Here is a 57,671-nt window from a genome sequence, read left to right on the forward strand (position 1 = left end):
ACGAGACGTGGGGGACGCTGAACTCCGACGCGTCCAACGCGGTCCTCGTCGAGCACGCATTGACCGGCGACAGCCACGCGGCCGGGCCGAAGGTGCCCGGGCACCCCAGCGCGGGCTGGTGGGACGGGCTGATCGGGCCCGGCAAGGCGTTGGACACCGGCGAGTTCTTCGTCGTGGTCCCGAACGTGCTCGGCGGGTGCCAGGGCTCGACCGGCCCGTCGTCGGACCTGGACGGCAAGCCGTGGGGCAGCCGGTTCCCGGTCGTGACGGTCCGGGACCAGGTGGCCGCGGAAGCCGTGTTGGCGGACGCGCTGGGCATCGACCGCTGGGCGGCCGTCGTCGGCGGCTCGATGGGCGGGATGCGCGCGCTGGAGTGGGCGGTGACGCTGCCCGCGCGGGTGGCGTCGGTGCTGGTCCTGGCGTCGACGGCGCGGGCGTCGGCCGAGCAGATCGCGTGGGCGGCCCCGCAGCTGCACGCGATCCGGTCGGACCCGTTCTTCCATGGAGGCGACTACTACTCGGCGTCTTCGGGCCCCCAGGCCGGGCTCGGCATCGCGCGGCGGATCGCGCACGTCACCTACCGCAGCGAGCCGGAGCTGGCCGAGCGGTTCGGCCGGGCGTACCAGGGTGACGAGGACCCGTTGCGGGGCGGGCGGTTCGCTGTCGAGTCCTATTTGGACCACCACGCGGACAAGCTGGCGGGCCGATTCGACGCGAACAGCTACCTGGTGCTGACGGAGTCGATGAACACCCACGACGTCGGCCGCGACCGCGGCGGAGTCGCGTCGGCGCTGGGCCGGGTGACGGCTCGATCGGTGATAGGGGGAGTCGACAGCGACCGGCTCTACCCGCTGTACCAGTCGGCGGAGATCGCGGCGGGCATCTCGGACGCGCCGGAGCCGGCGGTGGTGACGTCGCCGTACGGCCACGATTCGTTCCTGATCGAGACCGGCCAGATCGCGGCGCTGGTGAAGCAGCTCATCGGCTAGAAACGCGCTCTCCCCAGCGAACCAGGGTGTTCGCCACCCGCCGCGACGCGCCCGCCGCGTACTCGCCGACGCGTTCGGCCGCGCGGTCGGACAGCTTCGCCACTCGCCATGCGACGTCGTCCGCGCGGTCGCCCGCTTCGTCGCCTGCCGTCGTGATCCGGTCGGCGAGCCGCCCCGTGCCCGCGGCCAGCAGATCCTTGAGCGCCATGGCTTTCCCCTCCGCTAGAGCATTCCGGCGCGGCGCCACAGCACCGCGCTCGGGCCGCCGATCAAGTCGTTCTCCCGCAGGAACCGGACGAGCTTCCGGGCCCCGAAGGCCAGCGTCTCCCGCCGGTGCGGGTTGGTCCGCGCGGCGGCCACCGCGACGCCCGGGTCGATTCCCGCGCGCAGGTACTGCCGTGGCCGCGAAAGCAAGCGGGACATCAGCAACGCGCCCACCGCGACGACGATCCGCGCGAATTCCTTGCGCCACCACGGCGCCCGCGCCAGCGACCTGACCAGGTCGTCGCGCGCGTACCGGACGTGCCGCGCCTCTTCGGTGACGTGGATGCGCATCACCGCGCGGACCACCGGCTGCACGGACTCGTCGTCGAGGTGTTCGCGCTGCAGCGCGTCGAAGATCTCCTCGCCGATCAGCGTCGCCACCCACATCGCCGGCCCGTGCAGGATCACCGGGAGCGCCTGCGCGGACAGCTGCAGCCAGCGGTTGTTGCGGTACGGCCGGCCGCCGACGCGCTCGATCAGCGTCGCGAACATCGTGGAGTGCCGGCACTCGTCGGCGACCTCGGTCAGCGCGTAGTGCACGTGCCGGGTCGTCGGGTCCTGGCGGTAGGACGCGCGCAGCAGCATCTGCATGAGGATCAGCTCGAACCAGATCCCGACGCTGACGGTGTTCACCAGTTCCTGGCGCGACAGCTCGATCCGCTGCGCGCGGCTCAGCGTGTCCCACACCGGCGTGCCGTACAGGGAAACGAGCTTCTCGGGGATGAAGAACTGGTCGTCGTTCAGCGGGGCGGCCCAGTGGACGTCGACGCCGGGGTCGTAGGAGAGCCGGGCGCTCGAGCGGAGCAGCCGTTCGGCGGTGGCTTCGCGATCACCCATCCGTGCCTCCCTGTGTCGTTTAACACTAGAACGCATGAAACAATCTCCGTCAAGATGTAAAGTCGGTACATGCGCGACCTCCTGAAACACGCACTCGAAGCCGAACTGCCCGGCGACGAGACCGCGGAACGGATCATGGGCGCGGCGCTCACCCAGGCCGAGGACTTCGGGCTGCGCCGGTTCACCGTGGACGACGTCGCGCGCCGCGTCGGCCTCTCGCGGGTGACGATCTACCGCTACTTCCCGAAGAAGGACCAGCTGCTCGGCGCGCTGATCCAGCGCGAGATGAAGCGGTTCCTGACGAAGGTCGACGCCGTCGTCGAGGCGCAGGCGACCCCGGAGGAGAAGCTCATCGAGGGGTTGAGCTTCTCCCTCGGGTACCTGCGGGGGCACCGGCTGCTCAACCGCCTGCTGCGCACCGAACCCGAGCTGATCCTCCCGCACCTGACCGTCCAGGCGGGCGGCCTCTTCGCGGCGGCCCGGGCGCGGATCGCGGCGCACTTCCACGCGGAGATCGCGGCGGGCCGGCTCAGCCTGCCCGCCGGGGACGTCGACGGCATGGCCGAGCTGCTGATCCGGATCGTCGTGTCCCTGGTGCTGACCCAGGAGACCGTCCTGCCGGTGGACGACGACGCCCAGCGCCGCCGGCTGGCCGAGCTGTACCTGGCGCCGATCGTCCGCTCGCTGCGTCCTTGACTCAGCCCTGTCGCGTGGGCCGGATGGTGAGGTCGCCGATCTCGACGTCGTCCGGCTGCTCGATGGCGAACGCGATCGCCCGCGCCACGGCGTCGGGGCTGATGCCGAGCGTCGCCATCGCCTGCTGGGCCTGCTCGCGCTGCGCGGGGTCCTCGACGTAGTCGACGAGTTCCGTGCGCACGTAGCCCGGCGAGATCGACGTCGTGCGCAGGGCACCGTCGGTGGACTCCTGGCGCAGTGCTTCCAGCAGCGTCCGCACGGCGTTCTTGGTCCCCGCGTAGACGGCCTGGGCCGGGACGATCTTCAGCCCCGACGTCGAGACGGTCGTGACGAAGTGGCCGCGGCCCTGCGCGCGGAACACCGGGAGCGCGGCGGCGATGCCGTGCAGGACGCCGCGGAGGTTGACGTCGATCATCGCGTCCCAGGCGTCGACGTCGAGGTCGGCCACCGGTGCGATCCGGGCGACGCCGGCGTTGCCGACCAGGACGTCGAGCCGTCCGAAGCGGTCGACGGCTCGCGTGACGAGCCGCTCGAGGTCCGCGCGCCGCGTCACGTCGACGTCCAGCACTTCCGCGCGGCCGCCGTCGTCGCGGATCTTCCGCGCGAGCGCTTCCAGCCGGTCGGTGCGCCGCGCGCCGAGCACGACGGCCGCGCCGCGGCTCGCCAGCTCCCGCGCGGTCGCTTCGCCGATCCCGCTGCTCGCGCCGGTGATCGCGACGACCTTGTCCAGTCCGTTCGTCATGGTGCCCTCCGTTAAACTGACAACTGTCCGTTTAACTGTAGCGGACACTTGTCCACTTATGTGAGGAGAGTGCCGTGGCCGGGCGTGAGCGCCGTTCGGACGCCGTCGCCAACCGCGACCGGATCGTCGAGGCTGCACGGGCGGAACTGAGCGAGTCCAACGGCGCGGCCGACGACCTGAAGCTGCACCGGGTCGCCAAGGCCGCGGGGGTCGGGCAGGGCACGCTCTACCGGCACTTCCCGACGCGCGAGCACCTGCTGGCGGAGGTCTACCGGGCCGAGCTGACCCAGCTCGTCGAGACGGTCGCGCCCCTGCTCGCGCAGCATTCCCCGCTCGACGCGCTGGCCCGCTGGCTGGAGCGGCTGGTCGAGTACGCGCGCGTCAAACGCGGGGTGATGGCGGCGATCGAGGTGCCGGCGTGGCAGGACCTCTACGCCGGCCAGCACCACCGGCTCGACGAAGCGCTCGAAACGCTGCTGGACCAGGGAAAGGCGGCCGGGGAGATCCGCGCCGGGGTCGACGCCGCCGACGTCATCCTGCTGCTCGGAGCGCTTTCGCGGATCCCGGAAGCCGAGTGGGACGACCGCGCGCCGCGGATCGTGGCGGTGATCGTCGACGGTCTCCGCGCCTAGTCGGAGACGGCTTCCGAGATCCAGGGGGCCACCGGCAGGTCGCGGTCCAGGCATTCGACCGACAGCCGGATCGTCCAGCGCAGTGCCTGCAGCACCAGGCTGTCCACCTCGTCGGGCGCCGCGTTGGCGAGGGCGATCTCGACCTGCTCCTGCGCGGCCTCGGTGTTGCCGTGGACCTCCGCCAGCAGCGTCCGGACGGCGGTCCGCACCGGCGGGTCGGCCTGGTCGATCGAGACCTCTTCGCCGTCCTCGTCGAAGACCTGGACCTTCACCGGCGCGCTGCCGCCGTCGCCGAGGGTGGAGACCATCGCGCTGCACTCGCCGAACAGCAGCAGCATCAACGCCTTCGTCTCGTCGGCCCGGGCCTGCGGTTCGGCGGCCGTCGGCGCGACCTCGACGAGGGCTTCGGCGTCGTCTCCGAGGCTCAACGCCGTCAGCGCGCGCTGAGCCTTCTCGACGAGCCCCTGCTCGTTCCAGTCCGCATCCACGTGCCCCATCAAACACCAGCGACGGCGGTCGTGGGGATACCTTGATCCGGGTCGGTCATCCGGCCGCGCGGAGCGCACCCAGCGCGAGCCGGGAGAGCAGCTCGGCGAGTTCGCCATCACCGAGATGGCGGTTGTACGGCGTCGAGTTGATCAGTCCGAACACGGCGTGTGCCGCCGACCGCGCGTGCCGTTCTCCCAGTTCCGGCCTGGCTTTCCGGATCGCGCCGACCCACACCTCGACGTACTGGCGCTGCAACGCGCGCACCTGCTTGCGGTCGGCGTCGGTGAGGTTCGCGAGGTTGCGTTCTTGAACGGTGATCAGGGCCGGGTGCGCGAGCGCGAAGCCGACGTGGAAAGCGACGAGCCCGGTCAGCGTGTCGTCCGCCGAGCCGGGCCGGTTCGCCCACCTCGTGCCGCCGTCGAGCAGGTAGCGGCTGATCGAGTTCAGCATCTCGCCGAGGATCGCGTCCTTGCTGCGGAAGTGCCGGTAGAGCGCGGGCCCGGAAATCCCGACGGCGGCACCGATGTCGTCGATGCCCACGCCGTGGAACCCGTGGTGGGCGAACAGCTCGGCGGCCGCGGCCAGGATCTGCTCGCGCCTGCTCGCCTTCTCGCCGTTGACGAGCGGGGTGGAGTTGGCCGCCATCCGGTCATAGTAGAGCGGCAGGTTAGCGAGCGCTAACACCCAGTGGCACCGGTCTCGGTCCCGGGGCGTCGGCGGTTACCCGTGGCGCGGCCGGAGCAGGTCGCGATCGCGACGGCTGCCGACACCGCGGCCGCGAGAGGCTGCCCTTGGGAAAGGAGGACTTCCACGAAACACGCGAGCAGGCCGAAGCGGATCAGCTGGAACGCGCTGGGGGCGGCGAGCAGTCGATCCGGCAAGTGCCGGCCCGAAGCCGGTGTCGCGGGATACTCGGAGGAGGCAGGGGACATCGCCGAGCCTTTCTCTACGCTGGGACGGGTTCTGCGAAGCCGACCAGGCGGTCGCGGTGACTACCGCGAATCTATGCGGCGAGACGCCTGAGTGGCGCTGCCGAGCGTGTCGAATCTCGCTTGCTCGGTTTGTAGGTTCTCTACAAACCTGATCCAGTATCGGGTCGCTGTAGCCATGCTGGATTATCCAGTTTCTACATATCAAGCTCTACTGTGACTCGGCCGCCGACCGCTGTCGCCAAGGCGCCACCTTCTCGTCTGAAGTCATCCGGCTAACACCCAGTGGCGCCGGTCTCGGTCCGCGGCGGGTCACCGGCTCGGGTGAATCTCCCCGCGCGCCGACGGCGTCCGGCCCGGACGGGCCCGTGAATCTGGCAAAACTCCCAGTCGGGGAACGGTGACACTGTTCCCGCCTTCCGGCGTGAGCCGAGTGGGTTACTTACAGGTAACTAGGGGTTCCTTGTGGGGCTTCCACCTGCTGTGCTTTCAGGGTCGGTTCTGTCACAAAGGAGTGGTCCATGGGGGTTCCGATCCGTCTTTCGCGACGGTTTGTCCAGAGGTTGAGCACGGCCCTCGGGGCCGTCGTCCTGTCCACCCTCGGCGTCGTGGGCACCGCGCACGCCGCCGGGACCGTCTACGCCGCGCTCGGCGACTCCTACTCCTCGGGAGTCGGCGCCGGCAGCTACGGCAGTTCCGGGAGCTGCTACCGCAGCTCCAACGCCTACGGCCAGCTCTGGGCCAACGCCCACAGCGGCACGTCGTTCACCTTCCTCGCCTGCTCGGGCGCGAAGACCGGCGACGTCATCAGCCAGGCCAACTCCATCCCCTCCAACGCGACCCTGGTCACGGTCACCGTGGGCGGCAACGACGCCGGCTTCAGCGACGTGATCCAGACCTGCACCCTCGGCAGCGACGCGACCTGCACCGCCCGCGTCAACACCGCGAAGACCTACGTCAACAACACCCTGCCCCCGTTGCTGACCAACACCTACAACGCGATCAAGGCCAAGGCCCCGGGCGCCAAGCTCGTCGTCCTGTCCTACCCGCGCTTCTACACCGTGCCCGGCTCCTGCTGGGTCGGGCTCAGCGACGCCAAGCGGACCGCGATCAACTCCGGTGCGGACACCCTCGCCTCGGTGATCCAGTCGCGCGCGGCGTCGGCGGGTGCGACGTTCGTCGACGTCCGGCCGTCGTTCGTGGGGCACAACATCTGCTCCTCGGCCGACGACTACCTGCACAGCCTCACCTGGCCGGTGATCGAGTCCTACCACCCGACGGCGGCCGGGCAGTCGGGCGGCTACTACGCCCCGCTGCGCAACGCCATCGGCTGACGTCCCTCCCGCGGAGGCCACCCCGGTTCGCCGGGGTGGCCTTTTCGGCATTCCGACGACTGGACACCCACGTTAGCGGTCGCTAACATCGGGACGGAGGTTAACGCCCGCTAACTTCGAGGGAGCCCATGGACACGCCGGCACTGGGGACTTCGGCTGCCCCGGACAGCGAGGCCTACGCCCGCAACGCCACATCCCACGCGGAGCTCGTCGAGGACCTCCGCAAACGCTTGTCCGCCGCCCGCCTCGGCGGGCCGGAGAAGTCGCGGACGCGGCACGTCGAACGCGGCAAGCTGCTGCCGCGCGACCGCGTCGACACGCTGCTGGATCCGGGTTCGCCGTTCCTGGAACTGTCGCCGCTGGCCGCGAACGGGCTGTACGACGACGAAGCGCCGTCCGCGGGCATCATCACCGGGATCGGACGCGTGTCCGGCCGCGAGTGCGTGGTCGTCGCGAACGACGCCACCGTCAAGGGCGGCACGTACTACCCGATGACGGTGAAGAAGCACCTGCGCGCCCAGGAGGTCGCGCTGCACAACAACCTGCCGTGCGTCTACCTGGTGGACTCCGGCGGCGCGTTCCTGCCCAGGCAGGACGAGGTCTTCCCGGATCGTGAACACTTCGGCCGGATCTTCTACAACCAGGCGACGATGTCCGCGCGCGGCATCCCGCAGATCGCCGCGGTGCTCGGGTCGTGCACCGCCGGCGGCGCGTACGTCCCGGCGATGAGCGACGAAGCCGTGATCGTCCGGAACCAGGGCACGATCTTCCTCGGCGGCCCGCCGCTGGTGAAGGCCGCGACCGGCGAGGTCGTCACGGCCGAGGAACTCGGCGGCGGCGACGTCCACTCGCGCCAGTCCGGCGTCACCGACCACCTGGCCGACGACGACGCCCACGCGCTGCGGATCGTCCGCCAGATCGTCTCGACGCTCGGGCCGCGCACCCCGCGGCCGTGGGACGTCCTGCCGACCGAGGAGCCCGCGGTCGACCCGGCCGAGCTGTACGGCGTAGTCCCGACCGACCCGCGCACCCCTTACGACGTAAGGGAGGTGATCGCACGGATCGTCGACGGCAGCCGGTTCGGCGAGTTCAAGAAGGAGTACGGCGCCACGCTGGTCACCGGCTTCGCCCGGATCCACGGCCACCCGGTGGGGATCGTCGCGAACAACGGCGTGCTGTTCGCCGAGTCGGCGATGAAGGGTGCGCACTTCATCGAGCTGTGCGACAAGCGTTCGATCCCGCTGTTGTTCCTGCAGAACATCACGGGGTTCATGGTCGGGCGCGCGTACGAGGCCGGCGGCATCGCGAAGCACGGCGCGAAGATGGTCACCGCGGTGGCCTGCGCGCGGGTGCCGAAGTTAACGGTCGTTATCGGCGGCTCGTTCGGCGCCGGCAACTACTCGATGTGCGGCCGGGCCTATTCGCCCCGGTTCCTCTGGATGTGGCCGAACGCGCGGATCTCGGTGATGGGCGGCGAGCAGGCGGCGTCGGTGCTCTCGACGGTCCGCCGCGACTCGATCGAAGCCCGCGGCGGCGAATGGTCCACCGAGGACGAAGAGGCGTTCAAGGACCCGATCCGCGAGCAGTACGAGGCGCAGGGCAGTCCGTACTACTCGACGGCGCGGCTGTGGGACGACGGCGTGATCGACCCGGCGGACACCCGCACGGTGCTCGGCCTCGCGCTCTCGACCGCGGCCAACGCGCCCTTGGCCGATGTCAACTACGGCGTCTTCCGGATGTGAGGCAGATGTTCGACTCAGTGCTGGTCGCGAACCGCGGCGAGATCGCCGTCCGGGTCATCCGCACGCTGCGGGCGCTCGGCATCCGCGCGGTCGCGGTGTACAGCGACGCGGACGCCGACGCCCGGCACGTCCGGGAGGCCGACGCGGCGATGCGCATCGGCCCGGCCGAAGCCGCGCGCAGCTACCTTGCGATCCCGGCCATCGTGGACGCCGCCGTGGCGTCGGGTGCGCAGGCCGTGCACCCGGGTTACGGCTTCCTGGCGGAGAACGCCGAGTTCGCGCGCGCCTGCGAGGCCGCCGGGCTGGTGTTCATCGGCCCGCCGGTCGCGGCGATCGACGCGATGGGCGACAAGATCCGCGCCAAGGCGACGGTCTCGAAGGCCGGCGTCCCGGTGGTGCCCGGAGCGTCCGATGTGGACATTCCGGAAGGCGGCTTTGCGGAAGCGGCCGGAAAAGTGGGCTATCCGCTGCTGCTCAAGCCGTCCGCCGGCGGTGGCGGCAAGGGCATGCGGCTGGTGCACGCCCCCGAGGAGCTGGACGCCGCGATCGAGTCGGCGCGGCGCGAGGCCAAGGGGTCGTTCGGGGACGACACGCTGCTGATGGAGCGGTTCGTCACGACCCCGCGGCACATCGAGATCCAGGTCATGGCCGACCGGCACGGCAACGTCATCCACCTCGGCGAGCGCGAGTGCAGCCTGCAGCGTCGCCACCAGAAGATCATCGAGGAAGCGCCGTCGGTGCTGCTGGACGACGCCACCCGCGAGAAGATGGGCTCGGCCGCGGCCGAAGCCGCGCGTTCGGTCGGGTACGTCGGCGCGGGCACGGTCGAGTTCATCATGTCGGCGAAGAACCCCGACGAGTTCTTCTTCATGGAGATGAACACCCGGCTGCAGGTGGAGCACCCGGTCACCGAGCTGGTCACCGGCCTCGACCTCGTCGAGTGGCAGGTCCGCGTCGCGGCGGGGGAACTCCTTGCCGTCAAGCAGGAAGACCTCGTCCTCAATGGACACGCGGTCGAAGCGCGCGTGTACGCCGAAGACCCGGCGCGCGGGTTCATCCCGACCGGCGGGACGGTGCTGGCGGTGCACGAGCCGGCCGGCGACGGCGTCCGCGTCGACTCGTGGATGACGCGCGGCGCGGTGATCGGCTCGAACTACGACCCGATGCTGGCCAAGGTCATCGCCTGGGGCCCGGACCGCGCGGCCGCGCTGCACCGGCTCGACCGCGCGCTGGCCGACACGGCGCTGCTCGGCGTCGGCACCAACACGGCGTTCCTGCGTGGGCTTCTGGCCGACGACGACGTCCGCGCCGGCCGGCTCGACACCGAGCTGGTCGACCGGCGGCTGGCCGATTTGGTCTCGTCGGACGTGCCCGCGGAGTTCTTCGTCGCGGCCGCACTGGACCGGTTCCTCGAACTGCAGCCGGCAGGGTCCATTGTGGACCCGTGGGACGTGCCGGACGGCTGGCGGATGGGCGGCTCCGGCGGGGTCGTCCTCCGGCTCAAGTCCGGTGCCGAGCGCGCCGTGGTCCGGGTGCAGGGCACGCCGGCCGACGCGACCGTCTTCGTCGACGACGGCGACCCGGTGCGTGTTTCGGCCCGCCGCGACGGCGACGTCCTGGAGGTCCGCCACGCCGGCGGGTTCCACCGCTACCGCCACGCCTGCGGTCCGGACCGGACGGTCTGGCTCGCGCGTGACGGGCGGAGCTTTCCCTTCGGGGAGCAGGAGTTCGTGCTCTCGTCCCGCGGCGAGGCCGCCGGGGCGGGGCCGGTCACCAGCCCGATGCCGGGCACGGTGCTCGTCGTGAAGGTCGCGGCCGGCGACGTCGTCAAGGCCGGCACGCCGCTGCTCGTGGTCGAAGCGATGAAGATGGAACACACGGTCACCGCGCCGATCGACGGCGTCGTCAGCGAACTCCCCGTCCGGGCCGGCCAACAGGTCGCGCTGGACGAAACCCTTGCCGTAGTCACGCCCCAAGAGGAGCAGCAGTGATCGACTTCCGCCTGGACGAGGAGTACGAGGCCCTCCGCAAGACCGTCGAGGACTTCGCGCACGCCGAGGTCGCGCCGGTCATCGGCGAGCTGTACGAGAAGGAAGAGTTCCCGTACGCGATCGTCGCGAAGATGGGGGAGATGGGCCTGTTCGGCCTGCCGTTCCCCGAGGAGTTCGGCGGCATGGGCGGCGACTACTTCGCGCTGTGCCTGGCACTGGAAGAACTGGCCCGGGTCGACTCGTCGGTCGCGATCACCCTGGAGGCCGGGGTTTCCCTCGGCGCGATGCCGATCTACCGCTTCGGTTCCCAGGAACAGAAGGAAAAGTGGCTGCCGTCGCTGTGCGAGGGCACGGCGCTGGGCGGCTTCGGGCTGACCGAGCCGGGCGGCGGCTCGGACGCGGGCGCGACCCGCACGCGCGCCACTTTGGACGGTGACGAGTGGGTGATCAACGGCAGCAAGGCGTTCATCACGAACTCGGGCACGGACATCACGCGGCTGGTCACGGTCACCGCAGTCACCGACGTGATGGAGAACGGCCGCAAGGAGATCTCGGCGATCATCGTCCCGTCGGGCACGCCGGGCTTCGAGGTGGCGCCGAAGTACTCGAAGGTCGGTTGGAACTGCTCGGACACGCACGAGCTGTCCTTTTCGGACGTCCGCGTTCCGGCGGAAAACCTAGTCGGGGTCCGGGGCCGCGGGTACGCCCAATTCCTGTCCATTCTGGACGAAGGCCGCGTCGCGATCGCCGCGCTGTCAGTAGGTCTGGCGCAGGGCTGCGTCGACGAATGCCTGAAGTACGTCAAGGACCGCGTCGCGTTCGGCAAGCGGATCGGTGAGTACCAGGCGATCCAGTTCAAGGTCGCCGACATGGAGGTCCGCACGCACACCGCGCGCCTGGCGTACTACCAGGCGGCGTCGAAGATGCTGCGCGGCGAGCCGTTCAAGAAGGAGGCGTCGATCGCGAAGCTGGTCGCGTCGAACGCGGCGATGGACAACGCGCGCGACGCGACCCAGATCTTCGGCGGTTACGGCTTCATGAACGAGTTCCCGGTGAGCCGCTTCTACCGCGACGCCAAGATCCTCGAGATCGGTGAAGGGACGAGCGAGGTGCAGAAGATGCTGATCTCCCGGCACCTCGGCGTTGCCTGAAAGTCGTGAAGGCCTCCTCGCCGGCTTTGTGACCGGCATGGAGGCCTTCACGGGCGCTTTCTAGTGCGGCTGCTGTTGCTGCTGCTGTTCCTGCTGCTTCTTGTCCTCTTCGGCCCACGCGGCTTCGGCCTGCATCTGGATGTCGGTCAGGCCGCGGTCGACCTGCACGATGTCCTTGCCCACCCAGCCCACGAAGTTCTTCGAGCTCTTCGCGTCGGAAAGCGCCTTCAGCATCGGGTAGTAGTCCGGGGCCTTGGCCTTCAGCCAGTCGTCGACGAACTTCATCTTCTTGTAGCTGTCGCCGAACTTGGTCTTGAGCCAGTCCTCGTGCTTCTTGATCGTCGAGATGTCCTGGTCGCTCAGGTGCGACTTCGGCGGCGCCGGCTTCGGCGCGGGGGCCGGCTCCGGCGGCTTCGGCAGCGGCCGCGAGAAGTTCGGCGTGGTGCCGTCGCCCGGCGGGCGGGTGCTCGGCGTGGCGCCGCCGCCCGGGGTGTCGTGCGTGACCGCGGTGCCCGGCGGGGGCAGCGGCCGGGAGAAGTTCGGGGTCGTGCCGTCGCCCGGGGGCCGGGTGCTCGGCGTGGCGCCACCACCACCGGGACCGTCGTGGGTGGTCGCCGTGCCCGGCGGCTTCGGCAGCGGCCGCGAGAAGTTCGGCACCCCGCCACCGTTCGGGGGCAGGTTGCTCAGCTCGTGACCCGCGCCCGAGGAGCCCGGCTTTCCCTTGACCAGCTTCGAAAGCCCGGTGAGGCGGGCCAGCGTGCGGCCGGCGTAGGCGACGACCTTGGCGAGCTTCGCCATCATCGCCGCGACCTGCACCGACACGGTCGCGACGCACTTGGTCACCCCGACGGCGATCGACGCGCCGAAGGTCGGGATGGCGAGCGCGAGCGCGATCAGCATCGTGGAGATGATGTCGCCGAGGATCGTCGTGATGATGTCTCGCAGCAGCGAGCGGACCGCGCCGATCAGCGCCCCGGTGGTCTCGACCATGTAGCCGGCGACGTCGGCCGCCTTGGCGTTGGCGTCGATCCAGCCCTTCCGGTCGTTGATCGACTTCAGGAAGCTGTCGTAGCCCTTGCCCTGCCACTGGGTGATCGTCGACTTGAGGGTCTCGTCCAGCGAGGTGCCGGTGTTGCGCAGCGACTCGCCGATCTTGTGCAGCTCGTTGGCGACCTTCGTGACCTCCGAAGGGTTTCCCGCGACCTGGTCGAGCGGCCACTTGAGGAACGAGACGTGCTCGATGAGCCAGCCCAGGCCCGCGGCGATCAGCTTGGCGAGGGGGTCCATCGCGAACGCGACGGTGTCGAGGACGGCGCTGATGACGTTGATGCCCAGCTCGACGCTGACCGCCGCGAGGTCGCCACCGTGTTCGGTCTGGACCTTGCCGATCGAGTCGCCGACCTGCTTCCAGCTGTCGAAGACACCGGCGCCCGTCGTGGAGTTCGCGGACGTGATGGGGACGGTCACTTGCCCAGCTCCGTTTCGAAGGTGCTCAAACCCTGCGCCGTGTTCGAGTCGTGGGTCTGGTACGTCTCGGCGGCCTTCTTCACGTCCTCGGCGGACTTGCCGATGTCGCCGACGAGCTTGTTGATCTCCCCGGTGATCACCGCCATCGTGACCCGCGACGGGACGGCGAGGACCTGCGCGAGCAGGATGCCGAACGCGGCGTTGTCGAACCCGTTGGCCGCCTGCATCCGGTTCGCGGCGTCCTGCACCGCCGGTTGCGTGGTGCCCGACAGGAACTGGCTGAACTTCTGCAGCTCGGCCGGGTCGACCGAGAAACCTTCTCCGGAAACCACTGGTTTCTCCTCCTGCTACCAGGGATTGCTGTCGCCGTCGTCCTCGTCCGGCGCGGGCCGGGGACGACGACGCGGCTGGTCGCGCTGCGGCTGCGGCGGGCCCGCCGGCGGGCGGTGCGGGGGCGCGGGCGGCCGCGGCGGGCGGTCTTCCGCTTCCTGCTCCGGCATGAACACGTCACTCTTGTCCGCCGGCGGTCCGGCGTCCGGCTCGGGCGCGGGCAGGAACTCGTCCAGCAGTTCGCGGGCGGCCGAGCTTTCGCCGACCATGCCATCGAAAGCGCTGGCGACCTGGGCCGAAACCTTCTGCTGCGCGCGGCCGATCAGCTGCATCACCAAGCCGGACAACGCTTGCGGCGGGCGCTCGTACGCGCGGGGGCCGAACCGGAGCTCCTGCAGCACGCCGCTCGGGCCGACGGTCACCGAGACCGCCCCGTCCGGCGACTGCACGCTGGCGGTGGCTGATCGGAGCGCTTCCTGCGCGGTTGCGGCTTTTGCCCGGATTTCTTCGAGTTCGACGGTGAACGCGGCCAACGGATCGCCCGGGGGCACTGACTGAGTCAATTCGTCCTCGTCGCGGGAGAGGTGGGGAACGGCCGAAGTCAATCAGCGCTCTTTGAAGCTCGGATGACGCGCACCGAGCCGACGGCTTAACGCGGCGTGGATCGCCGAAGTCGGCCCGCGCGTACGCGTGGTGCGGTAAACAAGGGCATGGACAACACCGTCATCCGATCGGGTGACTCTGGGGACGCCGAAACGCTGCTGGGCTTCTTCGACGAGGCCGTCGAATGGCTCGTCGCGCGCGGCAGCTCGAAGCAGTGGGGAACCGAGCCGTGGAGCCGGGTCCCGAAGCGCGTCGAACGCGTCAAGGGCATGGCCGCGGACCCGGGTCTGCGCATCGCGGTGGTCGACGGCGAGCCGGCCGGTGCGCTGATCGTCTCCGAGGAGCACGATCCGCACGTACCGCCGGTTAACGAGCGTGAACTGTACGTCCGGCTGCTGATCACGTCGCGGCGGTTCACCGGACGGCGCGTCGGCGGGCGGCTCATCGAGTACGCGCTCGACGAGGCGCGGCGGCGCGGCATCGACCTCGTGCGCGTCGACTGCTGGGCCGGTGGCGACGGTGCCTTACAGCGTTATTACGAGAGTCAGGGCTTCAAGCCGACTGTGCGGTTCCACGTCGACGAGTGGGTCGGGCAGGTCCTCGAGCAACGCGTGGGGTAGCGCGATCGCGGGCCAGGGGTGACACTGTTGACGCGGTGCCAACAGACGAAGGAGTCGCCATGGCCGAGGAGCTCGCGGGCAAGGTCGTCGTCATCACCGGCGGCGGGCAGGGGATCGGCGCGGCGACCGCGTCGGCGCTGTCCCGGCTGGGCGCGAAGGTGGTGATCGGCGACCTCGACCAGGTCCGGGCCGAGAAAACGGCCGGCGAACTGGACGCCGAGGCGCTCCCGCTGGACGTCACCGACATCGCCGGCTTCACCGAGTTCCTCGACGAGGTCGAACGCCGCCACGGCCGCATCGACGTGCTGATCAACAACGCCGGGATCATGCCGCTGGCGCGCCTCGAAGAGGAGAGCGACGCGACGACCCGGCGTCAACTGGAGATCAACCTGCACGCCGTGATCCACGGGACGCGCGAGGCGGTGAAGCGGATGCGGCCGCGGCGAAGCGGCCACATCGTCAACGTCGCTTCCTTCGCGGGCAAAGCGGGCTTTCCCGGCGCGGCGACGTACTGCGCGACGAAGCACGCCGTCGTCGGGCTGTCCGAGGCGGTGCACCTGGAGTTGCACGGCAGCGGGGTGCACGTTTCGTGCGTGATGCCGGCGATCGTGCGGACGGAACTCGCGAGCGGCCTCGGCGAGGCGAAGTTCTTCAAGTCGTCGCGGCCGGAAGATGTGGCCGACGCCATCGTATCCACGCTGCGCAAGCCTCGTTTCGAGGTCTTCGTGCCCCGGTCCGTGGGAACTATGGGCAAGCTCACCCGGCTGCTCCCGCGACGAGCCGGCGAAGCGCTCTCCCGCGTGTTGAAAGCCGACCAGCTTTTGGCTTCAGCGGCCCATTCGCCGGCTCGCGCGGAGTACGAGGCGCGCGCGGCGGAAAGCGCGCCGGGGGCGGCCCAGGAGTAACTCGGACGGCCTAGCGACTGTCCGAATTGGACGTGACCGGTGTTGAGTCCACCGGCCTGACCGGGCAAGATTGACCGGAAGTGCCCGGGGGACGTCGCAGGAGGCTTTCGCAATGGTTTCACCGCCCGCACGACTGGCCGCGGCGGCGTCGAACGTGGTCGGCAAGGTGCTGCACGGCGGGGTCGCCGACCTGCGCCCGATGCCGCGGGTGCTGATCGACCAGGGCCCCAACCGCTCGGTGTACCGGATGACGCACAGCAGCCGCCCGGTGTCCGGGCCGCCGGTCCTGCTGGTGCCACCGCTGGCCGCGCCGGCGATCTGCTTCGACCTGCGCCGCGGCTGCAGCCTCATCGAGCACCTGGTCGAGCGCGGCCGCAACGCCTACCTCGTCGACTACGGCATGGTGGCGTTCTCGGACCGCCGTCTGGGCATCGAGCACTGGATCGACGAGGTGCTGCCGCGGGCGATCCGGAAGGTGAGTGCCGACGCCGGCGGCCAGGACGTCCACCTGGTGTCGTGGTCGCTGGGCGGGATCTTTTCGTTGCTGGTGAACGCCGACCAGCCGGACCTGCCCATCGCGTCGATCACCGCGATCGGCTCCCCGGTGGACTTCACGGCGATCCCGATCGTGGCGCCCTTCCGCCCGCTGGTCGACCTGACGAACGGCCACCTGCTGACGCCGATCTACCGCGCGTTCGGCGGCGCACCGTCCTATTTGGTCAGCCGCGTGTTCCGCGCGACGGGCATCAGCAAGGAGATCACGAAGCCGATCGCGATCCTGTCGCACCTCGACGATCGCGACTACCTCGCGCAGATCGAGGCCGTCGACCACTTCATGAGCAACATGTACGCCTACCCCGGGCGGACGTTCGGCCAGCTGTACCACCGGTTGTTCCGCACGAACGACCTGGCGGAGGGCAAGGTGGACTTGAACGGACGGATCATTTCCCTGTCGTCGGTGCGGGTCCCGACGCTGGTGGTGGCGGGCGAGAACGACACGATCGCGCCGCGGCCGTCGGTGGAGCGGGTCGTGGAGCTGCTGGACAAGGCCCCGGAGGTCCGTTTCAAGACGGCGCCGGGCGGGCACCTGGGCGTCCTGACCGGCCGCAAGGCCCGCGGGACGACGTGGCGCTACCTCGACGAGTTCCTGGACGACCGGATCCCGGCCTCAGCCGACTAGGTCGATCTCGAACGGCTCGGCCGCGCTGTAGCGGACGTCGGCCCAGACCGCGCCGGGCACGTCGTACCGCCGGTGCGACGTCAGCCGCGCGTCGTACCCCGGCAGCTGCGCGGGGTTGTGGCCGACGCCCTCGTGGTCGGACCCCCACGCGAGGATGCCGCCCACCCACATCGGTTTCGAGGAGCCGTCCCCGCCCAGCCGCGGCCGGACGACGATCGCGGAGCCGGCGCTGCCGGACAGGAAGACGCGCACGGTGTGCTCGCCGCCGTCCGGCGGGGTCACGGTGATCCGTTCCAGGATCTCGACGCCCGCCGCCTGGAGCGCGGCGCCGGGGTTGGCGGCGCGCTCGCGCAGCCAGGCGGTGTCGATCCCGACGGGGTCGATCTTCCGGCCGACGGGCAGGCAGACGTCCTTGTGCCCGGCGTAGCGTTCGACGCCGCGCGACATGTAGCGCAGCAGCGCGGCGACGAGCCGGGGGTAGGCGTCCAGCTGGGCGTCCGTCCAGCCGCCGGCGCCCGCGGATTCGGCTTCGATACCGAGGAATTCGTCGTTGACGTCCAGGAACCCGAGCCACCGCGAGGCCCCGGCGTGGTAAGCACAGCCGGCGGCGACGACGTAGATGGTGCCGCTGCGCCCGAGCCCGAGGTTGCACAGCGGCCCGGCGAGATCGGGGCGGCCGTTGGTGACGATGTCGAGCGAGGGGTAGTCCCCGGGAGCGGAGTCCGAGGTGGCGGTGTGGTGCCCGACAACGCCTTCGACAACGCGCATGCCGCCGTGACCCCGGGTCTGCCACCCGGGAACCTCGACAACGGGATAACCGGTGCTCCGGGCGGCGTCGACGAGCCAGGGAACGTACACGGATCAGCCCTCCAGCCCGTCGTAGGCCCCGGACTCGGCCTCGGTGTCGGGAGCGGCCGGATCCGCGATGCGGGCATCGAGAGCGGACCGGGCTTCCTCGAGGTCTTTGGGACCTCGCCGATCGGCGTCCCAGCCTTCGGCGTCCCATTCCGCGGGTGTCTTGATGGGCGTGGAGTCTTCGGGCTGGTGAACGATGAAGTCGGTCACGATCGGCCTCCCTGGACCCCGAGGGTACCGGAGGCCGACCGCGCGCGACGTCACTTCAGTTCGGCGGAGGACTTGCCGAGGATGCGGCGGGCCACGATGAGCTGCTGAATCTGCTGCGTCCCCTCGAAGATGTCCAGGATTTTGGCGTCCCGGGCCCATTTTTCGAGCAAAGACTCTTCACCGTAAGCCCCGGTGAGCTCGACGCACTTCAGTGCGATCTCCACCACCGACCGGCCCGCCTTGGCCTTCGCCATCGATGCCTGCAGCGAGTTCGGCTTGCGGTTGTCCGCCATCCACGCCGATTCCAGCGTCAGCAGGTACGCCGACTCGTAGTCCGCTTCCAGGCGCAAGAACTCCGCCGCCGCGGCGTGCTGGGAGTTCGCCGGGCGGTCGTAGTCGATCGAAACGCCCGCGTCGGACAGGATCGTGCGTGTTTCGTCCAACGCTGCACGGGCGACGCCGATCGCCATCGCCGCCACCAGGGGGCGCGTGTTGTCGAACGTCTGCATGACGCCCGCGAAACCCTTGGCCGTCTCGATCTCCGGCGTGCCCAGGAGGTTCTCCTTGGGAACGCGGCAGTTCTCGAAGCGCAGCACCGCCGTGTCCGAAGCGCGGATGCCGAGCTTGTGCTCGACGCGCACCACCTCGAAGCCCGGCGTGCCCTTCTCCACCACGAACGACTTGATCGCCGCGCGGCCCTGGGACTTGTCCAGCGTCGCCCACACGACCACCGCGTCCGCGCGCTCGCCCGACGTCACGAAGATCTTCTCGCCGTTGAGGACGTAGTGGTCGCCGTCCAGCTTCGCCGTCGTGCTGACCGCCGCGGAGTCCGAGCCGAACGAGGGCTCGGTGATCGCCATCGCCGCCCACATGCCGGAGAAGCGCTCGAGCTGCTCGTCCGTCGCGACCGAGCCGATCGCCGCGTTGCCGAGGCCCTGGCGCGGCATCGACAGCAGCAGGCCGACGTCGCCCCAGCACATCTCGATCGTGCCGAGGACGACGTTCAGGTTGGCGCCGTTGCGGTTGCCCTTCTCCTTCTCGTCCTTCGAGCGGCGCACGCCCGCCGCGCCCGCGCCGCCCTCGCCGGAGGAGTTGAGGCCGTCCAGCAGCGCCGCGAACATGTCGAGCTCGCTCGGGTACGTGTGCTCCGCGCGGTCGTACTTGCGCGAGATCGGCCGGAACACCTCGGCCGCGGCCTGGTACGCCTGGTTGATCAGGGCGCCGGCCTTCTTGGGAGCTTCCAGGTTGATCATGAGTCAAAGCCCTTTCTAAAGAAGGACGGCGCCTTCCATGACGCCGATGGCGCGCAGGTCGCGGTACCAGCGCTCGACCGGGTGCTCCTTGACGAAGCCGTGCCCGCCGAGCAGCTGCACGCCCGCGCTGCCGATCTGCATGCCCTTGTCCGTGGCCAGCTTCCGGGCCAGCGCGACCTCGCGCGCGTAGGACTTGCCCTGCTCGGCCCGCGCCGCCGCGCGCAGCGTCACCAGGCGCAGGCCTTCCAGCTCGATCGCGATGTCCGCGACGGAGAACGCCACCGCCTGCCGGTGGCTGATCGGCTCGCCGAACGCCACCCGCTCGTTGACGTAGGGGACGACGTAGTCGAGGACGGCCTTCGCGGTGCCGGCGGCCAGCGCCGCCCAGCCCAGCCGCGAAAGGCGGACGAGGTCGGTGAAGACGTCGAGCTTGCCGCCGCCGAGCAGTGCGCCCGCGGGCAGGTTGACGTGCTCGAGGTGCAGCTTGCCGGTCGCGGCGCCGCGCAGGCCCATGGCCGGCTCGCCCTCGATGGACACGCCCGCGGTCGACGACTCGACGAGGAACAACGCTGGGCCGCGGCCTTCGAGGTCGGCCGAGACGATGAACAGCTCCGCCTGCGCCGCGCGCGGGACCAGCGACTTCACGCCGTCGAGCTGGTAGCCCTTCGGGGTGCGACGCGCCTTCGTCGCGGGCTTGAACGGGTCGTAGAGCGCTTTCTGCTCCTGCAGCGCCAGCGCCGCGGCGGGGACGTTCTCGCCGACGAACGCGGGCAGGTAGTCGGCCTGCTGCTGCTCGTCGCCCCAGCTGACCAGCGCGGTGCTGACCGCGGAGGGCGCGAGGACGGCCACGGCCAGGCCGAGGTCGCCGTGCGCGAGCGCTTCCGCGACGAGCGCGTTGGTGACGACCGAGCGTTCGGTGCCGACGCCGCCGAGCTCCTCGGGGATGCCGACCAGGCTGATGCCCAGCTCGGCGGCCCGGGTCAGCAGGCCTTCGGGCGCCTCGAGCTTGGCGTCGGCGTCCGCGGCGGCCGGGCGCAGCTGCTCGGCGGCGAACTCGGTGACCGTCTCGACGATGAGCTGCTGGTCCTCGCTCGGCGTGAGGTCGAACAGCCCGGTGTCGGCGGACGGCGCGAGCCGGGCGGGCTTGCCCAGCTTCTGCACCGACTTGAACGACCGGGTCGCCGCGCCGGCGACGCGGAAGCCGTTGCGCGTTCCCGCGGTGACCAGGCCTTCGATGGGCTTGCGCAGCCCTGCCCGATCGACGACCTTGCTCCCGGCCAGCCGGGTCAGCGCGGAAAGGCCCCAGCCCATCGCGTCCCGTTTCCTTGGCGCAGCCATGTGGCCCTCCATCCGTTACCTACTCGCCAGTAGGTTAACCGGTGGGGCGGGATCGCGCCAGTGTGGGCTCACTTACGGGTGCGCGGTATGCACCTTCCTGCGCCACTCGGCGAACCGGAGTCGTTCGAAAGTGATGAGCCCGAGCACGACCGCGGCCACGACCAGCAGCAACGCGGCGGCGGGCACGTGCTCCAGCACCGGCGTCGCGGCGACCAGCAGCACGCCGACGACCAGCCGCTGGACGTTCCAGCTGCCGAGGTTGCGCTTGCGCAGGGCACTCAGCGCGATCAGGTAGACCGCGAGCCCACCGGTCAACGCCCAGATTGGGACGCCGTGCAGCGCTTCGCCCGGCGTGTGGTGTTCGGTGTCGGCGATGTAGACGAAGGACTTCTTCAGGCCGAGCGCGACGAGCACGATGCCGGCGATCAACGGCAGGTGCAGGAAGGTGTAGGAGTCGGTGGCGAGCTTGGTGCGTTCGGTGCCGGTGGCCTGGGTGAGCCGGTGCTCGGAGACGCGCGCGACGACGTCGAAGTAGGTCCACCACATCCCGGCGGCGAGCGCGAGCCCGCAGACGGCGGCCCCGGTGACCAGCCACGACATGGGCAGCGGCCCGATCCCGATGCCGATCGCGACGATCGACTCCCCGAGCGCGATGATCACGATGAGCCCGAACCGCTCGGCGAAGTGCGCGGGCGAGTTCAGCCGCCAGCCATCGGGGCCGGCGAGGTAGACGTTGAGGTAGTCGGCCAGCAGCGCGACGACCCACAGCGCCAGCTGCCACGGCCCGCTCAGCGCGGTGCTGACACCGAGTAGCACAACGGACGGCAGCAGCCCGACGAACATCCGCAGCAGTACTTTGCGCAACCCGGGGTCATGCTTCGCGGCGCCCAGGTAGGCGACGAGGTGCAGCAGCCGCACGAGTGCGTAGCAGGCGACGAAGAGAACGGGCGCGAACAGCCCACCGGGCCGGTCGACGAAGGCTTCGGGGATGGTCAGCGACACGAGGAACATCACGGCCATGGCCCCGAACATGGCCAGCCGGGCAACACCGTGGTCGACGTGGATGGTGGTCCCGAGCCAGGCGTAGGAGCACCAGCACCACCACAGGACGGCGAGCATGACGAGCCCCTGCCCGACGCCGGTGACGCTCAGGTGGTCGGCCATCAGCTGGGTGGTCTGGGTGATGGCGTAGACGAAGACCAGGTCGAAGAAGAGCTCGATGGTCGAGACGCGGTGGTCCTCATCCGCGCCGACCAGGTGCAGTCGTCTCGTGGGCACGCCGAATTATGGACGAAACAAGGACAAGGAGGACCGGTTTCCGGGTAACGCCCTGCGCGAACATGGCCGAGCGTGCACGTGTCTGGGACAATGAGCGACGGGACGTGGGGAGGTGGGTCGTGCATTCCTATGCGGCCGCGCACCACAAGACGATCATGGCGGTGGACATCGCCGGCTACAACGACCCGAGGCGCACGACAGCGCACCGGCTGGTCGTCCACGAGGGTTTCTGGAAGCTGATGCGCACGGCGTTCGCCGAGGTGGGCATCCCGTGGGACGTGCTGTTCATGGAGAACACCGGCGACGGCGCGTTGATCCAGCTGCCTCCGGAGGTGGCGAAGGCGGACTTGGTGGCCCAGTTGCCCGACCGGATGCTGGCGGAGCTGCGCCGGCACAACGAGGTCCACGCCGACGGGGCCGCGGTCCGGTTGCGGGTCGCACTCCACGCGGGGGAGGTGTACCAGGGCAGCCACGGAACGATCAGCGACGCGAACAGTTTTGCGTGCCGCCTGTTGGAGGAGCCGGCGGCGAAGAAGGCGCTCAAGGACTCGGGCGCGGCGATGGTCCTGATCGTGTCGGATACGTTCTACAAGGACGTGGTGCGGGCGGATCCAGCGGCGGACGCGGGGTCGTACGTCCGGATTCCGGTGTCGGTGAAGGAAACGAAGACCGAGGCGTGGTTGCGCTTGCTCGGCGCGGTCACCAACAGCTTCCCCATCCGCGCTGCCCGGCCACCGACACCGGCGGAGTTGACCGTCTTGGTGGAGGCGCTGCTCGCGGTTGCCTGCGTACGCAAGGCAGAAAGCCGCCGGCTGCTGCTGGAGCTTTTTCCTCGCCGGGAGATCGCCGACCTGGTGCCCCATCACGCCGAAGACCGCTTGCACGTGATCGCGTTGGCGAGGACGTGCCTGCGTTTCCCCCATGGTCTCGATGATCTTCTCGACGCGATCAAGACGATCGAGTCGGAATCGCCGCAGGTCACCGCGCTGGCCGAGATCATCCGGAGTTTGCCGGGCTGACCTGTCATCGTTCTGTCCAGTGACCGGCGACTTCAGGGCTGGGTAAAATCGCCTTTTCGGCACGGTCGGCGAGGGGGTGAGCCATCAGGTGTCGACGGGACTGGGGCGACCCGAAGTGGCGATCGGTGCGCACAAAGCCTTGGTGGACGTACTCGTCGACGCTGGCTTCGCCGACGACAGGTCGGTTCGTTCGCTGATGGTGAGCGAACTCCGGCAGGAGCTCCGCCAGCCGCTGACCGTTTCGGATCAGCTGACCGCGCGTGACCAGCTGATCGAAATCGTCGGTTTCTGCAGCCGGGTGGACGAAGGCATGGGAGCGCTCGTATCGGTCCTCGAACTGATGCGCCCGGGGAGCCCGGAATGCCTCAAGGCTCGCCTGCTCGTCGCCACCCTGCCGGTCCAGGAGCTGTTCTCCGAATCGGACCTGGTCATGGTGAAGGACTGGTTCGCCGGCCTGGTGCCGCCGCGCCTTCCGTCGTTGGTTCAGCGAGCGGCCCGCCACTCGGCCCAGTCGCCGCCGCGCTTCGACGACGCGTGGAGTGCGTTCTTCTACCTCACCGACCTCAACACCTCGCCAGGCGAGCTGCCGCCCGCGTTGACCTTCGCCGAACTCGTCGCCGCCGGCTGTCCTGAGGTGGCCCGCCTTCGCCTCAGGGAATGGACTTCCGCACAAGCGCACAGGCTCCACCGCGAGGACGCTTTGCGCACCCTGCGGATCGAGATCGATCAGGTGCGGCCCGAACGGGAACGACTGCATCTGGTGATCGTGATCCGCCCGGATCAGATCGAGCCCGGCTGCTATCGGGTGTGCGCGTGGCGGCAGGACGAACCGGATCTGTGGCCACCGCCGTGCGGGAAAACCGTGCTCGTCCGGGGAGGTGACCTGGAGAGTCACGTCGATTCACTCGTCGCGGCGTCGGAAGAGGCATGGTCCGGGAGAGCGGTCGACGTGGCCCTGGAGTTCGTGCTGCCTCGGGCACTGGTCAATACACCCGTACACCTGTGGTCCGAGGAGATCCGATCCGGCGCACCGCAGCCGTTGCACTTGTCCTATCCGATCGTGATCCGCTCGCTGGAACGGATGGCGTACCCCCGCTGGCACCGCCGCTGGCGGGTGCGCTGGTCGGCGCTCCAGGACCAGCCGGTTCTGGGGCGTGTCTACTTCTGCCAGGAGAAGGACACCGAGGAGCAACACCGGCTCGACGCCATTCTCAGCGACGAGCACTGGGTGGCGATGGTGCTCACCGGATCGCCGTCGAGTCAGGTGGTGCCCGGCCGGGACCAGCTGCTCTCGGCGTTGCGTGCCGGCCTCCCGGCGCTCGTCTGGCATCCGACGGCCAGCGCGGACGCCATGCAAAAGGTGGTGTCCTGGCTGGTCGACGACGACCGCTTGAGCGACCTGCCGGCTCGTACCCAAGCCTCTCGCCAGGCGGCTTTCCGGAACCGGCAAGGGCCGGACGAGCTGGACGTTCTCCGCGATCTCGTGATCATGTGGGATGACCCCGGCAGGCTGCTCTTCCTGGCCGACCCGTCGGCGTACTCGGCGTAGGAGGCCTGCGATGGGAGGTGTGCCGGACGCCTGCGGTCTGACTCAGCACGATCTCGTCGATGCACTCCGGCCACTGGTCGCTTGGAGGAGTTCAGGTGGGCAGGATCCGGAACTCGAGCTCGCGGTGGTCGTCGACGACACCCCGTCGATGTCCGTGTGGCGGCCGACTGTGGCGAGTTTCGTGGAGGCGATCGAATCCGCGAACGTCTTCCGCGCCGTCCACCAGTGGCGGCTCGAAACGACGAAGGACAGCCGCACGGACGGGAGTTCCGTCGACAGGCTGGTGCTCCGGGCCGGAGGATCGGACTCGACGGCGCACCGCCCGGCCGAACTGCTCGACCAGCCGAAGCGGCAGCTGATCCTCGTGGTGACCGACGGCCTTGGCAGCCAGTGGGACAATGATCTTGTGTCGCCCGTGCTCGCGGACTGGGCGTTAGCGTTACCGATTGCCATTCTGCACTTGCTCCCGGCGAGAATGTGGACTTTTCACGGTCCCGAACTGCACCAGGCTGCATTGACGGCAAGCGAACCACTTGAGCCGAGCCGGCGTTATCGGTTGAGTCTCGTGGACGCTTGGATAGACCCGGCCGAATATGATGAACTGGCGGATCTGGCCGTCCCGATTCCCGTTGTCGAGTTTTCCCGGCGCGGGCTGATCTGGTGGTCGACGCTGATAGCCGAAGGCGGCCGTGACTTGGTCGCAAACGTGTTTCTGGCGTACGACCGGCCGATGCCGCTCCCTGAATACTCGTCAACTGAAAGTGTGAACCAGACGGCGCGCGATCGGGTGACCTGCTTTCGCAGCGTGGTTTCGCCATCGACATTCCGGCTGGCGGCACTGCTTGCGGCGGTTCCCGTCAGCATCGGTGTGGCACGGGCGGTGCAGGAGAATCTGCTCAAGGAGAATGATCCTTCTCGCCTGGTCGAGCTCTTCGCCAGCGGGCTTGTGGAGTCGTCGCAGCCAGGGCTGCCGTGGGACGTCGTGGACTGGCGGTACCCGAACGACGTTCGAACGATCTTGCTCGGTAGCGCTCGTCGGACGGAGACGGCTGCGGTTGTCGAGGTCGCGTACCGCCACAGCGGGGCCGCGGACGCGACGCTGACGAGGCTTCGCGATGTCATCGCCGAACCGGGCAGTGCGGCTGACCTCGCGTCTACGGATGCCGGTGCCAGCGAACACCACTTGCAAGAGGCCGTGCTCAACGCGTTGTCTGGGGTCGCCTATGCGGTTAAGGCAAATCAGTTTAGGATCGACCCAATGAGAGAGGGTACGACCTATGCCCAAGAAGGTCCCCGCGGTCTGACCGAGTTACCGGATGACGACGCCGACGACGACATTGGCCGGAAGAAACCACAGACGCAGGCCAATGCGGCGACGATTCAGCGGCGCAAACCGAGACCAGACGGGGAGGCTCCACCGGTCTGGGGGCAGATTCCACAGCGAAACGCCAACTTCACCGGAAGGGATGAACTTCTAGCCCGACTGGTTGAAAGTTTGAGTGTGGGCGCCACCGCGGTTTTGCCCGCTGCGCTGCACGGAATGGGGGGAATCGGTAAAACCCAGATCGCCGTCGAGTACATTTATCGTCAACAGCAGAATTATGACATGATCTGGTGGATTCAGGCAACCCGGCAGACTCAGATTCGCAAGTCGCTGACCGAGCTGGCGCAGCGGCTGAACTTACTGGAAGCCGAAGATGCGCTCACGGCTGTTCCTGGCGTGCTCGAGGCTCTCCGAATCGGTCGGCCGCACAACCGGTGGCTTCTGGTCTTCGATTCCGCGGAAGACCCGGACGTGGTGCGTCAGTTCTTTCCGCGCGGAATGCCACCCAACGTCACTGGCCACATCCTGGTCACTTCGCGCAATCCCAGTTGGACCGGCGATGCCCGGCCCCTCGAGGTGGCGGTGTTCGACCGGGCCGAAAGCAAGCAATTGCTCAGTGTCCGTGGATCCGAGCTCGACGACGATGCCGCCGACCGGATCTCGAGCAAACTGGGCGACCTCCCGTTGGCGGTCGAGCAGGCGGCGGCGTGGCTGGCCGAAACGGGCATGCCGCCCGGTCAGTACTTGGAGCTCTTCGACGGCAAGGTTGCCGAGCTGCTCGATACGCCGGCGCCGCGAGATTACCAGGTCTCAGTGGCGGCCGCGTGGAACGTGTCGCTCGACGAGCTGAAGGAAAAGAACCCGGCTGCCGACCAGCTACTGCAGGTTTGCGCGTACTTCGCACCCGAGCCGATCGCACGCAATCTCTTCACCGTGGTACAGCACATCGACGTGCCACCGGAACTTGCCGTCGCGCTCCACGACCCGATCCAGCTGGGTCGCGTCGTCCGCGACATCAACCGGTACGGACTCGCCAAGATCGACCACCGCACCGACACGTTGCTCCTGCACCGGCTCGTCCAGCTGGTACTGCGCGGCCGGATGAGCGAGCAGCGCAGGGTCGAGATGCGCGGCGTCGCGCACCAGCTGCTGACCAACCTGGACCCGAACGAGCCGACGGCTCCCGGAGTGTGGCCGCGGTACCAGCAGATAGTTCCGCACATCTATGACGCCGAGCTGATCAAAGCCACCGACCCCGCCGTGCGAAGACTTGTGGTGAACCTGCTCAACTTCCTCTACCACTGGGGAGACCACCAAGGTGCGCTGGTGCTGGCCGAAGGGGCGGTCGAAGAGTGGAAGCGCAACCGGAACGAACGGCTGGAGCGCGCGGAGCAGGTCCCCGAGGCGGAGCTGCTCCTGGAGTTGGAGGCTGCCGAGCGGCTCGCGTTCTTCCAGTGGGCAATGGGCCGGTATGTGCACGCTGCAAATACAATGAAGGAAACACGGGACACCTACCTGGCAGCTATCGGACCAGAGCGTGAAGAGACGCTCAAGGCCCAGGTCACCTATGCGCTGATTCTCAAAGCGCGAGGAAAATTCATTGCGGCGCGAGATCTCACTCGAAGTGTTCTGGCGCAGGTGAACGCCATGCTCGGCGAAGAGGACCCCACCTCATTGACGGCTGCGCACGACTGTGTCGTATCTCTATTGCTGACCGGTGAATACAAAGAAGCCAGGGAGTTGGCGGAAAAGACTTTCGAAATGCGGAGTCGCGTTTTGGGTCGAGACAATGTGATGACGATCGGTACCCAGGTGCTACTGGTGATCGCACGGCGCGAGCTGGGCGATTACCGATGGGCGCGGATCGAACAGGAGCAGATCGCCAAGCGAGCAGAATCGTTCTACGGAATCGATCGGGTCGGGACGCTGCGCCGCAAGTACCAACAGTCGGTCGCCTGTCGCAAGGATGGCGACCACGTGCGAGCTCGCTCGCTGTCGTCCGACGCCAACAAGCGCTTCGAGGCGAGGTACGGCGACCTGCATCCGAACGCTCTCGCCTGTGCTTTGGGACACTCCATCGATCTGCGGCACGCGCAGCTGCTCGACCAAGCCAAGGAGTTGGGCGAGAAAGTGCTGGCTCGCTACAAGGAGAGCTTGGGTGAGAAGCATCCGCATACACTATCGGCAGCAGTCGATCTAGGTGTCACGCTGCGTCTCAGGAACTCTCCAGCTGACGCGCTCAAAATAGACGAACCTTCGTTGGATTTGCTTCGCGAGTGCCTGGGTTCGGATCACCCGCACTCGATCGTGTGCGCCATCAATGTGGCCAGTGACCTCTTCGCGCTCGAGCGGGTGGGAGAGGCTGCCGGCCGGGACGCCGAACTCGTCGAGCGAGCCACTCGTGTGCTGGGCCGAAACCACCCGACCACGTTGGCGGTGCGGCTCAACTACTCGTTGGACCTCCGCGCGTTGGGGCGAGTCGAAGAAGCGGACGGCTTGCTCGTCGACGTCATGGAGGGTTACCGCCAGAAATTGGGAGAGGCGCACCCTGGCACGCTCGCGGCCGGCCGACGCATTCGGGCGGACTGCGACATCGATCCGATGCCGCTCTAGCGCCGGCGGGAAGTGAACGGGCCGAGCCACTCGGCGATCGCCTCCGGCGAAGCGTCTGTGTCCGGCCGCAGCGCGCGGTGCACCGCCCGGACCAGCTCCGGGCGGTGCACCAGCGTGTGAGAGGCCGCACCCATCGTCGATATCGAGAGCGCGATACCGAGGCCGGCCAGGGCTGACGCGCTGTCGGGATCGGCCGCAAGCTCCGCGCGGTAGCCGGTGATCGCATCGGTCGTCTTGCCGGCCACGAAGGCCAGATCAGCCGGGGTCGCACCCGGAACCAGCGGGCCGCGCAGCCGCAGTTCCCGGGCGCCGTTCGCACCCAGGCGTAGTCTGATCAGGTCCGTCCGGGCGTCCGGCCAATGGCCGTCGGAGAGCGTCGTCAACGTCTCGGTCGGCCGGGAGGAGCCCGGTCGGCCGGCGCCTTCGCGAAACGCCACGGCGAGCTCGTCAACGAAGTCCGGATCGGGGCGCAGATGGCGGATGCGCCAGCCTGCGTAGTGGTCGGCGATGGCGCGCTTCGCCCACAGCGACGGCACGGATGCGACCGGGTCGACCTGCCATGAACCCAGTTCGGTGGCTATCCCGGTCAGGAACCTGCGACCGGCCGGCGTGATCGCGCCGTCGTCGCGAACGGCCTGCAGGGTGCGCCAGGTCTGCGTGCGCCACAGCGCGAATTCGAAGCCGGCCAACTGGTTGTGCGGTTGCGCGCGGCTCAGGGAACGCCAAAACGCGGCAACGCCGAAGAAGGCGTAAATGCCGTGGATCACACCGCCCAGCGGACGCGGATCGTCCCGCCACGGCGCATAGAATCGTTCTCGCTCGTCGTCTTCGTGCAGTCTGGTCAGGTGCAGCAGCCCGCCAAGACGAATGTGCTGGAACTCGTGTACGAGAGCCGCGGCAAGGGCGGCGGGATCGTCGGAGTAGGCAATGATCGCACTGCCGAACGCCTCACCGGTCGACGCGCTCGGCAGCCGGAACGGCACCGCCGGGTCCGGCACTACGGACTCGAACCCTTCCGGCAGCGCCTCGGCGATCGCCGGAAGGTGGGTGTCAAGGAGGTGCCACGCCCCTTCGAGGACGACTCGCCACGATTCGATCTCCGTCGTGGTCAGCCTGCTCGGCAGTTTGGGCGCGTACAACCCCCGATACGGATCGACATCGTCCAAGCGCACGGACAAGCGGCGGTGTTGAGAGTGCAGGCTGATCTCGCGCACTGAATGCCAGCGGGGGTCGGTTTCCCCCACGTTGACCGAGGAGCCGCTGCCGACGACCTCGACGAAATCCTCGCGGCGGCGTACTACGGCGACCGAGTAGGGGGCGCCGGTCGGGAGCAAGGCGACGCCCAGGGTGGGCAGCGCGACGCTTCCCTGCCACGCCGGGACCTCGGTCTCGAAGGAGATTCCGGCCAGGACCGCCGCAGCGGCCGCGAGGCAATGGACGTGACCGACGTGAACCCACAACGGACAGGTTCCGACGATGCCCTGACGGTACAACCGAATAGTGTAGCCCGCCCAGCTGCCGGTGTAGGGATGAGCAAGAATTTGCTCCACGGAATCCGCGTTGGCGTGCTGAGCCCGAACCATGAGCTCCCAGGCGGATTCGGGAGAGGCCAGTGGTCGGAACATGGCCGCGGATTTGGCGGTGTCGATGATCGCGCGGATGAGCAGCAGTCGGCGGCTTCGCTCTGCTTCGCGGAGCCGCCGGATCGCCTCAGGGCCCGCCGTCCCGCTTGCGAGTGCATCGAAATCGGACCACGAGAGGTGGTGCCGGGTTAGTGCCGGGACGCTGTGATCCGGCTGGGATGGCATGTGTCAGTCAATCCGTTTCGCGCCTTGGCTTTCGCTAGCAGTCACCGAAATGTACGAGACTCGTTCGACCGCGTGTCGTACTGCTTGCCGCAATTCGTCGCTGTCGAGAGTGCGCAGTCGCGCCAGCGACACCTCGCTGAGGTCGAGAAGCTGGGATTCGACTCCTGCTTCCCCGCCAGAGCGTGGTCCTTGCATCAGAAATTCCCCTCTCGCAGGGAGAACGGACCCCGTCGGCCCGTTTGCATTGTCCCGCATCCCGCGCCCTTGCGACAGGGACGCACGCGTTGGGCCGATCAGGTGAGGCACGATGCCTTGTGCGGCAACGTTACCTGTTGGCAAGACGTAGTCCCGTTGCACCCGCAGCAAAGTCCGCCGGCAGCTGATGCGCGTGCAGGATCCTGTGCACGTGCGTCGGCGGTGAAGTCGTTGACCTGCTTGATGGTCCGGGCCATCGAGCACAGGTGTGGCCACCGAAGCGGTTCTTGTCCTACTTTTGCCCCTTTCCCGGTGGCGGCGGATAGGTAAACTCACTTTTCCCGGGCTCGCACGACGGGGGAGGTGGTCGTCACGTGTCGGCCGGCGAAAGGTTGTACGGACCAGGGCAGGAGTACCGGGCCTGGCCGGGCACCAGAGTCGCGGTCCGCGAAGCGATCGTGAACGTCCTCGCGTCCGCCGGCCTCGCTGTGGATCCGGCCGGGCGGGCGCTGCTCCTGGACCTCGTCCACGACAACTTGGGTTTCCCGCTGACCGTTCCGGAGCAGGCCACCGGACGGGACCACCTGATCGAAGTCGTCAACGCCTGCGCGAAAGCGGACGGCGGGATGAGCGCGCTCGCCGGGGCGGTGCGGATGATGCGCCCGGACTCCCCGGAATCCGACGCGATCCGCCGGCTTGTGCACCAGCCACGGATGCACGACCTGTTGCCGGAACCCGAATCGATGTGGCTGCACTCGATGCTGGCCGGCGTCGTGCCGGCTCGGCTCGCGGCGCTGGTCCGCCGGGCCGCCGGGCCCGCCGGCCCGGCTCTGGAGGTGCGGGACGCTTGGGAGGCTTTCCGCCTGCTCTCCGACTTCAACACCCCGCCGAGTGGCTTGCCACCGTCGTTGACGTTCGTCGAACTGGTCGCCGCGAAGTGTGCACCTGAGCTCGGTGACCGCCTGCGCGAGTGGAACACCGTCCAGGCACGGCGGTTGCAGGCCGAAACACGTCTGCTCGAACTACGCGCGGAACGGGAGCGCGCCGTACCGGAAGGCACCCGGCTGCATCTGATGATCGTCGTCCAGCCCGACGGGATCGACCCGGGCAGGCACCTGGTTTCCCACTGGCGGCAGGAAGATCCGGCGGAATGGCCGCCCCCGCGCGGTGGCCTCGTCACGGTCGCCGTCGAACAGCTCGAACAGCACGTCGACGCGCTCGTCGTGGACGCGGAAAGAGCCTGGGCGGACTACCGCGGCGAAGTCTCGCTCGAGTTCGTGCTGCCGCGCTCGTTGCTGAACCTCCCGGTGCACCTGTGGTGCAAGGAACACGAAACCGGAGATCCGCGGCCCCTGGTGCTCGATTACCCGATCGTCGTTCGTTCACTGGAACGGATGCGGTCCCGGCAATGGCATCGGGCTTGGCGGATACGGTGGGAAACGATGATGGCCGACCCCTCGGCTGAACGGGTGTATTTCTGCGGGGCAGACGATATGGTGGAGCGCCACCGGCTCGACGCGATTCTGAGCGACGAGAAATGGGTGGTCATGATGCTCGACTGCGCCCCGTCGCCACGCCCGCGACCGGGTGCGGACGCACTCGCGGCGGGATTGCGTTCGGGTCTTCCGGCCTTACTATGGCACCCCGATGCTTCGCTGGATCTCCTGCGAGAGGTGGTCACGTGGCTCGTCGAAAGCGGAGGGCTAGACGACCTTCCGGCGCGCGTCCAGGCTTCCCGCCGAGCGGCTTTCCGGGAGGTGACCATCCCGGTGGACCTGACCGTGGCACGCAATCTGGTGATCCTCTGGGACGATCCGGACCGGCTGGTCTTCCTCGACGGACCACCATTCCCGGCCGGTCCGCGGAAGGGGAACCCGGATGAGCGAGACCGCGCATCCTGACGGCCCGCCAGGCTGGTGGGTCTACCACGGCACCGGACAGCCGCTGGCCGGCGGCATCGGCCTGATGGACATGCTCCCGCCGGCGCCGCCGTGGCGGCAGTTCGACGGCGGGCCACTTCCCGAAGCCGAACCGGTACCGGAGGACGCCCGGGAAACCGATCGTCGGCTGGGTGTCGCACACCGCCTGATCGCCCGCCAGGTCGACCCGCACGAAGTCGAAATGGTCAATGCGGCACTTTACCTCCGGCGCCCGCTGCTGGTGACCGGACGGCCGGGCAGCGGCAAGTCCAGCCTGGCCTACCGGATCGCGCGCGAGCTGCGGCTCGGCCGGGTGCTGCGCTGGCCGATCGGCTCACGGACGACGGTCAAGTCGGGACTCTACGGGTACGACGCCATCGGCCGCGCCCAGACTGCCGGTGCCTGGCAATCGGCCGTCGGGGACCGGACCGGTGCTCCGGCTGAACCGCCGATCGGCGAGTTCGTCCGGCTCGGCCCACTGGGAACGGCGTTCCTGCCGCGACGATTGCCGCGGGTGGTGCTCATCGACGAGCTGGACAAGTCCGAGGCAGACCTGCCCAACGACCTGCTCAGCCTGTTCGAGGACGGCGAGTTCGACATCCCCGAGCTGGTGCGGATGCGCAGGCGCACGCCCTCGGTCGAGGTGTTCACGGCCGATCCCGACGGCATGGCGGAGATCGTCGGCGGCCGCGTTCGCTGCCACGCGTTCCCGGTCGTGGTGATCACCAGCAACGGGGAACGGGACTTTCCACCGGCTTTTCTGCGCCGCTGCCTCCGGTACGAGACCAAGGAGCCCAACGCCGAACAGCTCGCCGCGATCGTCGCCGGCCACGCCCTCGTCGGCTCCGAGTCGTCCCGGCTCATCGACGAGTTCGTCAGCCGCAGTGCGGCGGCGGGCAGTCTTCCGGCGGACAAGCTGCTGGACGCGGTTTTCCTGGCGACCTCCGGCGCCTACCGACCGGATGACGCCTCGTGGCCGCGGCTGCTCGACGCGCTGTGGCGGCAGCTGAACTCCCTGGCCCACTGACGTGGAAGAGCCGGTTGGCGGACCGTCGGGCTCCGGAGCGACCTGGAGCGAGATCGGCGACGCCCTGTGGCTGGCCGCGGCGATCAAGGACGAGGGCGTCGGTGCACCGCGTGAAGCCGAACCTGACGACGAACCTGTCGAAGCTCCGGAAATCGCGGACGAGGCGACTCCACCGGCCACCGAGCCACTGGAACCTCCGGCGCCGGAGATCCTTGCCCCGCACCGGATGGTGACCGGGCTTTCGCCCGAAGCCGTCGCGTTGCTTTCGGGCAGCCCGGGCACCGGCAGCGCAGCGCCGGCATCCGCGCTGCCCGGGGCGGCGGACATCTTCCGCGCGCTTCGCCCGCTCAAGACGACACGGCCGTCGCCACACGACGAAGACGCTGTCCTCGACGAGGACCTCACCGCGGAGACCGGCGTCCAGGACCGGATCTGGCTCCCGGTAACGGTTCCCGGGCGCATCCGGGAGCTCGACCTCACCGTGGTGATCGACTCGGGGCCGTCGATGGCACTGTGGCAGCCGACGATCGACGCGTTCCTTGCCTTGCTCGGGCAACTCGGCGCCTTCGGATCCATCCGGGTCCGGTTGCTGACGGCCGAACGCGATCCGGACGGCGGCCCGCCCCGGCCGGTTCTCCGCGGGGGCACGGCCGATGCGCCGCAGCGCCGGCCGGCCGAGCTGCTGGACCCGACCGGGCACCGCGTCCTGCTGGTGCTCACCGACGGCGCGAGCGACCTTTGGCGAGGGGACCTCGCGGGACCAATGCTCGCCCAGTGGGGCCGCACGATGCCCGTGGCTATCGTGCACCTGCTCCCACAGTGGTTGTGGAGCCAAGGTGGGCTGAACCTGCAGCAGGCCCTCCTCGGCACTCCCGGGCCACTCAGGCCCAACCGGACTTACGGCGTCGAACTGCCGGATGCTTGGCTGACCGCGGACGAGCCGTCCGGCCCGGACTCGCTCACGGTGCCGATCCCGCTGGTCGAACTGGACGCGCGGTGGCTCGGCTGGTGGGCGCGGTTGGTCACCCGCACGCATCAGGAGCCCGTCCCCGCGACCGTGCTGCTGGTGTCCGACGAGCCCAACCCGATCACCCGCCCGGTGGACGAGCGGGTGGTCCTGGCGACTCCGCAGGAGCGCGTGCGACGGTTTCACGGCGTCGCGTCGGAACCGGCGTTCCGACTGGCCAAGCTGCTGGCCGCGGTTCCGGTCAGCTTGCCGATCGCCCGCTTCGTCCAGACCGAGCTGGTGCCCGGCGCGGGGACCGCGCACCTCGCCGAGGTGTTCACCAGCGGCCTGCTGGAACTGCCGGCCGGTTCTGATCGGAACACCTGGGACGATGTCGTCTTCGAGATCGCGCCTCCGATCCGTGCGGCTCTGCTGGCAGCCGGACGCCGGTCGGAAACGGCCGAAGTCGTAGTCGCGGCCACCGACCGGTTCGGGGCGGAGTACCCGGTGCTGGTGCGGTTGCGGGATGCGCTCGCCGACCCGGACGAGGTCCGGTTACCGGCCAGGAGCGCCGAACTGGCGCCGGAAGTGCGGCTGGAGCAGGCCGTCATGCGTGCCCTGTCCGGACCGTACTTGGCCCGGGCCGACCGGCTGCGCATGCTCGAACTCGAGCTCGCCGCGGTCGGGTCCTCGGTGAAGGAAGAGCCCACCCGGCCCGGGGATGAGGAGGTGGAGCAACCACCGCGTCGTTCCGGAACGGTCAGCACCGATTCGCCCGTGGTTCTGGGCGAGGTCCCCAGCCACAACCCCGGCTTCGTCGGCCGACTCGGTCTGCTCGAAGCGTTGGCGAGGGAGCTGGACCACGAGTCGAGGGCGGTGCTGCACGGGATGGGCGGCCTCGGCAAGACGCAGCTCGCGATCGAATACGTCCACCGCAACCTCCAGAACTACGACGTCGTCTGGTGGATCCGCGCCGCGCAGGAGATGCAGATCCGGGCGTCCCTGACGGAGCTGGCACGCCAGCTGCACCTACCCGGCGCGGACGAGTCGGTGACCGCGGTGCCCGCGGTGCTGGAAGCGCTGCGGACCGGGTCGCCCTACGCCCGCTGGCTGCTCGTCTTCGACTCGGCCAGAGGACCCGAGCAGCTCGCGCCGTTCCTCCCCGGCGGTCCCGGCCGGATCTTGGTCACTTCCCGCGAGACGGACTGGGCCGGCACCTTCTCCGAACCGATCGCGGTCGGCCTGTTCGACCGGGAGGAGAGCAAGGAACTGTTGTGTCGCAGGGACCCGGTGATCACCGACGAGCAGGCCGACGAGCTCGCGAGAAAGCTGGGCGATCTTCCGCTCGCACTGGCGCAGGCCGCGACCTGGCGCGCGGAAACGGGAATGCCCATCGAGGAGTACCTGCGGCTGTTCGACGAAAAGGTCGCGGAGATCCTCGAAGCTTCGGCACCGTCGGAGTACGAGGTGTCGATCGCGGCCGCCTGGAGCGTGTCGTTCGACCAGCTGCGGACCCTGGACCCGGCCGCGCACCAGCTGCTGCAGGTGTGTGCGTTCTTCGCACCCGAACCCATTTCCCGAAACCTCTTCACCGGTGTGCACGGTGTGTCGATCGCTCCCGAGCTCGACCTCGCCCTGCACGACCCGATGCGGCTCGGCCGGATCCTGCGCGATATCAACCGGTGCGGGCTGGCCCGGCTCGACCACCGCAGCGACACCCTGCTCCTGCACCGGCTCGTGCAGCTGGTGCTCCGCAACCGGATGCCGCCCGCGCAGCGCGACGCGATGCGGCACGGCGCGCACATGCTGCTCGCCAAGACCGACCCGAACGCGCCTGCGTCGACCGGGGAGTGGCCGCGGTACCAGGAGATCGTCCCGCACATGTACGCGGCCGAGCTGATCGAGAGCGATGAGCAGTGGGTCCGCAGGCTCGTGATCAACCTGATGAAGTTCCTTTACCACTGGGGCGATCACCGCGGTGCCGCCGCGTTCGCCGGGCACGCTGTCCGCCGCTGGTCAGAGCGGTCGCGGGAACGGAACGCCGAGCGTCCTGACCCGCAGACGCTCGAAGCGTCCGAACGGCTCGGGTTCTTCCTCTGCATGCTCGGGCGCTACGTCGAAGCGGCCGAGATCAACCAGCGGACATTGCAGTTGTACCGCGAGATCGCCGGCGAGGACTCCGAGGAGGTCCTCAACGCGCAGCTTTCGGTGGCCGTGGACAAAAAAGCCGCGGGCGACTTCTTCGAAGCCAGGGACTTGAACCTGCGGACCTACGCGAAGGCCACGAAACTGTTCGGCGTGGACGACCCGGTCACCCTCGACGCGGCGTCCGACCTCGTCGTCTCGTGGCTGCTCACCGGAGAGTACGAAAAAGCGCACCGGCTCTGTGCCGAAACCTACCGCCTCCGCCACCAGGTTCTGGGCCAGGACAACGCGGCTACGATCACGACCTTGACCCTGCTGGTGATCAGCCGCCGCGAACTGGGCGACTTCGCCTGGGCCAGGGCCGAGCAGGAGAAGGTCGTCAAACGCGTCCGTGAACTGTTCGGCGAGGGCACGGTCGGGGTGCTGCGGCGCAACCACTTCCTCGCCGTGGCAAGGCGCAAGGACGGCGACTACCCCGCGGCGCTGACCTTGTCGGGCCGCGCCCTCGAGCAGTTCCGGCTCAGCTACGGCGAAGGACACCCGAACGCGATGGCGTGCGCGCTCGCGCATTCCATCGACCTGCGTCACGCGGGGCGGTTGGACGAGGCACTCGAACTCGGGTTACGGGCACTCGACCTCTACCGCCGCAGTCTCGGCGAACACCACCCGCACACCCTGGCCGCCGAGGTGGACCTGGCCGTCACGTTGCGGCAACGAGGAAATGCCGACGCGGCCGCGCAACAGGACGAACGGTCGTTCGAGCGGCTCCGGAGCCGGCTCGGCGAGGACCATCCGCACGCCGTCGCCTGCGCGACGAACCTGGCGAACGACTGGTACGCGCTGGGTGAGTTCGAACGCGCTCTCCTGCTGAACACCGAAGTGCTGATCCGGGCGCGTCGCACGCTGGGGGACCACCATCCCGGCACGCTGGCGACCAGGCTCAACCGTGCGCTCGACCTGCAGCGGCTGGACCGGACCCTGGAGGGCCGGGCCGAGCAGCTGGCATCGGTGGCCCGGCTCCAGCGCGTGCTGCGGGACGGCCATCCGATGGTGGCCGCGGCCGAACAGGGCATCCGGGCGGAGTGCGACATCGACCCGATGCCGTTGTAGCGGCGGAAGTTCAGACCGGAGCCCCGCCGATCCACGTGGCCAGGTCTTCGACCGTAGGAGGCACCGGCGTCTCGCTGCGCAGGTCGCGGTGAACTGCGCGGACCAACTCCGGGCATCGCAACAGGATTCGCGCGGCTATACTGTCCTTTTTGGATAGTGTGAGGCCGAGTCCGACCAGTGCGGCGGGGTCGTCGGGGTCGGCTTCGAGCGCGGCCCGGTAGCCGGCGACGGCGTCGTCGGCATGCCCGGCCACGTACGCGAAGTCGGCCTGGATCGCGCCGGGCACCTGCGGCCAGAGTTCGGCCAGCCGAGCGTCGCCGTGTTCGCCGAGCAGCAATCTGACGAGGTCCGCGCGGGCGTTTTCCCACCTGCCGTCGGAGACGGTGTCCAGGACCACGGATTCCGTGAGGTCGACGGCGGGCGGCCGGGCGTCGCCCGCCAGCCATGCGCTCACGAGCTCCTTGACCGTCTCGAGTGCGGGCCGGAGATGACGCATCCGCCAGCCGGCGTAGTGATCGGCGGTCAGGATGTCGGCCCAGCGCGCCGCTTCCGTCAGGACGGGTTCGTCCTGCCACGGCCGCATCCGCTCCGCAACCCCGGCGAGGAACCGCCGGCCCGCGTCGGTCAGCGCCGGATCTTCCCGTACTGCCAGCAGCGTTCGCCAGGTCTGGCCACGCCAGTGCGCGAACTCGAACGCCGCGAGCCGGTCATCCGGTGCCGCGCGGGAAAACGCCATCCAGCACCACGTCACCCCGAAGAAGGCGTAAATGCCGTGCACGACCCCGCCGAGTGGTCGAGGGTCCTCACGCCAAGGTGCGTAGAGCCGCTCGGTGCGATCGTCGTCATGCAGTCGGACCAGGTGCAGGAGACCGCCGAGCCGGATGTGGTGGAACTCGTGAACCAGAGCGGCAGCCAGCGGTGCCGGGTCGTCGGGCTCGGCGATCACCGCGCTGCCGAAGGCCTCCCCGGTCGACGCGCTGGGCAGCCGGAAAGGCACGGCGGGAGCCGGGACGATCGAATCGAGCCCGGCGGGCAATGCCGCCGTGAACTCCGGCAGGTGATCGGCGATCATCCCCCAAGCCCGGCCGAGCACGTTACTCCAGGTCTCGAACGCCTCGGCGCTCAGCCGGTCGGGAGCGATCGGCTCGAACAGGCCGCGATACGGGTCGAGGTCGTCGATTCGCAGGTTCAGCACGGCGTAGCCGGTGCCCAGCGCGATCGTCCGGATGCCGGACCAGCCGGCCGAGCTGGTCGTCGGGTCGGCCGGCAAGGTCACCGACGCATGGTCGTTGACCACGCGCACGACACCGTGCTCGCTGAGCACCCGGGCGGCCGAGAACGCTTGGGGGTGCGTGAGCTGGGCCATGCCGAGAGTAGGCAGTGTGACCCTGCCCTGCCACGCCGGAACATCGAGAGCGAAATCGAGCCCCGCACGGATGGCGGCGGCCGCGGCTAGGGCGTTGAGGTGCCCGATGATCATCCAAGACGGCTGCGACGGAGTTAGGTGCTCGTGAAGCATGCGGGTCGCGTAGCCCACCCAGAACCCTGTGTACGGGTGGTTCAGCACTGTGTTCAGCGCGTGCGGGGACGCCGGTTCCACCTCGCTCAGCAGATCCCACGCTGCTTCCGGGGAGGGTAGCGGCGTTCCAGGTGCCTCGCCGGCTTCGTCCATCAGACATCGCAGCAGGAGCAGCCGCCTGCTACGTTCCACCGCGCGCAGCGCGCGCACTCCACCGGTCCCGCCCTCGCCGCGGGAGAGCTGGTCGAAGACCGCCCAGGGCAGGGTGTGCTTGGCCGGTTCGGGAACCGTGTTGTTCGGTCTCGACACGCGAAAACCCTTTCCCCGGATCAATCGACCCGCTTGGCCCCGCCACTCGAACTGGCGGTGACGGGAATGTGGGCGGCCCGCACGACGGCGTGCCGCAATGAGCGGCGAAGGGTGGCGGAGTCGAGCGCCCGTAACGCGGACAGCGACAGGGAACCAAGATCGAGGAGTTCGGATGAAATCTCCGGGTCTCCGTTGCTGCCCGGCGATCGCATCGACGTCCTCTCCCGGTGGGCCAGACTAGAGGGCAGAAAATTAGCGCACGGTCGGTCCCGTGTTTCGCGCGGGGCCCGGTCCGGCACGTGCGAACTCCCGCGCAGAGTATCGCGCGGGACGTCGGAGAGGCACCCCTGCTTCTGTGCGCACCGGGGGTGCGACTCTGCGTCGCCGCCGACACTCCGCGGGCGGATCCAGCAGGGTGAGTTGGCGGGTTGGAATGTTTGTTTCCGTAACACTCCGGTGAGATGTCCGGGAATTGTCACTCGTGCGGTTCGAAAAACGCCACCGATACCCCAAGCGCGGTCTGCAACAAGGTCGTCAGCTCGGCTTCGAAGTTCGGCCGGGCGGCCACCCGGCGGGTTCGGGCCAGGTCGTTCGCGATCGTCAGCGCCGCATGCACCGTGATCTTCGCTTCTCTCGGTGGCAGTTCAGAGCGGACCGCCGAAAGCAGTGTCACCCACTGCGCGACATAGGCCCGTTGGACCCGCAGCAGGTCCGCCTTGTCCCGGTCCGGCATCGTCACGCGGTCCGCCGAGAACGACACCAGTAGCTCCGGTGTGTGCAAGATCGTGTGCACGTATGACGCTGCCAGCCGGCGGAGGGCCGACAGCTCGTCTGGTGCCTGCAGTGCCCGCTCGGCCGCCAACGCCAGCCTGTCCGCCGCTCGGTGGCCGATTGCCACCATCAGTGCCGCCTTGCTGGGGAAGTGGCGGTACACGCTGGGGCCCGCTATGCCCGCCGCCGCGCCGATGTCCTCCATGCTCACGTCGTGGAAGCCTCGGTGGGCGAACAGGGCCGTTGCCTCCGCCAGCACCTGCTCTCGGCGGGACGGCGTACCGAGGCTCAGGCTCGGCGGAGCAGGCGATGAAGACGGCGCCGGGAGTGTGGCGTTCAGCACACTCAGCGCCAGCTCGACCAGCAGTGCCGCGAACCGGCGGCGGGCCACCGTCGTGTGGTGGACCGATACGCTCCCGAACACCGATAGGGCCGCCCAGCAGAGCAGCTCCGCGTCCTCGGCCGGCAGTTCCGGGCGCTGGACCAGCAGCGCTTTCGACCACGTCGTCAGCGCCAGTGTCGAACGGCGGGCGATCTCGCGCTGGTCCTCCTTCGGGAGGTGGCGTCCTTCCCAGCGCCACAACGCCGCGATCTCGCGGCGCTCCACGGCCTGCGTCGCGAGCCGGCCGAGGAGGGATTCCAGCTGGTCAGACTGCGGAACCGAGTCCGACAAGGCCGAAGCCGTCGCCTCCTCCAGGTCCTCGAAGCCGTTCAGTACAACGTAAGACAGGATCGCCTGCTTGTCCGCGAAGTGCCGGTACAGCGCGGGCCCGGTGACGCCGGCCGCGTCCGCTATGTCCTTGATGCCGACTCCGGGGAAGCCGCGGGCGCGGAACAGCTCCGCCGCCACCGCGGCCAGCTGGGCCTTGCGGTCGCGCGGGCGCGCACTACGCACAGAGTCGGTCATGGTGAGTGAACGATAGCGGCTAACGGCACATCTGCAACCCATTGACACCATGGGGTTATCCGGCGATATGTTAATGGCCATTAGCCCTACTGGTCGGTATCATCGGCCATGGCACGAAGACGTCCACCCGCTCGCGAGGAGTTGTTCTGTGAGTAGCGAGGCCTACATCTACGAGGCGATCCGCACGCCTCGCGGCAAGAACAAGGGCGGTGCCCTGCACGGCACCAAGCCGGTCGACCTGGTGGTCGGCCTGATCGAAGAGCTCAAGGTCCGCCACCCGAACCTCGACCCGAAGGCGATCGACGACATCGTGCTCGGCGTCGTCTCGCCCGTCGGCGAGCAGGGCGCCGTCATCGCGCGCACCGCCGCGCTGAACGCCGGCCTGCCCGAGACCGTCGCGGGTGTGCAGCTCAATCGCTTCTGCGCCTCCGGCCTGGAAGCCACCAACACCGCCGCGCAGAAGGTCCGCTCCGGCTGGGACAACCTGATCATCGCCGGCGGCGTCGAGTCGATGTCGCGCGTGCCGATGGGCTCCGACGGCGGCGCGCTGTTCATGGACCCGGCCACCGCTTACGACAACTACATCGTTCCGCAGGGCACCGGCGCCGACCTGATCGCGACCATCGAGGGCTTCTCCCGCGAGGACGTCGACCGCTGGGCCGTCCGCTCGCAGGACCGCGCCGAGGCGGCCTGGTCCGGCGGCTACTTCGCCAAGTCCGTCGTCCCGGTCAAGGACATCAACGGCGTCACGGTCCTCGACCACGACGAGCACCGCCGTCCCGGGTCGACCGTCGAGGGTCTCGGCAAGCTCAAGCCCGCCTTCGCCGGCATCGGCGAGCTGGGCGGCTTCGACGCCGTGGCGCTGCAGAAGTACCACTCGGTCGAAAAGATCAACCACGTCCACACCGGCGGCAACTCATCCGGCATCGTCGACGGCGCCGCGCTGGTCCTCGTCGGCTCCGAGCAGGTCGGCAAGACCTTCGGCCTGACCCCGCGCGCCCGGATCGTGGCGACCGCGTCGATCGGCTCCGAGCCGACGATCATGCTCACCGGCCCCACCCCGGCCACCGAGAAGGTCCTGAAGGCCGCGGGCCTCAAGCCCGAGGACATCGACCTGTGGGAGCTCAACGAGGCGTTCGCGTCCGTCGTGCTCAAGTGGATCAAGGACCTGCACCTCGACGAGGAGAAGGTCAACGTCAACGGCGGCGCGATCGCCATGGGCCACCCGCTCGGCGCCACCGGCGCGATGCTGGTCGGCACCGTGGTCGACGAGCTCGAACGCCGCCAGGCGCGCCGCGCCCTGGTGACCCTGTGCATCGGCGGCGGCATGGGCGTCGCGACCATCATCGAGCGGGTGTGAGGACCACAATGGCCGAGAGCAAGACCATCCGCTGGGAGCAGGACTCCGACGGCATCGTCACCCTGACCCTGGACGACCCGAACCAGTCGGCGAACACCATGAACGCCGACTTCCGCGAGTCGCTCGGCGTGACCGTCGACCGCCTGGAGGCCGAGAAGGACTCCATCACCGGCGTCGTCATCACGTCCGCCAAGAAGACCTTCTTCGCCGGCGGCGACCTGAACGACCTCATCCAGGCGAAGCCCGAGAACGCGGTCGAGCTGACCGAGGGCAGCGGCGCGATGAAGGGCCAGATGCGCCGCATCGAGCAGCTCGGCAAGCCGGTCGTCGCGGCGATCAACGGCGCCGCGCTCGGCGGTGGCCTGGAGATCGCGCTGGCGACGCACCACCGCATCGCCGCCGACGTCAAGGGCAGCCAGATCGGTCTGCCCGAGGTGACGCTGGGCCTGCTGCCCGGCGGCGGTGGCGTCGTGCGCACCGTCCGCCTGCTCGGCATCCAGAGCGCGCTGCTGAACGTCCTGCTGCAGGGTCAGCGGCACCGTCCCGCCAAGGCGCTCGAGCTCGGCCTCGTGCACGAGCTCGTCGGCACGGTGGAGGAGCTCGTCCCCGCCGCGAAGGCGTGGATCAAAGCGAACCCCGAGGGCGGCGTCCAGCCGTGGGACGTCAAGGGCTACAAGATCCCGGGCGGCACGCCGTCGAACCCGAGCTTCGCGGCCAACCTCCCGGCGTTCCCGGCGAACCTGCGCAAGCAGATCAAGGGCGCGAACATGCCGGCGCCGCGGGCGATCCTGGCCGCCGCGATCGAGGGCGCGCAGGTCGACTTCGACACCGCGATCCAGATCGAGACGCGCTACTTCATCCACCTCGCCACCGGCCAGGTCTCGAAGAACATGACGAAGGCGTTCTTCTTCGACCTGCAGACCATCAACTCGGGCGGCTCGCGGCCCGACGGTTTCGAGAAGTACACGGCCAAGAAGGTCGGCGTGCTCGGCGCGGGCATGATGGGCGCCGCGATCGCGTACGTCTCGGCGAAGGCCGGCATCGACGTCGTCCTCAAGGACGTCTCGCTCGAGGCGGCCGAGAAGGGCAAGGGCTACGCGGAGAAGCTCGAGCAGAAGGCCCTCTCGCGCGGCAAGACCACGCAGGAGAAGTCGGACGCGCTGCTGGCGAAGATCAAGCCGACCGGTGACCCGGCCGACTTCGCGGGCGTCGACTTTGTCATCGAGGCCGTCTTCGAGAGCGTCGAGCTGAAGCACAAGGTGTTCGGCGAGATCGAGAGCGTCGTCAACGCCGACGCGGTCCTGGGCTCCAACACCTCGACGCTGCCGATCACCACCCTCGCCGAGGGCGTGCAGCGGACCGAGGACTTCATCGGGATCCACTTCTTCTCGCCGGTCGACAAGATGCCGCTGGTCGAGATCATCTGCGGCGAGAAGACGTCGCCGGCGACGCTGGCCAAGGTCTTCGACTACACGCTGCAGATCAAGAAGACCCCGATCGTCGTCAACGACAGCCGCGGCTTCTTCACCTCGCGCGTGATCGGCACGTTCATCAACGAAGCCGTCGCCGCGCTGGGCGAGGGCGTCGAGCCGGCGTCGATCGAGCAGGCGGGTTCGCAGGCCGGTTACCCGGCGCCGCCGCTGCAGCTGATGGACGAGCTGACGCTGACCTTACCGCGTAAGATCCGCAAGGAAACCCGTGAGGCGATCGAGGCCGCGGGCGGCACGTGGAAGGCGCACGCGTCCGAGGCCGTGATCGACCGGATGCTCGACGAGTACGACCGCAAGGGCCGCTCGACGGGCGCGGGCTTCTACGAGTACGACGCCGAGGGCAAGCGGGCCGGGCTGTGGCCGGGCCTGCGCGACGCGTTCAAGTCGGGCTCGACCGAGGTGCCGTTCGAGGACCTCAAGGAGCGGATGCTGTTCGCCGAGGCGCTCGAGACGGTGAAGTGCTTCGACGAGGGCGTGCTGACGTCGGTCGCGGACGCCAACATCGGCTCGATCTTCGGCATCGGCTTCCCGGCGTGGACCGGCGGTGTCATCCAGTACATCAACCAGTACGAGGGTGGCCTGCAGGGCTTCGTCGACCGGTCGCGTGAGCTGGCCGCCCGGTACGGCGACCACTTCGAGCCGCCGGCTTCGCTGGTGGAGAAGGCCGCCAAGGGCGAGATCTACGAATAAGGGCTGAAGCGTCGAAGGCCGTCACTCCGGTGGCGGCCTTCGACGTGTCCGCCTGTTTGTCCGCTTCCGTTCGCCCATCGGTCACCACGCGCGGGTTAATCTCCGCCCATGCGCCGTTCCCTCACGGTGGCGCTCGCCGCCGCCCTGCTCGCCTCGACGTTGACAACGATGTCAGCAGCCGCCGATCTGACTTCTGCCGACTTCGTCGATCCGCTCATCGGCTCCGCCGGGGACGGCAACACCTACCCCGGCGCCACCGCGCCGTTCGGCATGCTCGCCTGGAGCCCGACCAGCACCCGCGGCGACCAGACGTCGACCGGGGCCGCCAACGGCTACCAGTACGACACCACGCGCCTGCGCGGCTTCAGCCTCACCCACGTCAACGGCGCCGGCTGCAACCCCGGGGCCGCCGGTGACGTGCCGATCCTGCCCTTCGCCGGCGACGTCACCTCGTCGCCGACCGCCGACACCACCGACGCCGTCTACGCGAGCAACTTCAGCCACGCCGACGAAGCCGCGACCCCCGGCCGCTACCGACTCGGCCTGCAGAGCGGCGTCACGACCGACGTCGCCGCGACCGAACGGACCGCGATCGGCACGCTGTCCTACCCGCGGGACAAGCCGGCCAGCCTGCTCTTCCGGACGTCGAACTCCCTGAACGGCAGCGAAGACGCCGAGACGCACATCGACGCGGCGAACCGGCGCGTGACCGGGTCCGTGCTCACCGGCGCGTTCTGCGGCCGCCGCGCGAACGGCGGTGTCAACAACCGCAAGTCCTACTACCGGCTGTACTTCACCGCGCAGTTCGACCAGCCCGTCACCGGCACCGGGACGTGGAAGGACGCGACGCTCCAGCCGGGCGGCACCGACCAGACCGGCGGCGAGGGCTACGCGACCGGCAAGGACCGCGCGGGACGCGGCTCCGGCGGCTACGTCACCTTCGCGCCCGGCAGCAAGGTCACCATGCGGATCGCGATCTCCTACGTCTCGCTCGAAGGCGCGGAACGCAACCTCCGGGCCGAGCAGCCGAAGAAGTCCACTGTGGACAGCCTCGCCGCCAAGACGAAGAAGGCGTGGAACGCCGAACTCGACCGGGTGCAGGTCTCCGGGGGCACCGCCAACCAGCGGATCACCTTCACGACCGCCCTATACCACGGCCTGCAGCAGCCGAATCTCGTCAGCGACGTCGACGGCCAGTACCTCGGCATGGACGGCAAACCGCACCGCGTCGAACGCGGGCAGGATGCGCAGTACTCCAACTTCTCCGGTTGGGACCAGTACCGCGCGCACGTGCAGCTTCTAGCACTGATAGAGCCGCGCGTCGCGGGGAACTTCGCGCAATCGCTGTTCAACTACGCGAAGCAGAACGACGGCGTCTGGGACCGATGGGTGCACGTCAACGGCGCGACGCACGTGATGACCGGCGACCCGTCGGCGGCGACGATCGCGACCTTCTACGCGATGGGCGTGCGCAACTTCGACTACCGCGGCGCGTTCGATTCGCTGTATCGGCAGGCTACGGTGTCTCGCCCCGAAGGCCTGCAGGACGGCGGCTGCCCCGGGCAGTGCGTCGGCCAGCGGCCCAACCTTACGCAGTACGTCACGTCGCACTACGCGCCGAACGACGTCTGCCACTGCTGGGGCGGCGCCGCCGAGACGCTGGAGGACTCCGTCGCCGACTCGGCACTCGGACAATTCGCGGAGTTGCTGGGCCGCCCGCGCGAAGCCGCGGAGATGCGCGCACGGGGTGCGTACTGGCGGAACGTCTTCAACCCGGAGACGGGCTACACGCAAGCTCGGAACGTCGACGGCAGCTGGGTGACACCGTTCGACCCGGCGAGCGACCGCGGCTTCGCGCAGGGCAGCGCGGCGGCGTACACGTGGATGGTCCCGCAGGACGTCTCCGGTCTCGCCGACGCGATGGGCGGCAAGGCCACCGCGATCACCCGGCTCGACGGCTTCTTCCACGACGCGAGCGGCAACTGGCAGCTGAAGGGCGGCGGCCCGCTCAAGTACGACCCGACGAACGAGCCCGACATCCACGCGCCCTGGTTGTACAACGAGCTGGGGCAGCCGTGGAAGACGCAGGAGACCGTCCGGCAGCTGGTGAACTCCGTGTACGGCACCGGCCCGTCCGGGCTGCCCGGCAACGACGACCTCGGCACGATGTCCGCCTGGTACGTCTTCGCCGCGCTCGGCATCTACCCGCGCACGCCGGGCTCGGGCGAGCTGCTGCTGTCGAGCCCGCTGTTCCAATCCGCCGTGATCCGGCCGGCGGGTGGCGCGCCGATCCGGATCACGACGTCGGGCAGCGGGAAGTACGTCCAGGACGTCCGCCGCGACGGCCGGCCGCAGCGCGACTGGAAGGTCGACGCGTCGTTCCTGCGCGGCGGGCACTTGGACTTCCGCCTGTCCGAGACGCCGGCGACCTGGGGGAGTTAGGGCTCCAGCGCGAGGTGCGGCAGGCGGCGGTCCAGCCACCGGGGCAGCCACCACGCCCGCGCGCCGAGCAGGCGCATGACCGCCGGGACGACCAGGCAGCGGATCACCAGCGCGTCGAGCAGGACCGCCGTTGCCAGGCCGAGGCCGAACTGCGCCAGCATGCGTGACGGGTCCAGCAGGAACGCGCCGAACACCAGCACCATGATCGCGCCCGCCGCGGTGATCACCGCGCCGGTCGACGCGAGGCCTTCGCGCACCGCGAGGCGCGCGTCGCCGGTGCGGCGCCACTCCTCGTGCATGCGCGACACGAGGAACACCTCGTAGTCCATCGACAGCCCGAACACGATCGCGAAGATCATCACCGGCACGAACGCCTCGATCGGTCCCGGCTGCGCGCCGAACCAGCCGTCGCCGAACACCAGCGTCATGACACCGAGCGAGGCTCCGATGCTGAGCAGGTTCAGCAGCGCCGCCTTCAGCGGGATGAGGATCGACCGGAACACGACCATCAGCAGCAGCGCGGACAGCCCGACGACGACCAGCACGAACAGCGGCAGCCGGTCGGCGACGGCGTCCGCGAAGTCCGTCGCGGCCGCCACCGAGCCGCCGACCAGGTAGTGGCCGCCCGGCAATGTCGGGAGGACGTCGGTTCGCAGGCGCGTCACCAGTTCGGCGGTCGCTTCGTCCTGAGGCGAGGTCGTCGGGAACGCGAGGACGGTCCGGCCCATCGGCGGCAGCACGCGCGCGATGCCGGGCGTCGCCGCGAGCTTCTGCTGCAGTGCGGCGGTGTCGCCGTTTTCGCTGACGATCGCCAACGGCCCGCTGAAGCCCGGTCCGAAGCCTTCGGCCAGCAGGTCGTACGCCTGCCGCGTCGTCGATCCGGCGGGGTCGGTGCCGGCGTCGGCGAACCCGAGCCGCATGCCCGCGGCCGGGATCGACAGCCCGACGAGGACGATCAGCCCGATCGCGAGCGGGGCCAGCGGCCGCTTCTGGACGCCGTCGGCGAGCCGTCGCCACGTCTTGCCGTGCTCGCGACGGGCGGCGTGCTTGCGGATGCCGCGTTCGAGCCGCTCGCCGAACAGCGACAGCAGCGCGGGCAGGAGCGTCACCGACGCGAGCATGGTCATCAGGACGGTGAGCGCGACGGCCAGCGCCACCCCGCGCAGCCCGCCGAGGCCGAGCGCGAGCAGGCCGAGCAGCGCGATGATCACCGTCGTCCCGGCGAACAGCACCGAGCGACCGGCGGTGTCGAGCGCCCGGCGCGCGGCCGTGTCCCGGTCGTGGCCGGCGAGGAGCTCGCCGCGGTAGCGGGAGAAGATCAGCAACGCGTAGTCGACGCCGACGCCGAACCCGACCAGCATCATCAACGGCGAGGTGTAGCTCGCGATGTCGACGAAGTGCGAGATGACCGTGATCACGCCCAGCGTGCTGCCGACGGCGAACACCGCGGTGATGACCGGCAACCCTGCGGCGAGCAGTGAGCGGAACAGGAACACGAGGATGACCAGCGCGGCCAGCAGCCCGACACCTTCCGCGGGGCCGCCGCCTCCCGAGATCCGCTCGATCGGGTCGCCGGCGAGAGCTACTTCGACCGGTCCGGCCCGCTTCGCCGTGTCGGCGAACTTCACGATGTCGTCGTACGCGAGGTCGGTCGAAGCGACGTCGAAGGTGACGGTCGCGTAGCCGATGCGTCCGTCCCGAGACAGCGTATCGAGCGGATCGGTCACGGACCGCACGTGCGGCTGCGATCGGACATTTCCCAGAGTGTTCTCGATCGCGGCGCGCTGCGTGGCGAGCCCGTCGTCCGCCTTGAACATGATCTGCGCGGACGCGCCGGACTGCGCGGTGTTCTGCAGCATGTCGACGACCTGCTGCGATTCGGTGCCGGGCAGCGAGTTGTCGTCGTGGAACGCGCTGCCGGTCAGGCGGGACGTGAACGTGACGCCGATGAGGACCAGCGCCCAGAGTGCGACGGCGAGCCACCGGTGGCGCTGCGCCCAGCCGGCCAGTTTCGCCAGGCTTCCCCCGGTGGGGCGAGTGATGGTGTCCATGGTGGACAAGGATTCGCCGCGAGGGCACTGCTTCGCGTCGCGCAGCGGAGGACACTTGCCGTGCTCCCGGCGGTGTCCCTTACGGCGTATCCCGTACCCCTGCGGGAGTACGGCTAGGGGGTGAGCCACCTCGGCGTCACCGCGCCGGACTCGTAGGCGAGGACGACGAGCTGCGCGCGGTCGCGCATGCCGGTCTTCGTCATGATGCGGCTGACGTGCGTCTTCGCCGTCGCCGGGCTGAGGGTCAGTTCGCGCGCGATCTCGTCGTTCGACAGGCCGGCCGCGACCAGGGAGAGCACTTCGCGTTCGCGGTCGGTGAGCCGGTCGAGCGCGGGAGCCGGTGCCGGGCGCGTGACGCGCGCGGCGAACTCCGAGATCAGCCGCCGGGTGATCGACGGCGCCAGCAGCGCGTCGCCGCGGGCCACCACGCGCACGGCGTGGATCAGCTCTTCAGGCTCGGTGTCCTTGACCAGGAACCCGCTCGCACCCGCGCGCAAGGCGCCGTAGACGTCCTCGTCGAGGTCGAACGTCGTGAGGATGACGACCTTACTGTGTACGGCCGGGTCTTCCAGGAGGTGCCGGGTGGCGGCCAGGCCGTCGAGCACCGGCATGCGGATGTCCATCAGCACGACGTCCGGGCGGTGGTCGTGCGCGGCCTGCAGAGCTTCGCGGCCGTCGGCGGCCTCGGCGACGACGTCGATGTCGGCCTCACCGTCCAAAATAGACCGGAAGCCGGCGCGGACCAGCCGCTGGTCGTCGACGAGCAGGACCCGGATCATCGGCCCATCATCGCACCGGCAACCGGGCGCGGACTCGATAACCGCCGCCTTCGCGCGGCGCTGCGGTCAACTCCCCGCCGAGCGCCCGCGCGCGTTCGGCCATGCCGCGGATCCCGGTGCCCGGCGGGGCGTCGCCGCCGCGGCCGTCGTCGTCGACCTGCACGGACAACACGTCGGCGCCGTACCCCAGCCGGACGACGACGGTGTTCGCTCCGGCGTGCTTGGCGACGTTCGTCAACGCTTCCTGCACCACGCGGAACGCGGCGTGCTCGACGTCCGGCGGCAGGTCGCGGGCGACGCCGTCGATCTCGGTGCGCACGGTCAGCCCGGACGCGCCGACCGACTCGGCCAGTTCCGCCACCCGCGAAAGGCTCGGCTCGGCCTGGCGGAGCATGCCGAGCGTCGCGCGCAACTCCTGGAGTGCGGTCTTGCTGGCGTCCTTGATGGTGCCGAGGGCCTCTTCGGCCTGCGCGGGATCACGCCGGTGCAGCGCGGCGCCCGCCTGGACGTTGATCAGTGATAGGTGGTGGCCGAGGGCATCGTGCAGTTCGCGGGCGATGCGCAGCCGCTCGTCCGTGGCGCGGGCCCGGGCTTCGGCCTCCTTGGTGCGCTCGGCCTCGGCGCGGTAGTGCGCGACGGCACCACCGGCGACGAGCGCGACGAACCAGCCGGTCATCAGGAAGAACGCGAAGTTGTCGACGTGCCGCCCGGTCCGCGAGCCGACCTCGCCGACGGCGACCCCGGCCATCGCGGCGACGACGAGCAGCGCGGCCCCGCGGATCCGTCCCGCCGCGGCCGCGTTGTAGAGCGCGTAGGCGAAGGCGAGCAGGACGAGCCCGTCCGGATCGGTGAGCGGGTAGTAGAGGGCGCAGCAGACGAGCGTGAACCCGGCGACGCTCAGCGGGAACTTACGGCGTAAGAAAACTGCGGCGCAGCCGAGAACGGTGAGCACCCAGCCGACGGCGGCGTGGTGCGCTGGCTTGGCGCCGTCGTTCAGGACGGCGAACAGCGAGCCGACGAGCACCGCGACGGTGACCGCGAGTTCGGGAGCCCAACGCCGCAACCAGGCCATGCGGCGAGTCTAGGGGCCGTAACAAACGCTGACGGGCACGACGGATACGCCCATTGCCGCATCCGACGTGCCGGTTGCCACGACTACCGGCGCACGCCGTCGTGCCGAAGACCGCGCCGACGCACGCCGCGGTGCGCTGATTGCGCCAAGCCGGCCGCGTGCGGGCCGACTACTACCGGAACTCCGACGGCAACTGCGTCCACCGGCCCAGCGACAACCCGTCCGGCGCCACCGCGATCTGCAAAGACGGCTCCTACAGCTACAGCCAGCACCGCTCCGGCACGTGTTCCGGGCACGGAGGCGTGCGCACCTGGTTGTGACAAGAGCACCAATCGAGCGGAAAACCCCCGATGCGTAGGTACAGTGCATCAAGTTGCATGATGCGTACTAACTACACACCGGGGGTGTGCTGGTGTCCGAGACCGGACGGTCCGGCCGCGCGATCGTCGTGGTGCTCGCCTCGTGCGGGCTGGTCGCGTCGTTCATGCAGACGCTGGTCGTGCCGCTCATCCCGGTCTTCCCGCGGCTGCTGAACGCCTCGGCGGCCGACGCGTCGTGGGTCGTCACCGTGACACTGCTGGCCGCGGCCGTCATCACGCCGGTCAGCGGCCGGCTCGGCGACCTCTACGGCAAGCGCCGGATGATCCTCGTCAGCCTCGCGCTGCTCATCGCCGGCTCGGTCGTGTCCGCGACGACGAGCGCGCTCGCGTTCCACATCCTCGGCCGCGGGCTGCAGGGCTGCGCGATGGGTGTCATCCCGCTCGGCATCAGCATCATGCGCGACGAGCTCCCGCCCGAACGCGTCGGCGGCGCGATCTCCCTCATGAGCGCGACGCTCGGGGTGGGTGGCGCGATCGGGCTACCGGTCGCCGCGATCGTCGCCGAGAACGCCGACTGGCACGTGCTGTTCTGGATGTCCGCCGGTCTCGGGCTCCTCTTCGCGCTGCTGATCGTCAAGTTCGTGCCGGAGTCGCCGCTGCGCACGCCCGCGCCGTTCGACTACTTCGGCGCGCTCGGGCTGGCCGCCGGCCTGGTCTGCCTGCTGCTGCCGGTCGTCAAGGGCGCCACCTGGGGCTGGACCAGCACGCCGACGCTCGGGTTCGCCGCGGCGGCCGTCGTCGTCCTGCTCGGCTGGGGCGCCTACCAGCTGCGCCGGCGCGATCCGCTCGTCGACCTGCGCGTGTCCGCGCGGCGGCCGGTGCTGTTCACGAACCTGGCCTCGATCATGGTCGGGTTCTCGATGTACGCCATGGCGTTGTCCTTCCCGCAGCTGCTGCAGGCGTCCGCGTCGACCGGCTACGGGCTGGGCCAGACGATGGTCGAGTCCGGCCTCACCCTCGCCCCGAACGGCCTGGTGATGATGCTGCTCTCGCCGGTGTCGGCCCGGCTCATCACCCGCTTCGGCCCGCGTCCGACCCTGATGACCGGCGCGCTGGTGATCGCCGTCGGGTACCTGTTCGCGATCGTGCTGATGGACAACGCGGCCGAGCTGATCACGGCGTCGGTCATCATCGGCGCCGGGGTGGGCATCGCCTACGCCGCGATGCCCGCGCTGATCATGGGCTCGGTGCCGGTCACCGAAACGGCGTCCGCGAACGGCCTGAACTCCCTCATGCGCTCGGTCGGCACGGCGGTGTCGAGCGCGGTGATGGCGGCGATGCTGGCCCAGCTGACGATCACCGTCGGCGGGCTGACGGTGCCGTCGCTGTTCGGCTTCCGGGCGACGTTCGCCGTGGCCGCGTTCGCCGCGCTGGCCGGCGTGCTGCTGGCCGGGCTGGTGCCGAAGACGCGGGTCGCACCGGAACTCGTCGGCGCCGTCTAGCCCGTTGCCTAGTTCTTGCGTGCCACCAAGGCGAGCCCGCCGCACTCGGCCGGGTTCTCCGGCACGTCCGCCGGGTCGTCCGGCCGCCACTGCGGGATGAAGACGATGCCCGGGTCGAGGATCTCGAAGCCGTCCACGAGCGCGCGCAGCTCGTCGGCCGTGCGGGGCGTCACCGGGTTGGCGCTCTTCTGGTACATCGCGACCGCGCGGGCGGTGCCGTCGCTCTGCTGCTCGGGAGTCGCCGACGACATGGCCAGGTAGCTGCCGGGCGCGAGCGCGTCGCGGTAGGCGGCGATCAGCCGGGCCGGGTCGCGCTCGTCCGGGATGAAGTGCACGAACAACGCCATCACGACCATGACCGGCTGGTCGAGGTCCAGCATCATCTCGGTGGTCTCGTGCTCGAGGACGTCGTCGGGGAACTCGGCGTCGGCGTGCACCATGACCGCGTTCTCGTTGTCCTCGAGCACGATCTCGCTGTGCGCGACGGCGACCGGCTCGTTGTCGACGTAGACGACGCGGGCCGTCGGGTCGACGGCGTGCGCGATCTCGTGGACGTGCCCGACGGTCGGCATGCCCGAGCCGATGTCGAGGAACTGCCGGATCCCGTTGTCCAGCCCGAACCGGATGGCCCGGCGCAGCCACTGCCGGTTCAGCCGCGCGCGCTCCCGCGCGTTGGGCTGCGCGGTGAGCACCTGGTCGGCGAACATCCGGTCGACGGCGTAGTTGAGCTGGCCGCCGAGGATGTAGTCGTACACGCGCGCGGGGTTCGGCTTGTCGAGGTCGATGCCACGCCGCGCGTACTCGTCTTCACTCATTCGCCGCTCCACGGTCCGGTGTGACGGCGAGAATAGCCGACGTGAGACATCCTCAGTTCTTGCGCGCCACCAGGGCGAGCTGGCTGGCCAGCTCCGGGTGCTCGCCGACCTCGGCGGGGTCGTCCGGCCGCCACTCCGGCGTGAACACGACCCCCGGCGGGACCAGCTCGAAGCCGTCCAGCAACGCGCGCAGCTCGGCCTTCGAGCGGGCCACGACCTGCGTGCCGCTCTTCTGGTACATCTCCGCCGCGCGCCGGACCTCCTCGCCCTGGCCTTCGAACGTGCCCGACGACAGCGCGAGGTAGCTGCCGGGCGCGAGCGCGTCGCGGTAGGCGGCGATCAGGCCGGCCGGGTCGCGCTCGTCCGGGATGAAGTGCACGAACGCGGCCATGATCAGCATGACCGGCTGGTCGAAGTCGAGCAGCACCTCGGTGGTTTCGTGCTCGAGGACGTCCGCCGGGACCTCGGCGTCGGCCTGCACCATCTCGGCGTTCTCGTTGTCCTTCAGCACGATCTCGCTGTGCGCGACGGCGACCGGTTCGTTGTCGACGTACACCACTCGCGACGCGGGGTCGATCGCCTGGACGACCTCGTGCACGTGCCCGACGGTCGGCATGCCGGAGCCGATGTCCAGGAACTGCCGGATGCCCTGCTCGGCGCCGAACCGCACCGCCCGGCGCAGCCAGCGCCGGTTCATCAGGGCCAGCTCCTTGGCCTCCGGGCGCACCTGGAGGATCTGCTCGGCGAACATCCGGTCGATGGCGTAGTTGAGCTTGCCGCCGATCAGGTAGTCGTACACGCGTGCCGCGTTCGGCTTGTCGAAGTCGATCCCGCGCTGCGCGTGGTCGTCGGTCATCGCCGCGCCACGAGCGCCAGTCCGCCCGACTGCTCCGCCGGGTCTTCGAGCGGCCCGTCCGGACGCCACTCGGGCGTGAACACCACTCCGGGCGGCAGGATCTCGAAGCCCTTCACCAGCGCGCGCAGCTCGTCGGGCGAACGCAGCGTCAACGGCGTGCCGCTCTTCTCGTACAGCGCCACCGAGCGCTGGGACTCCTCGCCCTGCCCCTCCCACGTGCCCGACGACAACGCGAGGTAGCTGCCCGGCGCGAGCACGTCGCGGTAGGTCGCGATCAGCCCGGCCGGGTCGCGCTCGTCCGGGATGAAGTGCACGAACGCCGCCATGATCACCATCACCGGCTCGTTGAAGTCCAGCATCGCCGCGGTGGTCGGGTGCTCCAGCACCTCGTCCGGGTACTCGGCGTCGGCCTGGACCATCGCCGCGTTGTCGTTGCCCTCCAGCACGATCTCGCTGTGCGCGACCGCGATCGGCTCGTTGTCGACGTAGACCACCCGCGACGACGGGTCGATCGCCTGGACGACCTCGTGCACGTGCCCGACGGTCGGCATGCCGGAGCCGATGTCCAGGAACTGCCGGACGCCCTGCTCCGCAGCGAACCGCGCCGCGCGGCGCAGCCACGCCCGGTTGGTCAGCGCCATGTGCCGGGCATTCGGCAGGACGCTCTGGATCTGGTCGGCGAACATCCGGTCGACGGCGTAGTTCAGCTGGCCGCCGATCATGTAGTCGTACACGCGCGCCGCGTTCGGCCGTTCGAGGTCGATGCCCCGCTTCGCGTGTTCGTCTTCGGTCATCCGCCGCTCCCGGGCTCGAGGTGTGCCCGGGAGAATAGTCCGGTTCAGAGCAGCGGCGGCACCGCCGCGTCGATGAGGTGCGGACCCGGTTCGGCGAAGGCCCGCTGCAGCTGCTCGGCGAGCTCCTCGGCCGTGGTCGCCCGCGTCGCCGGGACGCCCATGCCTTCGGCGATCTTGACGAAGTCCATGTCCGGCCGCGAGAGGTCGAGCAGGTCGTTCGCCTTCGGGCCGCCCGATGCCGCGCCGACGCGCTGCAGCTCCATCCGCAGGATCGCGTACGCGCGGTTGTTGAGCACCACCGTCGTCACGTTCAGGTTCTCCCGCGCCTGCGTCCACAGCGCCGATACGGTGTACAACGCGCTTCCGTCGGACTGCAGGTTCAGCACCGGCCGGTCCGGCGCGGCGACGGCCGCCCCGGTCGCCACCGGCATGCCGTAGCCGATCGCGCCGCCGGTCAGCGTGAGGACGTCGTGCCGCGGGGCGCCGGCGGTCGCCGTCGGCAGCAGCAGGCCGGACGTGTTGGCCTCGTCGGCGATGATCGCGTTCTCCGGCAGCAGCGCGCCGATGACGTCGACCCAGTTCTGCGGCGTCAGCGGACCATTCGGCAGCGCGGGCCGGGACGCCGGCGACAGCACCGGTTCGGTGTCCGCGGCGACGAGGCCGGCGACCTCGTTCAGCGCGCGCGTGACGTCCTGGCCGACCGACGCAAGCGTGTGCACCTGCGCACCTTCCGGCGTAAGGTCGCTCGGCTTGCCCGGGTAGGCGAAGAACGACACGGGCGCCTTCGTGCCCGCGACGACGACGTGCTTGATCCCGTCGAGCTGGTAGGCGACCTGCTCGGCCAGGTAGCCGAGCCGCTCTATCACCGGTAGACCCGCGCCGCGCTCCAGCCGTGCTGGGAACGTTTCGACGAACACCTTCGCGCCGGTCGCGGTGGCGATCCGGCTCGCCGCGCGCAGCCCTTCCTCGCGGCACGCGCCGCCACCGATGAGCAGCGCCACCGGCTCGCCGGTGCCGAACACGGCGGCGACGTCCTTGACCGTGGTGGCGTCGACGGCCTGCGGCACGCGCGGCGGGATGGGCGCGCACGTCTCGCCGCCGTCGCCCCACGAAGCGTCCGCGGGCAGGATCAGCGTGGCGACGCGGCCCGGAGCGTCCTGCGAAGCGGCGACCGCGGCGGCGGCGTCCGCCCCGACGTCCTTCGTGTGCTCGGAGCGGCGCACCCAGCCTTCCAGCGAGCCCGCGACGGCCTCGATGTCCGACTCCAGCGGTGCGTCGTACTGCTTGTGGTAGGTCGCGTGGTCGCCGACGACGTTCACGATCGGCGTGTGCGCGCGGCGCGCGTTGTGCAGGTTCGCCAGGCCGTTGCCCAGGCCGGGGCCGAGGTGCAGCAGCGTCGCGGCGGGCTTGTCCGCGATGCGCGCGTACCCGTCGGCGGCGCCGGTGACGACGCCTTCGAACAGTGCGAGCACGCCCCGCATCTCCGGGACGGTGTCGAGCGCCGCGACGAAGTGCATCTCCGACGTGCCGGGGTTCGCGAAGCACACTTCGACACCGGCATCGACCAGCGTGCGGATCAAGGACTGGGCGCCGTTCAGCTCACTCATGCGGTTCCTTCGGGAAAGAGAACGCCGGGGTTGAGGATCCCGGCCGGGTCGAAGCTCTGCTTGATCCGGCGCATCAGCTCGATCTTCGCCGGGTCTTCGAGTTCCTGGTGGTACTTCGCCTTGGTGCGGCCGAGGCCGTGCTCGCCGGAGATCGCGCCGCCCAGCTCCATCGCGTACGCGAAGATGTCGGTGAGCAGCTGCTTCCGCTTGTCCGCGTCCTTGCAGAAGATGCCGAAGTGGACGTTGCCGTCGCCGGCGTGCCCGCACCCCAGCGCGCCGCCGCCCGCGGCCATCGCGAGCTCACGCGACTTCGTGATGAACTCCGGCATCGCGGTCCGCGGCACGACGACGTCGATCACGTCGTCGGCGCCGGCCGCCTTCGCGGTCCAGAAGGCCTTTTCGCGCGCTTCGATCAGCTTGCGCGCGGCGGGGCCTTCGAGGACGTACACGTCGGTCGCGCCGAGTTCGCCGAGCAGCTCGCCGACCGTCTCGACGTCCTCGTGCAGGCGCCCGCTGTCCCGGTTCTCCAGAGCGACTACGAGGTAAGCCTCGCTGGTCTCGCGGATCTTGTCCGGCACGCCCAGCTCGAGCTTTTCGTTGTAGACGATGGCCGCCATCGTCAGGTTGTCGATGTACTCGAGGATGTGCGGCGCGAGCCCGCTGGAGAGGATCGCCGGCACGGCGGCCATCACCTGGGCGAGGTTGGCGAAGGGGGCGAGCACGGTGGCGCCGTGCGCGAGCCGCGGGTGCAGCTTGACGGTGATCTCGGTGGCCAGCGCGAGGGTTCCTTCGGAGCCGATGATCAGCTGCGTGAGGTCGTAGCCGGTGGAGATCTTCGACGTCTTGCCGCCGGTGCGGAGGATCTCGCCGGTCGGCAGGACGGCCTGCAGCCCGAGC

At 69.4% G+C, this 57,671-nt stretch carries 45 protein-coding genes (2 of these 45 cut by a window edge); 21 read left to right on the forward strand and 24 right to left on the reverse strand.

Annotation, left to right across the window (positions count from 1 at the left end; genetic code table 11):
* Positions 1-989: the 3' portion of a homoserine O-acetyltransferase gene (locus tag ACIQWX_RS13025; protein WP_400868901.1), read on the forward strand. The gene continues 118 nt to the left of window position 1, outside the view; the window shows 989 of its 1,107 coding nt (coding positions 119-1,107); its start codon lies beyond the left edge, outside the window; it ends in the stop codon at positions 987-989.
* Here ACIQWX_RS13025 and ACIQWX_RS13030 read toward each other — a convergent pair.
* Complete coding sequence (locus ACIQWX_RS13030) at positions 979-1,197, reverse strand: hypothetical protein (RefSeq protein ID WP_400868903.1); 219 nt, start codon at positions 1,195-1,197, stop codon at positions 979-981. The genes ACIQWX_RS13025 and ACIQWX_RS13030 overlap by 11 nt on opposite strands.
* Before the next feature lie 14 nt (positions 1,198-1,211).
* Positions 1,212-2,090: a diiron oxygenase gene (locus ACIQWX_RS13035; RefSeq protein ID WP_400868905.1), complete on the reverse strand. Its 879-nt coding sequence runs from the start codon at positions 2,088-2,090 to the stop codon at positions 1,212-1,214.
* A gap of 69 nt (positions 2,091-2,159) precedes the next feature.
* On the opposite strand from ACIQWX_RS13035, the gene ACIQWX_RS13040 reads away from it, so the two are divergent.
* Positions 2,160-2,786, forward strand: coding sequence for a TetR/AcrR family transcriptional regulator (locus ACIQWX_RS13040; RefSeq protein ID WP_372664007.1), 627 nt, complete (start codon positions 2,160-2,162; stop codon positions 2,784-2,786).
* A 1-nt stretch (position 2,787) separates the two neighbouring features.
* Here ACIQWX_RS13040 and ACIQWX_RS13045 read toward each other — a convergent pair whose 3' ends face one another.
* On the reverse strand, positions 2,788-3,528 hold the full coding sequence (locus ACIQWX_RS13045; protein WP_400868907.1) for an SDR family oxidoreductase: 741 nt from the start codon (positions 3,526-3,528) through the stop codon (positions 2,788-2,790).
* Positions 3,529-3,602: 74 nt separating this feature from the next.
* On the opposite strand from ACIQWX_RS13045, the gene ACIQWX_RS13050 reads away from it, so the two are divergent.
* Positions 3,603-4,160, forward strand: a complete 558-nt coding sequence (locus tag ACIQWX_RS13050; RefSeq protein ID WP_400868910.1) for a TetR/AcrR family transcriptional regulator — start codon at positions 3,603-3,605, stop codon at positions 4,158-4,160.
* On the opposite strand, the gene ACIQWX_RS13055 is transcribed toward ACIQWX_RS13050, so the two are convergent.
* Entirely contained in the window at positions 4,157-4,657 is a 501-nt protein-coding gene (locus ACIQWX_RS13055) for a hypothetical protein (protein WP_400868912.1), read from the reverse strand. The genes ACIQWX_RS13050 and ACIQWX_RS13055 overlap by 4 nt on opposite strands.
* Before the next feature lie 46 nt (positions 4,658-4,703).
* The gene (locus tag ACIQWX_RS13060; protein ID WP_400868914.1) at positions 4,704-5,294 is read right to left on the reverse strand and encodes a TetR/AcrR family transcriptional regulator; all 591 of its coding nucleotides are present in this window, start codon (positions 5,292-5,294) and stop codon (positions 4,704-4,706) included.
* Positions 5,295-6,141: 847 nt separating this feature from the next.
* On the opposite strand from ACIQWX_RS13060, the gene ACIQWX_RS13065 reads away from it, so the two are divergent.
* The 4 genes from ACIQWX_RS13065 (at position 6,142) to ACIQWX_RS13080 (ending at position 11,796) form a co-directional block, all read left to right on the forward strand.
* Positions 6,142-6,912, forward strand: coding sequence for an SGNH/GDSL hydrolase family protein (locus ACIQWX_RS13065; protein ID WP_400869581.1), 771 nt, complete (start codon positions 6,142-6,144; stop codon positions 6,910-6,912).
* A 128-nt stretch (positions 6,913-7,040) separates the two neighbouring features.
* Positions 7,041-8,654, forward strand: a complete 1,614-nt coding sequence (locus ACIQWX_RS13070) for a carboxyl transferase domain-containing protein (RefSeq protein ID WP_400868916.1) — start codon at positions 7,041-7,043, stop codon at positions 8,652-8,654.
* A gap of 5 nt (positions 8,655-8,659) precedes the next feature.
* Complete coding sequence (locus ACIQWX_RS13075; protein WP_400868918.1) at positions 8,660-10,645, forward strand: acetyl/propionyl/methylcrotonyl-CoA carboxylase subunit alpha; 1,986 nt, start codon at positions 8,660-8,662, stop codon at positions 10,643-10,645.
* The gene (locus tag ACIQWX_RS13080; protein ID WP_400868920.1) at positions 10,642-11,796 is read left to right on the forward strand and encodes an acyl-CoA dehydrogenase family protein; all 1,155 of its coding nucleotides are present in this window, start codon (positions 10,642-10,644) and stop codon (positions 11,794-11,796) included. The genes ACIQWX_RS13075 and ACIQWX_RS13080 overlap by 4 nt, the downstream gene beginning before the upstream one ends.
* Positions 11,797-11,856: 60 nt before the next feature.
* On the opposite strand, the gene ACIQWX_RS13085 is transcribed toward ACIQWX_RS13080, so the two are convergent.
* From ACIQWX_RS13085 to ACIQWX_RS13095, 3 genes are read right to left on the reverse strand one after another with little or no spacing between them, the layout of a single operon-like run.
* The gene (locus ACIQWX_RS13085) at positions 11,857-13,263 is read right to left on the reverse strand and encodes a hypothetical protein (RefSeq protein ID WP_400868922.1); all 1,407 of its coding nucleotides are present in this window, start codon (positions 13,261-13,263) and stop codon (positions 11,857-11,859) included.
* Entirely contained in the window at positions 13,260-13,595 is a 336-nt protein-coding gene (locus ACIQWX_RS13090; protein WP_400868924.1) for a hypothetical protein, read from the reverse strand. The genes ACIQWX_RS13085 and ACIQWX_RS13090 overlap by 4 nt, the downstream gene beginning before the upstream one ends.
* A gap of 15 nt (positions 13,596-13,610) precedes the next feature.
* Positions 13,611-14,144 (reverse strand): YbaB/EbfC family nucleoid-associated protein, encoded by a 534-nt coding sequence (locus ACIQWX_RS13095; protein WP_400868926.1) that lies wholly within the window; start codon positions 14,142-14,144, stop codon positions 13,611-13,613.
* Positions 14,145-14,303: 159 nt separating this feature from the next.
* On the opposite strand from ACIQWX_RS13095, the gene ACIQWX_RS13100 reads away from it, so the two are divergent.
* The 3 genes from ACIQWX_RS13100 (at position 14,304) to ACIQWX_RS13110 (ending at position 16,901) form a co-directional block, all read left to right on the forward strand.
* The gene (locus ACIQWX_RS13100; RefSeq protein WP_400868928.1) at positions 14,304-14,816 is read left to right on the forward strand and encodes a GNAT family N-acetyltransferase; all 513 of its coding nucleotides are present in this window, start codon (positions 14,304-14,306) and stop codon (positions 14,814-14,816) included.
* A 59-nt stretch (positions 14,817-14,875) separates the two neighbouring features.
* A complete protein-coding gene (locus ACIQWX_RS13105; protein WP_400868930.1) occupies positions 14,876-15,721 on the forward strand; it encodes an SDR family oxidoreductase in 846 nt (281 codons plus the stop codon).
* Positions 15,722-15,833: 112 nt separating this feature from the next.
* Positions 15,834-16,901 carry an alpha/beta fold hydrolase gene (locus ACIQWX_RS13110; protein WP_400868932.1) on the forward strand — a complete coding sequence of 356 codons (1,068 nt, stop codon included), beginning with the start codon at positions 15,834-15,836 and terminating at the stop codon, positions 16,899-16,901.
* On the opposite strand, the gene ACIQWX_RS13115 is transcribed toward ACIQWX_RS13110, so the two are convergent.
* The 5 genes from ACIQWX_RS13115 to ACIQWX_RS13135 form a co-directional block, all read right to left on the reverse strand.
* On the reverse strand, positions 16,890-17,669 hold the full coding sequence (locus tag ACIQWX_RS13115) for an N-acetylmuramoyl-L-alanine amidase (RefSeq protein WP_400868934.1): 780 nt from the start codon (positions 17,667-17,669) through the stop codon (positions 16,890-16,892). The two genes, ACIQWX_RS13110 and ACIQWX_RS13115, sit on opposite strands and share 12 nt — an antisense overlap.
* 93 nt (positions 17,670-17,762) lie before the next feature.
* Complete coding sequence (locus tag ACIQWX_RS13120) at positions 17,763-17,966, reverse strand: hypothetical protein (RefSeq protein ID WP_400868936.1); 204 nt, start codon at positions 17,964-17,966, stop codon at positions 17,763-17,765.
* Between the two features lie 50 nt (positions 17,967-18,016).
* The gene (locus tag ACIQWX_RS13125) at positions 18,017-19,219 is read right to left on the reverse strand and encodes an acyl-CoA dehydrogenase family protein (protein WP_400868938.1); all 1,203 of its coding nucleotides are present in this window, start codon (positions 19,217-19,219) and stop codon (positions 18,017-18,019) included.
* Between the two features lie 15 nt (positions 19,220-19,234).
* Positions 19,235-20,530, reverse strand: coding sequence for an acyl-CoA dehydrogenase family protein (locus tag ACIQWX_RS13130; protein WP_400869584.1), 1,296 nt, complete (start codon positions 20,528-20,530; stop codon positions 19,235-19,237).
* A 99-nt stretch (positions 20,531-20,629) separates the two neighbouring features.
* On the reverse strand, positions 20,630-21,835 hold the full coding sequence (locus tag ACIQWX_RS13135) for a low temperature requirement protein A (RefSeq protein ID WP_400868940.1): 1,206 nt from the start codon (positions 21,833-21,835) through the stop codon (positions 20,630-20,632).
* A 119-nt stretch (positions 21,836-21,954) separates the two neighbouring features.
* Here ACIQWX_RS13135 and ACIQWX_RS13140 point away from each other — a divergent pair, with 119 nt between their 5' ends.
* The 3 genes from ACIQWX_RS13140 to fxsT (ACIQWX_RS13150) all read left to right on the forward strand — a co-directional run bounded on the left by ACIQWX_RS13140 (position 21,955) and on the right by fxsT (ACIQWX_RS13150) (position 28,340).
* Complete coding sequence (locus tag ACIQWX_RS13140; protein ID WP_400868942.1) at positions 21,955-22,854, forward strand: hypothetical protein; 900 nt, start codon at positions 21,955-21,957, stop codon at positions 22,852-22,854.
* Between the two features lie 88 nt (positions 22,855-22,942).
* The gene (locus ACIQWX_RS13145) at positions 22,943-24,403 is read left to right on the forward strand and encodes a hypothetical protein (protein ID WP_400868944.1); all 1,461 of its coding nucleotides are present in this window, start codon (positions 22,943-22,945) and stop codon (positions 24,401-24,403) included.
* Positions 24,404-24,413: 10 nt separating this feature from the next.
* Positions 24,414-28,340 carry an FxSxx-COOH system tetratricopeptide repeat protein gene (fxsT, locus tag ACIQWX_RS13150; protein WP_400868946.1) on the forward strand — a complete coding sequence of 1,309 codons (3,927 nt, stop codon included), beginning with the start codon at positions 24,414-24,416 and terminating at the stop codon, positions 28,338-28,340.
* Here fxsT (ACIQWX_RS13150) and ACIQWX_RS13155 read toward each other — a convergent pair.
* On the reverse strand, positions 28,337-30,148 hold the full coding sequence (locus tag ACIQWX_RS13155; RefSeq protein ID WP_400868948.1) for an HEXXH motif domain-containing protein: 1,812 nt from the start codon (positions 30,146-30,148) through the stop codon (positions 28,337-28,339). The genes fxsT (ACIQWX_RS13150) and ACIQWX_RS13155 overlap by 4 nt on opposite strands.
* A 653-nt stretch (positions 30,149-30,801) precedes the next feature.
* On the opposite strand from ACIQWX_RS13155, the gene ACIQWX_RS13160 reads away from it, so the two are divergent.
* The 3 genes from ACIQWX_RS13160 to fxsT (ACIQWX_RS13170) are packed head-to-tail and all read left to right on the forward strand — an operon-like array spanning position 30,802 to position 37,490.
* The gene (locus ACIQWX_RS13160; RefSeq protein ID WP_400868950.1) at positions 30,802-32,244 is read left to right on the forward strand and encodes a hypothetical protein; all 1,443 of its coding nucleotides are present in this window, start codon (positions 30,802-30,804) and stop codon (positions 32,242-32,244) included.
* Positions 32,222-33,289, forward strand: coding sequence for an AAA family ATPase (locus tag ACIQWX_RS13165; RefSeq protein WP_400868952.1), 1,068 nt, complete (start codon positions 32,222-32,224; stop codon positions 33,287-33,289). The genes ACIQWX_RS13160 and ACIQWX_RS13165 overlap by 23 nt, the downstream gene beginning before the upstream one ends.
* A 1-nt stretch (position 33,290) precedes the next feature.
* Positions 33,291-37,490 (forward strand): FxSxx-COOH system tetratricopeptide repeat protein, encoded by a 4,200-nt coding sequence (fxsT, locus tag ACIQWX_RS13170; protein WP_400868954.1) that lies wholly within the window; start codon positions 33,291-33,293, stop codon positions 37,488-37,490.
* Between the two features lie 10 nt (positions 37,491-37,500).
* On the opposite strand, the gene ACIQWX_RS13175 is transcribed toward fxsT (ACIQWX_RS13170), so the two are convergent.
* Complete coding sequence (locus ACIQWX_RS13175; RefSeq protein WP_400868956.1) at positions 37,501-39,219, reverse strand: aKG-HExxH-type peptide beta-hydroxylase; 1,719 nt, start codon at positions 39,217-39,219, stop codon at positions 37,501-37,503.
* A gap of 574 nt (positions 39,220-39,793) precedes the next feature.
* Positions 39,794-40,996, reverse strand: coding sequence for a TetR/AcrR family transcriptional regulator (locus ACIQWX_RS13180; RefSeq protein ID WP_400868958.1), 1,203 nt, complete (start codon positions 40,994-40,996; stop codon positions 39,794-39,796).
* 148 nt (positions 40,997-41,144) lie between these two features.
* On the opposite strand from ACIQWX_RS13180, the gene ACIQWX_RS13185 reads away from it, so the two are divergent.
* The 3 genes from ACIQWX_RS13185 (at position 41,145) to ACIQWX_RS13195 (ending at position 46,978) form a co-directional block, all read left to right on the forward strand.
* Positions 41,145-42,356 (forward strand): acetyl-CoA C-acetyltransferase, encoded by a 1,212-nt coding sequence (locus tag ACIQWX_RS13185; RefSeq protein ID WP_400868960.1) that lies wholly within the window; start codon positions 41,145-41,147, stop codon positions 42,354-42,356.
* A gap of 8 nt (positions 42,357-42,364) precedes the next feature.
* Positions 42,365-44,536, forward strand: coding sequence for a 3-hydroxyacyl-CoA dehydrogenase NAD-binding domain-containing protein (locus ACIQWX_RS13190; RefSeq protein ID WP_400869587.1), 2,172 nt, complete (start codon positions 42,365-42,367; stop codon positions 44,534-44,536).
* Positions 44,537-44,644: 108 nt separating this feature from the next.
* The gene (locus tag ACIQWX_RS13195; protein ID WP_400868961.1) at positions 44,645-46,978 is read left to right on the forward strand and encodes a GH92 family glycosyl hydrolase; all 2,334 of its coding nucleotides are present in this window, start codon (positions 44,645-44,647) and stop codon (positions 46,976-46,978) included.
* Here ACIQWX_RS13195 and ACIQWX_RS13200 read toward each other — a convergent pair.
* The 3 genes from ACIQWX_RS13200 to ACIQWX_RS13210 form a co-directional block, all read right to left on the reverse strand.
* Positions 46,975-49,029, reverse strand: a complete 2,055-nt coding sequence (locus tag ACIQWX_RS13200) for an MMPL family transporter (protein ID WP_400868963.1) — start codon at positions 49,027-49,029, stop codon at positions 46,975-46,977. The genes ACIQWX_RS13195 and ACIQWX_RS13200 overlap by 4 nt on opposite strands.
* Positions 49,030-49,142: 113 nt before the next feature.
* A complete protein-coding gene (locus ACIQWX_RS13205; RefSeq protein ID WP_400868965.1) occupies positions 49,143-49,808 on the reverse strand; it encodes a response regulator in 666 nt (221 codons plus the stop codon).
* A 7-nt stretch (positions 49,809-49,815) separates the two neighbouring features.
* On the reverse strand, positions 49,816-50,880 hold the full coding sequence (locus tag ACIQWX_RS13210; protein ID WP_400868967.1) for a sensor histidine kinase: 1,065 nt from the start codon (positions 50,878-50,880) through the stop codon (positions 49,816-49,818).
* A gap of 140 nt (positions 50,881-51,020) precedes the next feature.
* On the opposite strand from ACIQWX_RS13210, the gene ACIQWX_RS13215 reads away from it, so the two are divergent.
* Entirely contained in the window at positions 51,021-51,200 is a 180-nt protein-coding gene (locus ACIQWX_RS13215; RefSeq protein WP_400868969.1) for a DUF3761 domain-containing protein, read from the forward strand.
* 92 nt (positions 51,201-51,292) lie between these two features.
* Positions 51,293-52,702 carry an MFS transporter gene (locus ACIQWX_RS13220; RefSeq protein ID WP_400868971.1) on the forward strand — a complete coding sequence of 470 codons (1,410 nt, stop codon included), beginning with the start codon at positions 51,293-51,295 and terminating at the stop codon, positions 52,700-52,702.
* Positions 52,703-52,710: 8 nt separating this feature from the next.
* Here the strand turns inward: ACIQWX_RS13220 and ACIQWX_RS13225 are convergent, their stop codons facing one another.
* The 5 genes in view from ACIQWX_RS13225 to ACIQWX_RS13245 are tightly spaced (at most 52 nt apart) and all read right to left on the reverse strand, a layout consistent with a single transcriptional unit that may run on beyond the window.
* Positions 52,711-53,517, reverse strand: coding sequence for an SAM-dependent methyltransferase (locus ACIQWX_RS13225; protein WP_400868973.1), 807 nt, complete (start codon positions 53,515-53,517; stop codon positions 52,711-52,713).
* Positions 53,518-53,569: 52 nt separating this feature from the next.
* Positions 53,570-54,373: an SAM-dependent methyltransferase gene (locus tag ACIQWX_RS13230; RefSeq protein WP_400868975.1), complete on the reverse strand. Its 804-nt coding sequence runs from the start codon at positions 54,371-54,373 to the stop codon at positions 53,570-53,572.
* Positions 54,370-55,167 (reverse strand): SAM-dependent methyltransferase, encoded by a 798-nt coding sequence (locus ACIQWX_RS13235; protein WP_400868977.1) that lies wholly within the window; start codon positions 55,165-55,167, stop codon positions 54,370-54,372. The genes ACIQWX_RS13230 and ACIQWX_RS13235 overlap by 4 nt, the downstream gene beginning before the upstream one ends.
* A 44-nt stretch (positions 55,168-55,211) precedes the next feature.
* Positions 55,212-56,774, reverse strand: a complete 1,563-nt coding sequence (locus ACIQWX_RS13240; RefSeq protein ID WP_400868979.1) for an acetolactate synthase large subunit — start codon at positions 56,772-56,774, stop codon at positions 55,212-55,214.
* Positions 56,771-57,671: the 3' portion of an FAD-binding oxidoreductase gene (locus ACIQWX_RS13245; protein ID WP_400868981.1), read on the reverse strand. The gene runs 485 nt beyond the window's last position; the window shows 901 of its 1,386 coding nt (coding positions 486-1,386); its start codon lies beyond the right edge, outside the window; its stop codon occupies positions 56,771-56,773. Before ACIQWX_RS13245 ends, ACIQWX_RS13240 begins: the two co-directional genes overlap by 4 nt.

The organism is Amycolatopsis sp. NPDC098790 (assembly GCF_044759945.1).
In the GTDB taxonomy this organism is placed as follows: domain Bacteria; phylum Actinomycetota; class Actinomycetes; order Mycobacteriales; family Pseudonocardiaceae; genus Amycolatopsis.

Excerpts from the sequence above, each read along its gene's own strand:
- ACIQWX_RS13030 (WP_400868903.1), bottom strand. The coding sequence starts at position 1,197 with ATGGCGCTCAAGGATCTGCTGGCCGCGGGCACGGGGCGGCTCGCCGAC.
- ACIQWX_RS13035 (WP_400868905.1), bottom strand. The coding sequence starts at position 2,090 with ATGGGTGATCGCGAAGCCACCGCCGAACGGCTGCTCCGCTCGAGCGCC.
- ACIQWX_RS13040 (WP_372664007.1), top strand. The coding sequence starts at position 2,160 with ATGCGCGACCTCCTGAAACACGCACTCGAAGCCGAACTGCCCGGCGAC.
- ACIQWX_RS13045 (WP_400868907.1), bottom strand. The coding sequence starts at position 3,528 with ATGACGAACGGACTGGACAAGGTCGTCGCGATCACCGGCGCGAGCAGC.
- ACIQWX_RS13055 (WP_400868912.1), bottom strand. The coding sequence starts at position 4,657 with ATGGGGCACGTGGATGCGGACTGGAACGAGCAGGGGCTCGTCGAGAAG.
- ACIQWX_RS13060 (WP_400868914.1), bottom strand. The coding sequence starts at position 5,294 with ATGGCGGCCAACTCCACCCCGCTCGTCAACGGCGAGAAGGCGAGCAGG.
- ACIQWX_RS13070 (WP_400868916.1), top strand. The coding sequence starts at position 7,041 with ATGGACACGCCGGCACTGGGGACTTCGGCTGCCCCGGACAGCGAGGCC.
- ACIQWX_RS13075 (WP_400868918.1), top strand. The coding sequence starts at position 8,660 with ATGTTCGACTCAGTGCTGGTCGCGAACCGCGGCGAGATCGCCGTCCGG.
- ACIQWX_RS13100 (WP_400868928.1), top strand. The coding sequence starts at position 14,304 with ATGGACAACACCGTCATCCGATCGGGTGACTCTGGGGACGCCGAAACG.
- ACIQWX_RS13105 (WP_400868930.1), top strand. The coding sequence starts at position 14,876 with ATGGCCGAGGAGCTCGCGGGCAAGGTCGTCGTCATCACCGGCGGCGGG.
- ACIQWX_RS13110 (WP_400868932.1), top strand. The coding sequence starts at position 15,834 with ATGGTTTCACCGCCCGCACGACTGGCCGCGGCGGCGTCGAACGTGGTC.
- ACIQWX_RS13115 (WP_400868934.1), bottom strand. The coding sequence starts at position 17,669 with ATGCGCGTTGTCGAAGGCGTTGTCGGGCACCACACCGCCACCTCGGAC.
- ACIQWX_RS13125 (WP_400868938.1), bottom strand. The coding sequence starts at position 19,219 with ATGATCAACCTGGAAGCTCCCAAGAAGGCCGGCGCCCTGATCAACCAG.
- ACIQWX_RS13130 (WP_400869584.1), bottom strand. The coding sequence starts at position 20,530 with ATGGGCTGGGGCCTTTCCGCGCTGACCCGGCTGGCCGGGAGCAAGGTC.
- fxsT (WP_400868946.1), top strand. The coding sequence starts at position 24,414 with ATGGGAGGTGTGCCGGACGCCTGCGGTCTGACTCAGCACGATCTCGTC.
- ACIQWX_RS13155 (WP_400868948.1), bottom strand. The coding sequence starts at position 30,148 with ATGCCATCCCAGCCGGATCACAGCGTCCCGGCACTAACCCGGCACCAC.
- ACIQWX_RS13165 (WP_400868952.1), top strand. The coding sequence starts at position 32,222 with ATGAGCGAGACCGCGCATCCTGACGGCCCGCCAGGCTGGTGGGTCTAC.
- ACIQWX_RS13180 (WP_400868958.1), bottom strand. The coding sequence starts at position 40,996 with ATGACCGACTCTGTGCGTAGTGCGCGCCCGCGCGACCGCAAGGCCCAG.
- ACIQWX_RS13190 (WP_400869587.1), top strand. The coding sequence starts at position 42,365 with ATGGCCGAGAGCAAGACCATCCGCTGGGAGCAGGACTCCGACGGCATC.
- ACIQWX_RS13195 (WP_400868961.1), top strand. The coding sequence starts at position 44,645 with ATGCGCCGTTCCCTCACGGTGGCGCTCGCCGCCGCCCTGCTCGCCTCG.
- ACIQWX_RS13200 (WP_400868963.1), bottom strand. The coding sequence starts at position 49,029 with ATGGACACCATCACTCGCCCCACCGGGGGAAGCCTGGCGAAACTGGCC.
- ACIQWX_RS13205 (WP_400868965.1), bottom strand. The coding sequence starts at position 49,808 with ATGATCCGGGTCCTGCTCGTCGACGACCAGCGGCTGGTCCGCGCCGGC.
- ACIQWX_RS13210 (WP_400868967.1), bottom strand. The coding sequence starts at position 50,880 with ATGGCCTGGTTGCGGCGTTGGGCTCCCGAACTCGCGGTCACCGTCGCG.
- ACIQWX_RS13225 (WP_400868973.1), bottom strand. The coding sequence starts at position 53,517 with ATGAGTGAAGACGAGTACGCGCGGCGTGGCATCGACCTCGACAAGCCG.
- ACIQWX_RS13230 (WP_400868975.1), bottom strand. The coding sequence starts at position 54,373 with ATGACCGACGACCACGCGCAGCGCGGGATCGACTTCGACAAGCCGAAC.
- ACIQWX_RS13235 (WP_400868977.1), bottom strand. The coding sequence starts at position 55,167 with ATGACCGAAGACGAACACGCGAAGCGGGGCATCGACCTCGAACGGCCG.
- ACIQWX_RS13240 (WP_400868979.1), bottom strand. The coding sequence starts at position 56,774 with ATGAGTGAGCTGAACGGCGCCCAGTCCTTGATCCGCACGCTGGTCGAT.